Annotated in this window: 62 protein-coding genes and 1 pseudogene (1 of these 63 running past the window's edge); 32 read left to right on the top strand and 31 right to left on the bottom strand. The window is 68.5% G+C overall.

Annotated elements, in window-relative coordinates; translation table 11 throughout:
* The 9 genes from QCD70_RS10655 to QCD70_RS10615 form a co-directional block, all read left to right on the top strand.
* Positions 1–37, top strand: the final stretch of a protein-coding gene (locus QCD70_RS10655) for a low temperature requirement protein A (protein WP_301215980.1). Its footprint begins 1,289 nt before the window's first position; only the last 37 of its 1,326 coding nucleotides appear in the window; its start codon lies off the left edge, out of view; the stop codon is at positions 35–37.
* 95 nt (positions 38–132) lie between these two features.
* A complete protein-coding gene (locus QCD70_RS10650; RefSeq protein WP_301215979.1) occupies positions 133–420 on the top strand; it encodes a hypothetical protein in 288 nt (95 codons plus the stop codon).
* 66 nt (positions 421–486) lie between these two features.
* Positions 487–1,362: a class I SAM-dependent methyltransferase gene (locus tag QCD70_RS10645; protein ID WP_301215977.1), complete on the top strand. Its 876-nt coding sequence runs from the start codon at positions 487–489 to the stop codon at positions 1,360–1,362.
* Positions 1,359–2,315, top strand: a complete 957-nt coding sequence (locus QCD70_RS10640; protein ID WP_301215976.1) for an NAD(P)/FAD-dependent oxidoreductase — start codon at positions 1,359–1,361, stop codon at positions 2,313–2,315. Before QCD70_RS10645 ends, QCD70_RS10640 begins: the two co-directional genes overlap by 4 nt.
* 159 nt (positions 2,316–2,474) lie before the next feature.
* A complete protein-coding gene (locus QCD70_RS10635; protein WP_301215975.1) occupies positions 2,475–3,419 on the top strand; it encodes a WcbI family polysaccharide biosynthesis putative acetyltransferase in 945 nt (314 codons plus the stop codon).
* Positions 3,416–4,423, top strand: a complete 1,008-nt coding sequence (locus QCD70_RS10630) for a hypothetical protein (protein ID WP_301215973.1) — start codon at positions 3,416–3,418, stop codon at positions 4,421–4,423. The genes QCD70_RS10635 and QCD70_RS10630 overlap by 4 nt, the downstream gene beginning before the upstream one ends.
* Positions 4,417–5,799: a glycosyltransferase family 2 protein gene (locus QCD70_RS10625; RefSeq protein WP_301215971.1), complete on the top strand. Its 1,383-nt coding sequence runs from the start codon at positions 4,417–4,419 to the stop codon at positions 5,797–5,799. Before QCD70_RS10630 ends, QCD70_RS10625 begins: the two co-directional genes overlap by 7 nt.
* Before the next feature lie 102 nt (positions 5,800–5,901).
* Positions 5,902–6,249: a hypothetical protein gene (locus QCD70_RS10620; RefSeq protein ID WP_301215969.1), complete on the top strand. Its 348-nt coding sequence runs from the start codon at positions 5,902–5,904 to the stop codon at positions 6,247–6,249.
* Positions 6,250–6,307: 58 nt separating this feature from the next.
* On the top strand, positions 6,308–6,805 hold the full coding sequence (locus QCD70_RS10615) for a hypothetical protein (protein WP_301215967.1): 498 nt from the start codon (positions 6,308–6,310) through the stop codon (positions 6,803–6,805).
* 10 nt (positions 6,806–6,815) lie between these two features.
* Here QCD70_RS10615 and QCD70_RS10610 read toward each other — a convergent pair whose 3' ends face one another.
* A complete protein-coding gene (locus tag QCD70_RS10610; RefSeq protein WP_301215965.1) occupies positions 6,816–7,634 on the bottom strand; it encodes a helix-turn-helix transcriptional regulator in 819 nt (272 codons plus the stop codon).
* Positions 7,635–7,778: 144 nt separating this feature from the next.
* On the opposite strand from QCD70_RS10610, the gene QCD70_RS10605 reads away from it, so the two are divergent.
* Positions 7,779–8,519, top strand: a complete 741-nt coding sequence (locus tag QCD70_RS10605; protein WP_301215963.1) for an SDR family oxidoreductase — start codon at positions 7,779–7,781, stop codon at positions 8,517–8,519.
* A 79-nt stretch (positions 8,520–8,598) separates the two neighbouring features.
* Here QCD70_RS10605 and QCD70_RS10600 read toward each other — a convergent pair whose 3' ends face one another.
* Complete coding sequence (locus QCD70_RS10600; protein WP_301215961.1) at positions 8,599–9,492, bottom strand: ATP-grasp fold amidoligase family protein; 894 nt, start codon at positions 9,490–9,492, stop codon at positions 8,599–8,601.
* A gap of 1 nt (position 9,493) precedes the next feature.
* Entirely contained in the window at positions 9,494–9,940 is a 447-nt protein-coding gene (locus QCD70_RS10595; protein WP_301215959.1) for a MarR family winged helix-turn-helix transcriptional regulator, read from the bottom strand.
* 171 nt (positions 9,941–10,111) lie between these two features.
* Between QCD70_RS10595 and QCD70_RS10590 the strand changes: the two genes are divergently transcribed.
* Entirely contained in the window at positions 10,112–11,347 is a 1,236-nt protein-coding gene (locus tag QCD70_RS10590; protein ID WP_301215957.1) for an MFS transporter, read from the top strand.
* A gap of 70 nt (positions 11,348–11,417) precedes the next feature.
* On the opposite strand, the gene QCD70_RS10585 is transcribed toward QCD70_RS10590, so the two are convergent.
* Positions 11,418–11,897 carry an Lrp/AsnC family transcriptional regulator gene (locus QCD70_RS10585; RefSeq protein WP_301215955.1) on the bottom strand — a complete coding sequence of 160 codons (480 nt, stop codon included), beginning with the start codon at positions 11,895–11,897 and terminating at the stop codon, positions 11,418–11,420.
* 112 nt (positions 11,898–12,009) lie between these two features.
* Here QCD70_RS10585 and QCD70_RS10580 point away from each other — a divergent pair, with 112 nt between their 5' ends.
* Complete coding sequence (locus QCD70_RS10580) at positions 12,010–12,489, top strand: DUF2000 domain-containing protein (RefSeq protein WP_301215953.1); 480 nt, start codon at positions 12,010–12,012, stop codon at positions 12,487–12,489.
* A gap of 51 nt (positions 12,490–12,540) precedes the next feature.
* Here the strand turns inward: QCD70_RS10580 and QCD70_RS10575 are convergent, their stop codons facing one another.
* Together QCD70_RS10575 and QCD70_RS10570 are read right to left on the bottom strand one after the other, a co-directional pair.
* Positions 12,541–13,977 carry an MFS transporter gene (locus tag QCD70_RS10575; protein ID WP_301215951.1) on the bottom strand — a complete coding sequence of 479 codons (1,437 nt, stop codon included), beginning with the start codon at positions 13,975–13,977 and terminating at the stop codon, positions 12,541–12,543.
* A 136-nt stretch (positions 13,978–14,113) separates the two neighbouring features.
* Complete coding sequence (locus tag QCD70_RS10570; protein WP_301215949.1) at positions 14,114–14,884, bottom strand: SDR family NAD(P)-dependent oxidoreductase; 771 nt, start codon at positions 14,882–14,884, stop codon at positions 14,114–14,116.
* Positions 14,885–14,964: 80 nt separating this feature from the next.
* Between QCD70_RS10570 and QCD70_RS10565 the strand changes: the two genes are divergently transcribed.
* The 3 genes from QCD70_RS10565 (at position 14,965) to QCD70_RS10555 (ending at position 16,598) form a co-directional block, all read left to right on the top strand.
* Positions 14,965–15,513 carry a TetR/AcrR family transcriptional regulator gene (locus tag QCD70_RS10565; protein WP_301215947.1) on the top strand — a complete coding sequence of 183 codons (549 nt, stop codon included), beginning with the start codon at positions 14,965–14,967 and terminating at the stop codon, positions 15,511–15,513.
* A gap of 99 nt (positions 15,514–15,612) precedes the next feature.
* Positions 15,613–16,089 carry a hypothetical protein gene (locus QCD70_RS10560; protein WP_301215945.1) on the top strand — a complete coding sequence of 159 codons (477 nt, stop codon included), beginning with the start codon at positions 15,613–15,615 and terminating at the stop codon, positions 16,087–16,089.
* On the top strand, positions 16,086–16,598 hold the full coding sequence (locus QCD70_RS10555; protein WP_301215943.1) for a hypothetical protein: 513 nt from the start codon (positions 16,086–16,088) through the stop codon (positions 16,596–16,598). Before QCD70_RS10560 ends, QCD70_RS10555 begins: the two co-directional genes overlap by 4 nt.
* 105 nt (positions 16,599–16,703) lie before the next feature.
* Here QCD70_RS10555 and QCD70_RS10550 read toward each other — a convergent pair whose 3' ends face one another.
* The 7 genes from QCD70_RS10550 to QCD70_RS10520 form a co-directional block, all read right to left on the bottom strand.
* Positions 16,704–17,744, bottom strand: a complete 1,041-nt coding sequence (locus QCD70_RS10550) for an Lrp/AsnC family transcriptional regulator (protein WP_301215941.1) — start codon at positions 17,742–17,744, stop codon at positions 16,704–16,706.
* Positions 17,741–18,655, bottom strand: coding sequence for an alpha/beta fold hydrolase (locus QCD70_RS10545; RefSeq protein WP_301215939.1), 915 nt, complete (start codon positions 18,653–18,655; stop codon positions 17,741–17,743). The genes QCD70_RS10550 and QCD70_RS10545 overlap by 4 nt, the downstream gene beginning before the upstream one ends.
* An 80-nt stretch (positions 18,656–18,735) precedes the next feature.
* Positions 18,736–19,935: a M24 family metallopeptidase gene (locus tag QCD70_RS10540; protein WP_301215937.1), complete on the bottom strand. Its 1,200-nt coding sequence runs from the start codon at positions 19,933–19,935 to the stop codon at positions 18,736–18,738.
* Between the two features lie 13 nt (positions 19,936–19,948).
* A complete protein-coding gene (locus QCD70_RS10535; protein WP_301215934.1) occupies positions 19,949–20,872 on the bottom strand; it encodes an ABC transporter permease in 924 nt (307 codons plus the stop codon).
* The gene (locus QCD70_RS10530; RefSeq protein WP_301215931.1) at positions 20,869–21,831 is read right to left on the bottom strand and encodes an ABC transporter permease; all 963 of its coding nucleotides are present in this window, start codon (positions 21,829–21,831) and stop codon (positions 20,869–20,871) included. The genes QCD70_RS10535 and QCD70_RS10530 overlap by 4 nt, the downstream gene beginning before the upstream one ends.
* Before the next feature lie 21 nt (positions 21,832–21,852).
* Complete coding sequence (locus tag QCD70_RS10525) at positions 21,853–23,487, bottom strand: ABC transporter substrate-binding protein (protein WP_301215929.1); 1,635 nt, start codon at positions 23,485–23,487, stop codon at positions 21,853–21,855.
* Positions 23,488–23,516: 29 nt separating this feature from the next.
* Positions 23,517–24,725 carry a dipeptidase gene (locus QCD70_RS10520; protein ID WP_301215926.1) on the bottom strand — a complete coding sequence of 403 codons (1,209 nt, stop codon included), beginning with the start codon at positions 24,723–24,725 and terminating at the stop codon, positions 23,517–23,519.
* Positions 24,726–24,924: 199 nt separating this feature from the next.
* Here QCD70_RS10520 and QCD70_RS10515 point away from each other — a divergent pair, with 199 nt between their 5' ends.
* Together QCD70_RS10515 and QCD70_RS10510 are read left to right on the top strand one after the other, a co-directional pair.
* On the top strand, positions 24,925–25,941 hold the full coding sequence (locus tag QCD70_RS10515; protein WP_301215923.1) for an ABC transporter ATP-binding protein: 1,017 nt from the start codon (positions 24,925–24,927) through the stop codon (positions 25,939–25,941).
* The gene (locus QCD70_RS10510) at positions 25,925–27,025 is read left to right on the top strand and encodes an ABC transporter ATP-binding protein (RefSeq protein WP_301215920.1); all 1,101 of its coding nucleotides are present in this window, start codon (positions 25,925–25,927) and stop codon (positions 27,023–27,025) included. The genes QCD70_RS10515 and QCD70_RS10510 overlap by 17 nt, the downstream gene beginning before the upstream one ends.
* 62 nt (positions 27,026–27,087) lie before the next feature.
* Here the strand turns inward: QCD70_RS10510 and QCD70_RS10505 are convergent, their stop codons facing one another.
* The gene (locus tag QCD70_RS10505) at positions 27,088–27,603 is read right to left on the bottom strand and encodes a GNAT family N-acetyltransferase (RefSeq protein WP_301215917.1); all 516 of its coding nucleotides are present in this window, start codon (positions 27,601–27,603) and stop codon (positions 27,088–27,090) included.
* 120 nt (positions 27,604–27,723) lie between these two features.
* Between QCD70_RS10505 and QCD70_RS10500 the strand changes: the two genes are divergently transcribed.
* Entirely contained in the window at positions 27,724–28,560 is an 837-nt protein-coding gene (locus tag QCD70_RS10500) for an alpha/beta fold hydrolase (protein ID WP_301215914.1), read from the top strand.
* An 81-nt stretch (positions 28,561–28,641) separates the two neighbouring features.
* On the opposite strand, the gene QCD70_RS10495 is transcribed toward QCD70_RS10500, so the two are convergent.
* Positions 28,642–28,911: a DUF3253 domain-containing protein gene (locus QCD70_RS10495; RefSeq protein ID WP_301215911.1), complete on the bottom strand. Its 270-nt coding sequence runs from the start codon at positions 28,909–28,911 to the stop codon at positions 28,642–28,644.
* A 44-nt stretch (positions 28,912–28,955) separates the two neighbouring features.
* Positions 28,956–29,555 carry a TetR/AcrR family transcriptional regulator gene (locus QCD70_RS10490; protein WP_301215908.1) on the bottom strand — a complete coding sequence of 200 codons (600 nt, stop codon included), beginning with the start codon at positions 29,553–29,555 and terminating at the stop codon, positions 28,956–28,958.
* Between the two features lie 148 nt (positions 29,556–29,703).
* Here QCD70_RS10490 and QCD70_RS10485 point away from each other — a divergent pair, with 148 nt between their 5' ends.
* The 9 genes from QCD70_RS10485 (at position 29,704) to QCD70_RS10445 (ending at position 35,250) form a co-directional block, all read left to right on the top strand.
* Positions 29,704–30,633, top strand: coding sequence for a metal ABC transporter solute-binding protein, Zn/Mn family (locus QCD70_RS10485; protein WP_301215905.1), 930 nt, complete (start codon positions 29,704–29,706; stop codon positions 30,631–30,633).
* Between the two features lie 91 nt (positions 30,634–30,724).
* Positions 30,725–31,561, top strand: a complete 837-nt coding sequence (locus tag QCD70_RS10480; RefSeq protein ID WP_441004938.1) for a metal ABC transporter ATP-binding protein — start codon at positions 30,725–30,727, stop codon at positions 31,559–31,561.
* Positions 31,558–32,448, top strand: coding sequence for a metal ABC transporter permease (locus tag QCD70_RS10475; protein WP_301215902.1), 891 nt, complete (start codon positions 31,558–31,560; stop codon positions 32,446–32,448). The genes QCD70_RS10480 and QCD70_RS10475 overlap by 4 nt, the downstream gene beginning before the upstream one ends.
* A 66-nt stretch (positions 32,449–32,514) precedes the next feature.
* Entirely contained in the window at positions 32,515–32,913 is a 399-nt protein-coding gene (locus QCD70_RS10470) for a Fur family transcriptional regulator (protein ID WP_055948578.1), read from the top strand.
* 119 nt (positions 32,914–33,032) lie between these two features.
* Positions 33,033–33,839 (top strand): hypothetical protein, encoded by an 807-nt coding sequence (locus tag QCD70_RS10465; protein WP_301215898.1) that lies wholly within the window; start codon positions 33,033–33,035, stop codon positions 33,837–33,839.
* 178 nt (positions 33,840–34,017) lie between these two features.
* Complete coding sequence (rpmB, locus tag QCD70_RS10460) at positions 34,018–34,254, top strand: 50S ribosomal protein L28 (protein ID WP_055782318.1); 237 nt, start codon at positions 34,018–34,020, stop codon at positions 34,252–34,254.
* On the top strand, positions 34,254–34,421 hold the full coding sequence (gene rpmG, locus QCD70_RS10455) for a 50S ribosomal protein L33 (protein ID WP_055782315.1): 168 nt from the start codon (positions 34,254–34,256) through the stop codon (positions 34,419–34,421). The genes rpmB and rpmG overlap by 1 nt, the downstream gene beginning before the upstream one ends.
* A gap of 3 nt (positions 34,422–34,424) precedes the next feature.
* A complete protein-coding gene (rpsN, locus tag QCD70_RS10450) occupies positions 34,425–34,730 on the top strand; it encodes a 30S ribosomal protein S14 (RefSeq protein ID WP_044443722.1) in 306 nt (101 codons plus the stop codon).
* Positions 34,731–34,962: 232 nt separating this feature from the next.
* On the top strand, positions 34,963–35,250 hold the full coding sequence (locus QCD70_RS10445; RefSeq protein WP_044443721.1) for an HU family DNA-binding protein: 288 nt from the start codon (positions 34,963–34,965) through the stop codon (positions 35,248–35,250).
* Positions 35,251–35,645: 395 nt separating this feature from the next.
* Here QCD70_RS10445 and QCD70_RS10440 read toward each other — a convergent pair whose 3' ends face one another.
* Positions 35,646–36,395, bottom strand: a complete 750-nt coding sequence (locus QCD70_RS10440; RefSeq protein WP_301215887.1) for a TetR/AcrR family transcriptional regulator — start codon at positions 36,393–36,395, stop codon at positions 35,646–35,648.
* A 168-nt stretch (positions 36,396–36,563) separates the two neighbouring features.
* Between QCD70_RS10440 and QCD70_RS10435 the strand changes: the two genes are divergently transcribed.
* Complete coding sequence (locus tag QCD70_RS10435) at positions 36,564–38,465, top strand: cytochrome c oxidase assembly protein (RefSeq protein WP_301216276.1); 1,902 nt, start codon at positions 36,564–36,566, stop codon at positions 38,463–38,465.
* A 42-nt stretch (positions 38,466–38,507) separates the two neighbouring features.
* Here QCD70_RS10435 and QCD70_RS10430 read toward each other — a convergent pair whose 3' ends face one another.
* On the bottom strand, positions 38,508–39,551 hold the full coding sequence (locus tag QCD70_RS10430; RefSeq protein ID WP_301215884.1) for a hypothetical protein: 1,044 nt from the start codon (positions 39,549–39,551) through the stop codon (positions 38,508–38,510).
* An 80-nt stretch (positions 39,552–39,631) separates the two neighbouring features.
* On the opposite strand from QCD70_RS10430, the gene QCD70_RS10425 reads away from it, so the two are divergent.
* Positions 39,632–40,924: an ATP-dependent DNA helicase gene (locus QCD70_RS10425; RefSeq protein WP_441004937.1), complete on the top strand. Its 1,293-nt coding sequence runs from the start codon at positions 39,632–39,634 to the stop codon at positions 40,922–40,924.
* Positions 40,925–41,061: 137 nt separating this feature from the next.
* Positions 41,062–42,108: a hypothetical protein gene (locus QCD70_RS10420; RefSeq protein ID WP_301215881.1), complete on the top strand. Its 1,047-nt coding sequence runs from the start codon at positions 41,062–41,064 to the stop codon at positions 42,106–42,108.
* A gap of 95 nt (positions 42,109–42,203) precedes the next feature.
* Here the strand turns inward: QCD70_RS10420 and QCD70_RS10415 are convergent, their stop codons facing one another.
* The 10 genes from QCD70_RS10415 to QCD70_RS10370 form a co-directional block, all read right to left on the bottom strand.
* Complete coding sequence (locus QCD70_RS10415; RefSeq protein WP_301215878.1) at positions 42,204–42,899, bottom strand: alpha/beta fold hydrolase; 696 nt, start codon at positions 42,897–42,899, stop codon at positions 42,204–42,206.
* Between the two features lie 104 nt (positions 42,900–43,003).
* The gene (locus QCD70_RS10410; protein WP_301216272.1) at positions 43,004–44,143 is read right to left on the bottom strand and encodes a cysteine desulfurase family protein; all 1,140 of its coding nucleotides are present in this window, start codon (positions 44,141–44,143) and stop codon (positions 43,004–43,006) included.
* Between the two features lie 91 nt (positions 44,144–44,234).
* On the bottom strand, positions 44,235–45,092 hold the full coding sequence (gene nadC / locus QCD70_RS10405; protein ID WP_301215875.1) for a carboxylating nicotinate-nucleotide diphosphorylase: 858 nt from the start codon (positions 45,090–45,092) through the stop codon (positions 44,235–44,237).
* Positions 45,093–45,094: 2 nt separating this feature from the next.
* Entirely contained in the window at positions 45,095–46,813 is a 1,719-nt protein-coding gene (nadB, locus tag QCD70_RS10400; RefSeq protein ID WP_301215872.1) for an L-aspartate oxidase, read from the bottom strand.
* A gap of 1 nt (position 46,814) precedes the next feature.
* Positions 46,815–48,131 (bottom strand): quinolinate synthase NadA, encoded by a 1,317-nt coding sequence (gene nadA, locus QCD70_RS10395; protein ID WP_301215869.1) that lies wholly within the window; start codon positions 48,129–48,131, stop codon positions 46,815–46,817.
* Positions 48,132–48,210: 79 nt separating this feature from the next.
* On the bottom strand, positions 48,211–48,888 hold the full coding sequence (locus tag QCD70_RS10390) for an NUDIX hydrolase (RefSeq protein ID WP_301215866.1): 678 nt from the start codon (positions 48,886–48,888) through the stop codon (positions 48,211–48,213).
* 176 nt (positions 48,889–49,064) lie between these two features.
* A complete protein-coding gene (locus QCD70_RS10385) occupies positions 49,065–49,391 on the bottom strand; it encodes a PRC-barrel domain-containing protein (protein ID WP_301215864.1) in 327 nt (108 codons plus the stop codon).
* 51 nt (positions 49,392–49,442) lie between these two features.
* A complete protein-coding gene (locus QCD70_RS10380) occupies positions 49,443–50,243 on the bottom strand; it encodes a hypothetical protein (protein WP_301215862.1) in 801 nt (266 codons plus the stop codon).
* A gap of 158 nt (positions 50,244–50,401) precedes the next feature.
* Positions 50,402–51,055 (bottom strand): heme oxygenase (biliverdin-producing), encoded by a 654-nt coding sequence (locus QCD70_RS10375; protein ID WP_301215859.1) that lies wholly within the window; start codon positions 51,053–51,055, stop codon positions 50,402–50,404.
* 79 nt (positions 51,056–51,134) lie between these two features.
* Positions 51,135–51,434, bottom strand: coding sequence for a DUF2470 domain-containing protein (locus tag QCD70_RS10370; RefSeq protein WP_301215858.1), 300 nt, complete (start codon positions 51,432–51,434; stop codon positions 51,135–51,137).
* A 99-nt stretch (positions 51,435–51,533) separates the two neighbouring features.
* Between QCD70_RS10370 and QCD70_RS10365 the strand changes: the two genes are divergently transcribed.
* Positions 51,534–52,055: a DinB family protein gene (locus tag QCD70_RS10365; protein ID WP_301215856.1), complete on the top strand. Its 522-nt coding sequence runs from the start codon at positions 51,534–51,536 to the stop codon at positions 52,053–52,055.
* Between the two features lie 8 nt (positions 52,056–52,063).
* On the opposite strand, the gene QCD70_RS10360 is transcribed toward QCD70_RS10365, so the two are convergent.
* Positions 52,064–52,711, bottom strand: a complete 648-nt coding sequence (locus QCD70_RS10360) for a dienelactone hydrolase family protein (protein WP_301215854.1) — start codon at positions 52,709–52,711, stop codon at positions 52,064–52,066.
* Positions 52,712–52,756: 45 nt separating this feature from the next.
* Complete coding sequence (locus tag QCD70_RS10355) at positions 52,757–53,110, bottom strand: DUF1622 domain-containing protein (RefSeq protein ID WP_301215851.1); 354 nt, start codon at positions 53,108–53,110, stop codon at positions 52,757–52,759.
* Positions 53,111–53,169: 59 nt separating this feature from the next.
* Here QCD70_RS10355 and QCD70_RS10350 point away from each other — a divergent pair, with 59 nt between their 5' ends.
* Positions 53,170–53,658: an SRPBCC family protein gene (locus QCD70_RS10350; RefSeq protein WP_301215849.1), complete on the top strand. Its 489-nt coding sequence runs from the start codon at positions 53,170–53,172 to the stop codon at positions 53,656–53,658.
* A gap of 98 nt (positions 53,659–53,756) precedes the next feature.
* On the opposite strand, the pseudogene QCD70_RS10345 reads toward QCD70_RS10350, so the two are convergent.
* A pseudogene (locus QCD70_RS10345) lies at positions 53,757–54,470 on the bottom strand (chaplin family protein); the annotation flags it as partial.

Raw genomic sequence — 54,470 nt, 5'->3', positions numbered from 1 at the left:
GCGTCGCCTACCCGCCGCAACAGAGCACACGGGCTGACGCGCGCCGTCGAGCGCTGTCGCTGTGACGTGCAGACGGCAAGGGGTTTCGCGAGCTCCTCGGGTCGTGCTTGTGTATTCGACGGAGGCACAGGGATGAAACGCATCACCATCACGGTCAGTGACACGCAGTACCCGCTCGCCCAAGGTCAGGATGTCGGGGCGATCGAAGCGGCCGCGCTCGTCGCGGTACGAGCAGGCGGCGATATTGTGAAAGTCACCCTCTACGGCAATCGCGAACTCGCGATCCTTGTGTCGCCCGGTGTACCCGTCACCTTCGAGATCGCGGATGTGCCCGACGAGCCGCGCGACAATGGTGACCTGAGCAGCCCCTTCGAGCCGTTCTCGTCTGTCGACGAGCTGTCGGTGTTCGACGACCTCTGATCGGCCGTCTTGCGTATCTCGCAAGAACTCATGTCGCACGGCCAAGAAGGCTCTAGCGTGGTCCCCATGACGCAGCCGCACACGCACGCACATCACTCGCACCACGACCGGCCCGGCCACGGCCCCGCGCCCGAGCACGACACCGGCCTCGCGGAGATCCTCGACCTCGATGCCGTTCTCGGCGCGCCCGTTCTCGACGCCGCCCTCGACGCCGCATCCGGGGCCCTGGATGCCGTGCCGGCCACCATCGTCGACCTCGGCTCGGGCACGGGAACGGGCACCCTCGCCCTCGCACGTCGCTTCGACCGGGCTCGCGTGCACAGCCTCGACGCCTCGCCCGCCATGGTCGACCGACTGCGCGCCGCTGCCGCCGAGGCGGGTCTCGGCGATCGGGTGCAGCCGCAGCTCGTCGACCTCGACGGAGACTGGCCGAGCGCCGTGCCCGCCCCGATCGACCTCGCTTGGGCGGCGCTCTCGCTGCACCACGTGACCGACCCGGCGGTGGTTCTGAGCCAGGCCTTCGACGCACTGCGCCCGGGCGGAGTGATCGTGGTCATCGAGATGACCGCCGCGACGAACTATCGGCCTGCCGACCTCGGCACCGGTCTCGACGGACTCGGCGATCGTGTCGTCTCGGCACTCGCCGAACGGGGCTACCCCGTCTCGGCGGAGTGGACCCACGAGTTGCAGCAGGCCGGATTCGTCGACGTCGAACGGCGAGAGGCTGCCTTCACAGCGTCGACCGACACGTCGGAGGGCACCCGTTACCTCGCCCTGCACCTGACCAGGAACCGCGACGTCGTCGGTGCCGATCTCTCGGCCGACGAGCTCGCCGGCCTGGACTCCGCGATCGCCGAGCTCGAGCGCGGCACGGCAGAGCTGGCGTTCGAATCGACCCGCTTCATCTGGACCGCCACCCGACCGGCGGAGGCGCAGCGATGAACGCCAGCGCAGCGATGACCGCCGGACTGCAGGCCGATGTCGTGGTCGTCGGGGGCGGGGCCGCCGGGCTCGCCGCCGCCGTCGCCCTGGGCAGATCTCGCCGCAGCGTGATCGTCGTCGACGCGGGGCAGCCCCGCAACGCTCCGGCCCACGGCGCCCACAACATGCTCGGGCAGGAAGGCATCTCGCCACTCGAACTGCTCGCCCGGGGCCGAGCCGAGGCGGAGGCCTACGGCGTGCGCATTCTCAACGGCGTCGTGACCGGCGCATCCGGTGTCGCCGATGCCTTCACGATCGAGGTCGACGGCGGCGCATCCGTCGTCACCGCCCGCCGCGTGGTGCTCGCCACGGGCCTCGTCGACGAGCTGCCCGACGTTCCCGGAGTGCGCGAGGCGTGGGGTCGCACCGTGCTGCACTGCCCCTACTGCCATGGATGGGAGGTGCGCGACCAGCGCATCGCCGTGCTCGGCCGCACGGAGGGCGCGATGCACCAGGTGATGCTGTTCAGGCAGCTCAGCTCCGACGTGACCCTCTTTCTGCACGACGCCCCGGAGCCGAGCGACGAGCAGTGGGAGCAGCTCGCCGCGCTCGGGGTGAGCGTCGTGACTCCGCGAGTGCAGCGCATCGTCGTCGACGGCGATCAGGTGCGTGCCGTCGAGATCGAGGGCGGCCGGTCGTTCGAGGTGGATGCCGTCGTGGTCGCGCCTCGCTTCATCGCCCGCACCGAGCTCTACGAGGCGCTCGGCGGCGAGCGCACCCTCACGCCGTTCGGCGAGCAGGTCGTGGCGGATGCGCGCGGCATGACCGCGGTGCCCGGCGTCTTCGTGGCCGGCAACACGGCGGAGCCCATGGCGATGGTGTCGGTCGCCGCCGGATCGGGTGTGATGGCGGGCGCCGCTGTGAATGGCGACCTCGCTGCCGCCGACCTCGCGAGGGCGGTCGCGGCCGCCTAGACAGGTCGAAGGTGCATCGATCCGTCACAGAATGCCCACTCCCGGGCTCGCGATGAACGTTTTCTGACGGATCGATGCGCCATATCCGCGTTCACTCTTCTCCGCAAGCGCCTCCCTTCGCGTTTCGTCTCCGGGCCCGCTGCTGAGAGCATGGAGGACGTGGACGACGCTGGGGAAGACAAGGGGCAGGGGCCCGACGGTCGCACCCTCCACTACGGCGAGTTCTACGAGCAGGGTGGGTCGGGCGTCGAGCCGGATGCCTCCGCGGGCGTCGCCGTCGTCATGGGCAACTGCCAGGCCGAGTCGCTGCGCGTCATGCTGCACGGAGCCGGGCTCCACACCGTGCGGGTTCCGCCCGTGCACGAGCTCGCCGCGGCGGACATCCCTTACCTTCATCGACTGCTCGAGCGCACCTCGCTGCTGGTCTCGCAGCCCGTGCGCGACGACTACCACGAGCTGCCGCTCGGCGTGCGACAGCTGGCCGCGCGCATTCCGGATGCCGGGCGCACGGTTCTCGTGCCGGTCATCCGTTTCGCGGGCCTCTATCCGACCCACGCGATCATCCGGCCGCCGAGCGACCTGTCGCTCACGCCGCCGATCGCGGCCTATCACGACCTGCGCACGCTGGTGGAGGCATCCGGTGGCGAGCCCATCGCCACCTCGGTGACGCCCGCGATGGTGCGTGCGCTCGCGGCCGACTCGATCGGCGAGCTCACCCGGCGCGAGGAGGCCTTCGACACGGTGCGCATCTCCGACCTCTTCGCGACGCCCGACTTCTCTGTGATGCGCACGCTCAATCACCCCGGCAACGCGGTCTTCGAAGCTCTCGCCGAACGAGTCCGCGCCCGCGCCGGCCTCGCCGAGCACGCCGTGGAGTTCGACCGCCCGCTGCTCGACTCGGTGCACGCGCCGCGGTCGGCCGCGGTCATCGAGACGTACGGGCTCGACGAGGAACCGCGAACCGACTGGATCATCGGCGGGGTCGCCGTCTCCGACGACACCGTGAAGCGGGCGCACCTCGAGTGGTACGCCGAGCATCCGGATGCCGTCGAGGCCGGCCTCGTGCGGCACCGCCGCGCCCTCGAGATTCTGGCCGCCGCGTGATCGTCGCGCGGGTGCCGGCCCTCATCGTGACCCCGGATGCCCAGCACGGCGTCACGCAGTACTCCTCGGTCGTCGCGTCGGCCGTCGAGCGGCTGACAGGTGCGAGCCTGCGGTTGTCGAGCAGCGCACTGCTCGGAGCGAGTGTTCCGGCGCGAAGCCATCTGCATTTCACCGACCGCCTCTGGGGCACCTCGCCCGAAGACGCGGCCGACCGCATCGAGGCCATCGCGGCCCGGAGCTCGATCACGGTGACCTTTCACGACGTGCCGCAGGCATCCGATGGATCGGTGAACTTCGCACGCCGCAGCGACTGCTATCGCCGTGTGCTGGCGGCCTCGCACGGCGTGGTCTTCAACAGCGTGCACGAGGTCGATGTGCTGCGCGACTTCACCGATCCCACCGGCCGTGCCCACGTGATTCCGCTGCCCATCGACACCGAGGTTCCCCCGGCCGAGCGGCCCGAGTCCGACGGAAACGTGGCCGTCCTCGGCTTCTACTATCCGGGCAAGGGGCACCTCGAGGTGCTGCGCGCGGTCGCCCGCATCGCCGACACGACCGAGTTGCGGCCGGGCCTGACCTTTCTCGGGCGGCCGTCGGCCGGCCACGAACGCGACCTCGAGCAGCTCGCGGGGCTCGCCCACGACCTCGGCGTGACGCTGGATGTGACGGGGTACCTCGAAGACGCCGAGCTCACGTCGCGCGCACGGCGGGCCTCTGTCGGTGTCGCAGCGCACCAGCACTTCTCGGCATCGGGCAGCATCAACAGCTGGATCGCGGCCGGGCGGCGCCCCCTCGTCGTCGACGGCCGGTACGTTCGCGAGATCGCCGAGCGGCGCCCCGGCACGGTGAGCGTGGTCGATGGCACCCGGGACCTCGCGGCCGGCATCGCCGACGCGCTGCGGAATCCGGGGTCGACCTGGCTGCACGACGACGCCGTGATCGGTCCCAACGTGTCCGACGTCGCATCCGCGTATCTGGCCTGGTGGGACGCCGTCGAATGGTGACGGACGGGTCGGGCCCGGCCGGGTCGGGCCCGCCGTACGGCGTGGGCCTGCGCGGCAATTCCTGGGATGTGCTCGACGGTCGGGTTGCGGCCGAGCTGCCGACCGTGTCGGTGATCGTGGTGCACTACGAGCAGCAGGCCGAGCTCGATCGCACGCTCGCCGGTCTGGCACGTCAGACGTACCCCTCCGAGCTGCTCGAGGTGATCGTCGTCGACGACGGATCGGCGGCGGCCCCGCGCATGTCGCACGGCGCGCGGCTGGTGCGGCAGGAGGACCGTGGCTTTCGGCTCAGCGCCGCCCGCAACCTCGGGGCGGCCTCGTCGACGGGGCGCATCCTGTGCTTTCTCGACGCCGACACCGCGCCCGAACCGGGGTACGTGCATGCGCTCACGCGCCTGCCGGCCCTCGCGCCCGAGGCGGTCACAGTGGGTCGGCGGCGGCACGCGCTCTTCGAGCGCTTCTCCGACGACGACCCCATCGAGGTCGCGGCTCCCCTCGCCGCCCTCGACGAACCGCAGTGGCTCGCCGACGCCTACGCCGCCTCGCGCGACCTGCTCGACAGCGACGACCGCTCGTACCGCTTCGTGATCGGCGCCGTCATCGCGTGCTCGCGCTGGTTCTTCGACTCAGTCGGCGGTTTCGACGAGTCGTTCACGCAGTACGGCGGCGAGGACTGGGAGTGGGCGCACCGCGCCTGGCTCGGCGGCGCGGTGTTCGCTCATGTTCCCTCGGCGGTGGCCTGGCACAACGGGCCCGACTGGGGTGGGCGCAGCGAGGGGGACGCGTCGGATGGCAACGCACGTCAGCGTCGCAAGAACGCGGAGACCCTGCAGCTGGCGCAGTCGATCCCGGCGGCCGGATCAGCGCCGCGAGCCGTGCTGGGCGCACAGGCCGATGTGCTGATTCGTGTTGTGTCCGCCATCTCGGATGCTGCGGCTTTCGTCTGCGTGGACTCGCTTCTCACCGTTGTTCCGCGGGCCCGAGTGGAGGTGGTGGGTCCGCTGCCCGAGGTGCTTCGGGGTGATCCGCGAGTCGTTTCGGCGGGTTCCGGGGCCGGCCCCGTCGTCGCCGCGACCGGCGTCGAGCGCGTGCGCATCGACATCCCGAACGCCGTGGCCGTGCGACTGCCGGATGCGCCGCGCGACAACAGGCTCGCCTGGGCCGTCGAGGCGGTCGGCGTGGGCGAGCTGGGCGAGGTCCTGTTCACCGGCGAGAACGACGAGCCCCTCATGACGGTCACATCGCGCCGGGCCGCGCTGCGGCGTGCGCGCTGGCGCGACGACGCCCTCTTCGACACGCTCGTGGAGCGCGCGCCCTGGCTCGCGCCGATCACGACGGAGCCGAGCGTCGCTGCCTACCTGGGCGGCTGGGGCTAGCCCCGCCGCATCCGCGCCCTCGGGGAGCATCCGCCACCAGTCGGCCGGCGGCGGATGCGCCGAACCAGCGCGGATGAGGCCGGTGACTGCGAGACTGAGCACATGCGTCATATCGTCACAGCGTCCGAGGCCGTCGAGATCGTCAGGCCGGGGCTGCGCATCCATGCTTACTCGCCTGAGGATGCGTTCGCGAGCGCATCGACGATCGAGGTCGACGGAGAGCACCACCGCATTCACAGCACGCACTCCGACAGGATCTACCTGGTGCAGTCCGGATCAGGATGGTTCGAGATCGATGGGGTGACGAAGCGGGTCGGTGCTGACGACGTCGTCTTCCTTCCGCGCGAGACCGGATACTCGTACGGCGGAAAGATGAACCTCTTTCTCGTTCACGCGCCCGGATTCCTCGACGGAACCGACGTCGAGCTCCCCGCGATCGACGAGTCCTGAGTCGCCTGGCTGCTCGATCGCCATACCGCGGAGTCGGCGACTGGCCTAGGTTGGAGTCGTGCCAGACACCTTCGAACAGGCCCAGGCGCGCGTTCTCGCGCTCAACAGCGACGAGCTTCCGTTCGTCTACCAGGCTGCTCCCTACGGCATCCAGGCCGTGTGGAAGTACGCCGACGTGAAGTGGGCCGCGATCACCGCGGCCGGAACGATCGATGCGTCGTACGAGCTGCGGGTCACGCTCGACCCGGCCGAATCCCAGTGGGAGTTCGACGAGACCGACACGCAGAGCGAGTCGCGCATTCGCAGCACGGGCGGCGGCGGGTTCAGCATCGGCGGCTCGACCTCGACCTTCAAGGGCCGAGAGACCAGGAAGACCTTCTCGTTCGGAGTCGGGTCTGCAGCGAGCACGACCGACCGCCAGGGAACTCACGACGGCTTCACCTACGGCTACGCGTTCACCACGGACGAGATCAAGGAACCCCTGATCGCGGCGCTCGAACAGGGCGGCTGGGAGCCGAAGAAGAAGGGCTTCTTCGGAAAGCTGTTCGGCGGCTGATCGGGCCCGCTCAGCCCCGTGACGCGGCGAGACCCATGAGGCGGAGCTTGCCGGCTGCGTCGCTGTTCTCGTCGGGGTAGTAGAGCACGAGAATCAGGTCGCCGAGAGGCAGCTTCTCGCGATGCAGGCGCATCGTGCCGACCGCCGGATGGTTCACGGTCGTGCTGCCGCCCTCGAGCGGGCGCACGTCCTGCCGGGCCCAGAGGGTGCGGAACCGTTCACTGGCCAGGCTGAGCTCGCCGACGAGCTCGACCGCGCGTGGGTCGGTGACCTCGTCGCCGAGGGTCTGTCGCACGAGGGCCACGAACGACGCCACGGATGTCTCCCAATCGTCGTGGAACTCACGCTCCTCCGGATCGAGGAGCAGCGAGCGCAGCCGGTTATGGCCGGGAACGAGGCGCGGCGACAGGGCCGCTGCCAGTGCGTTCGATGCCAGCACGTCGAAGTATCGACCCTCGATGAACGCGGGAACATCAAGCGCCGCGAGAAGGTGATGCACGCGCTCGGGCACGTGCTCGACGCGACGCTGCCGACGGACCCGCGGGCTCTCCGCACCGAGCCCCACGAGATAGGCGGATTCGACCTCGTCGAGCTGAAGGACCCGTGCCAGTGACTCGAGTACCTGCAGCGACGGATGGCTGTCGCGCCCGCGTTCGAGGCGCAGGTAGTAGTCGGCGCTGATGCCCGCCAGCAGGGCCACCTCCTCTCGGCGGAGGCCCGGAACTCGCCGATGAGAGCCGGCAGGCAGGCCGAGTTGCTCGGGGGTGACCAGCCCGCGCCGGGCGCGCAGGTACTCGCCGAGCCGGTTCGAGCGGTCGTCACCATCCATGGGTGTCACGATACCGAGCGCCGAAGCGACGAGAGGGGGTCCTGCCACTCCCCGGATCAGCGGAGGACTGCCTCGCCGTGGCGATCGCGACGAGCATCGAGCTGTAGCCGGGCTCGCTGCGAGCTCGCCAGAAGGAGACATCTCATGGATATCAGCAATCGAACAGTCCTCATCGTGGGCGGCACCTCCGGCATCGGGCTCGGTCTCGCCCGACGGTTCGCCGCCGCGGGCAGCACGGTGATCGTGGGCGGACGCGACACGAGCAGGGTCGACGACCTCGAGTCGGTTCGCATCGACGTGACCGACGCCGCCTCTGTTCTCACGGCCCGCGACCACGTGCTCGCCGCGCACCCCGACCTCGACGTCGTGGTCACCATGTCGGGGGTGCTTCTGCAAGAGGATCTGCGCGACCCGGCCCACTTCGGCGCTGCCGAGACCACGATCGCGGTCAATCTGCTCGGAACGATCCGGGTGATAGACGCGTTCACCCCGCACCTCGTGACCCGCGGCGCAGGCGACATCATCACGGTGACCTCCGGAATCGGATTCCTCCCGTTCCCGCTGATGCCCTCCTACGGGGCGTCCAAAGCCGGCGTGCACGCCTACACGGAGGCGCTTCGTGCGCAGCTGTCGGGCGCCGGTGTCACGGTGACCGAGCTCATCCCGCCGGCCGTCGCCACCGCCGGCCAGGAGAAGGTCAACCCGGCCGCGCTACCGCTCGATGGCTTCCTCGACGAGGTCGTCGGCCTGCTGACCCAGACGCCGACGCCGAACGAGATCGTGGTGCAGGCGGCGCAGCGTCTGCGATGGGCCGAACGCGACGGCACCTATGCCGGTCTCCTGGCGGCCCGCTCCCAGTCGCTGGCCGCGCTGCCCGGCCGGTGATCCGCGCCCGTCCGGCGCATCCGCTGCCAGCCGACCGGAGGCGGATGCACCCACGGGGCGCGGATGCCGTATGCCGCGGTCAGCGGTAGCGGCGCGGCACCGTCCAGTGGCTGCCGAACTCGGCGTCGAAGGACTGCGGCTCGAAGGGGCTGTCGCCTCCGGCCGGATAGCTCGTGAGCTCTCCGAACACGATGCGGTCGGGCAGGGCATACAGGTCGACGCGCACGAAGTCGGTCTCGGCGCCGAGTCTCTCGGCGATCGAGATCATCTCGTCGAGGCGCTCGGGGCGCTCGCGCTCCGGCGAGATCCAGGCCGGGCCGCCGCTCATCGGCAGGTGCTTCCAGTCGGCGTCGTAGAAGTCCTGGGTGCGGCCGCCGAAGCGACCGGCATCCACCTGGATGTACCGGCACCGCCCGTGGAACACGAAGAACTTGTAGTCGTCGGGGATGCCTCCCGGCGCCACGAGCATCTCCTCCACGATCACCGCGGGCTCGACCTCGCCGTACGCCCACTCGCGGTTCGGCCCCTGCCCGTAGAGCTTGGTCATCCAGACCTGCGCGATGTCGACGAGCGCGTCGAGCGACACGGCGGATGGCCGCACGTGCCGGTACACCCAGCCCCACGCGGCTGGCGGCAGGGTCTGGTCCTCGGATGCCTGTGGCGACACCACGATCGCCGCACCGCTGCCGTGGGTCGGCTTCACGACGTAGGACTCGGGCAGTTCGAGCTCGCGCAGGCCTTCGGGATCGCGGAGGATGCCGTATGCCTCGGGCAGGTACTCGGCGCCGACGCGCGACGCCACGTACTCGCGAACCGCGGCCTTGTCGGCGAAGGTGACCAGCAGCATCCGGTGATCGCGCAGCATCTTGTAGCGCACCTTCTCGGTTAAGGTCTGCGGCCTGCGGGTGCGCAGCAGCCGCACGGCGCGGACGAGTCGACTGCGCTGGCGCCAGCGCACGTGGGTCGTGGCCACGCTAGGCGCGGGCGAGCGTCGGCAGTGCGTCGACCAGAGGAGCGAGCTCGGGCATCGCGCGGGCGGCTGCCAGGGCGCGCTCGAGAGTCTCGTCGTGCACGGGGCGTGCCTCGGTGAGCAGCTTCTGCCCCGACGCGGTGAGCTCGGTGTAGATGCCGCGCCGGTCGTCGGCGCACAGCACACGCGTGAGCAGTCCGCGCTCCTCGAGCCGGTTCACGAGGCGCGTCGTGGCGCTGGCGCTGAGGGCCGTGGCGCGGCCGAGCTGCTGCATGCGCATGTGCCAGCCGTGCTGGCGGCTGAGTGCATCCAGAACCGTGTACTCGACGACCGACAGGGCGACGCTCGAGGTGAGGGCGCGCTCGAGCTCGGTCTCGATGAGTCCGTGCAGCGCGGCCAGCGTGCGCCAGCCCTGCGAGCGGATCTCGACTGCGTCGTCTGCGATGCCCATGGTTCCTCCGGTGTTTCGAGCGTGCGGGGCGTCGCGAACGGCCAACACGCAAAGTAGTTGCTTGCGCGGGATAAAAGCGTGTGCAATGATTTATCCCGCGCCTGCAACTACTAGCGTACGCGCTCTACCCGAGCACGCCAAGCATCCATCGCATCCCACACGGAGACTCGCATGCCCCTCGGACTACTCGCCCTCGCCATCGGGGGCTTCGGAATCGGACTCACGGAGTTCGTCATCATGGGTCTCCTGCCCGAGGTGGCCGCCGACTTCGGCGTCACCGAGGCCGCGGCCGGCTGGCTCATCACCGGCTACGCGCTCAGCGTGGTCGTCGGGGCTCTCACTGTTCCCGCGCTCGTCACCCGGTTGCCGCGCAAGAACGTGCTCATGGGCCTGCTCGTTCTCTTCATCGGGGGCAACCTCATCTCGGCCCTCGCGCCCAGCTACGAGCTCATGCTCGCGGGCCGCGTCGTGGCCGCCCTCTGTCACGGAGCCTTCTTCGGCATCGGCTCGGTCGTCGCCGCCGGCCTCGTCGCGGCGAACAAGAAGGCCAGCGCGATCGCCATCATGTTCACCGGCCTCACCGCGGCGAATGTGCTCGGCGTTCCGTTCGGCACGTTCCTGGGCCAGGCATTCGGATGGCGCTCCACGTTCTGGGCCATCACCATCATCGGCGTCATCGCCTTCGCCGGAATCCTCACCCTCGTGCCCCGCTCCGCCGGCGCCGCAGAGGGAACTCCGAGCCTGCGGGCGGAGCTCAGCGCCTTCCGCGCACCGCAGGTGTGGCTGTCGATCGCGGTCACCGTGCTCGGCTACGGCGGAATGTTCGGCGCGTTCACCTACATCGCCTACGTGTTCACCGAGGTCTCGGGCTTCGCATCGAGCGCCGTTCCGTGGCTGCTCATGCTGTTCGGCGTGGGCCTGTTCCTCGGCAACGTCGTGGGCGGCAAGGCCGCAGACAAGGCCCTGGATGCGACGCTCATCGTCGCGCTCGCGGCCCTCGCGATCGTGCTGGTCGCCTTCGCCCTGACGGCTCGGAGCCAGCCGGCCACGATCATCGTCCTCTTCTTCATGGGCGGCTTCGGATTCGCCACCGTTCCCGGGCTGCAGATGCGCGTCATGCGCTCGGCCGGCTCCGGCGCCGCGACCCTCGTCTCGGGGGCGAACATCGGCGCCTTCAACCTGGGCAATGCGCTCGGCGCCTGGCTCGGCGGAGTCACGATCGCCGCGGGCCTCGGCTACACCTCGCCCATCTGGGCCGGAGCAGGGCTCACGGTGCTGGCGATCGCGGTCATCATCCCGGCGGCCGCCGCGGCGAAGCGCGGGGCGGCGCGCGCCGCGGCCGCGCCTGCGCCCGTGCCTGCGCAGGAACCCGCACGCGACGCACCCGCCCAGCCCGTCGCATCCTGAGCCTGCAGTAGTCACCGCTGCGGACAAGAGTGGCCGGTGCGCCGGTCACTCCTGTCCGCAGCGGGCGCAGCTAGCGGCGGCGCTTCGGGGCCGGCGGCGCAGTGGGGACCACGTTCTGGGTGCGGATGTGCTCGTAGACGACGGATGTGCGCACGTCGGCGACCTCGCGGCGTTGCGTGAGCCGGTCGATCACGAAGGCGTAGAGGTCGTCGTTGTGGCGAACGCCGACGTGGATGATGAAGTCCTCGTTGCCCGTCGTGACGAACACGCCGAGGGTCTCGGGCAGCGCGCTCACCCAGTCGCGGAACGCCTCGATGACCTCGCGCGAGGGCGGCCGGATGCGCACGGCCACGAGGGCCTGCACGCCGCGGCCGATCGAGGCGAGATCGATGTCGAGACTGGCGCCCGTGATGACTCCTCGGGCGCGAAGACTGCGCGTGCGTTCGAGCGCCGTCGTCGCGGACACGCCGACGGCCGCGGCGAGGTCGCGATTCGTCATCCGTGCATCTGCCTGCAACTGCCGCAGAATCGCCGTGTCTATCTCGTCCATGATGCCCATTCTGGCCTCCGAACCGTATTAAGTACGGTCTTCGGACGGACAGGCCGCCGAAAAACATAGCCTGTCTCCGTATCGCTGATCATCCGACGAACGGAACCGCTCGATGAACGCCACCACCCCGCCCGTGATCGGCTTCCACGCCGATGAGATCGACCTCTCGACCCCTACCCGGGCGGCGCGCCTGAAGTGGGTCATCGTGGTGAACGAGTCGATCCCCGCGGGCAGGGCTGTGAACGCGGCCGTCTGCGTCGCGAGCGCCACGACCCAGGCGGTCTCGGGCATCCTCGGACCGGAGGTGATCGATGCGTCCGGTGAGACGCACGCCGGTCTGCCATGGGCGGGATGCACGATCCTCTCCGCATCCGCCGACGCGCTGAAGGCCATCAGGGCGAAGGGCGTCGCGCACGAGGCCACGTTCGTGGCCGACATGCCGGCGGTCGCCCAGGCCATTCGGGTCTACGACGAGTACATCGAGACCATGGGAGCGACGGATACGGAGGAGATCGAGTATCTCGCCGTGAGCCTGGTCGGCCCGAAGAACCGCATCGACAAGGTTGTGGGTGGGCTGTCACTGATGCCGTAAGTGAGCTAGCAGTGCCCGCGGCGGACAGTATGCCCCGGTGTGCCGGTACCTCTAGTCCGCAGCGGTCCCTGCTGTCGACGCCCACCTCAGTCCGACCGCCACGAGAGCACCGGCGAACGCGGTCAGCGTGAGCCCCGCGATCGTGACCGCGGCTTCGAACTGCCCTGCCTGAGCGGCGCTCCATTCGGTCGACGCGATGCTTCCGGTGAACAGTGCCGAGAGGATCGTGCCCGTGGCCGCGATGCCGATCGCGGTGGCGAGCTCGCTCGAGGTGTCGACCAGGGCGGCGCCCATCGAGGTGCGCGACTCGGGCAGCCCCTTGAGCACGTTCGTTCCCGCGACCACGCCGACCACGCGCATCCCGGCTGCGACGAGTACGAGCGCGACGAGGATCCACCCGTAGCCGAAGCGGCCGAACAGGCCGAACACCGCGAGCCCCGCGACGACGGCCGCCGAGCTGACGAACGCTGCGCGATCGAGCCCGACCTTCTGCACGAACGGTCCGACGAGCCTGCCGCTGGCGAGCAGCACCACGACCTGCGGCAGCATCGCGACGGCGGCCGCGGCGGGAGGCCAGCCCCACGCGAACTGCAGCTGCAGCGTCACCAGGTAGCTCAGCCCGGCGACGGCGAGCCCGGCCGCAGCCTTGTAGGCGAGTCCGCTCGACACCAGGGGCAGGGCGAGCAGGCGCAGGTCGAGCAGGGGAGTCCGCGCCGTGCGCTCGCGCAGCACGAAGCCGACGCCCGCGGCGACCGTCGCCGCGATGCCGGCCCACGGCATCCACGACCCGGCGCCGAGGTCGACGAACAGAGTCGGGGTGACGAGCGCGAACACGATGGTGGATGTTCCGAGCACGGCCCCCGAGACATCGATCGGGTCGTGATGACGGTCGGCCGGATCGTCGGCCGCGATGCCCGCACGGATGCCGATGAACGCGAGGGCGGCGATGGGCACGTTGATCAGCAGCAGGACCTGCCAGGGGGCCACGGCGAGGGCGAGGCCTCCGGCGGTCGGGCCGATCGCGAGGCCGACGAGCCCGGCCGTGGAGATCACGGTGATGGCACGCACGCGCAGCTCGTCGGTGCCGAAGAGCCGGAATGCCAGCGCCATCGAGCCCGGGGTGGTCATGGCGGCGGCGATCCCCATGACGGCGCGCACGACGATGAGCTGCTCGGTCGTCGTGACGAAGGCCGTGCCCAGGCTTGCGATCCCCAGAATCACGAGGCCCACGAGCATCACGCGGCGGCGCCCGAAGCGGTCGGCTACCGCGCCGAACAGCAGCATCAGGCCGCCGAAGACGACCGAGTACGCGCCTGTGACCCATTGCAGTCCGGCAGTCGTCGCATCCAATTCGCGCCCGATCGTGGGCAGGGCGACGTTGAGGATCGAGTTGTCGAGCATCTCGAACAGGAACACGGCCGAGAGGCCGGCGAGGGCGATCCACGCCTCGCGCAGGGTGCGAGGCGATCGCGGGATGGTGGTGGTCAAGGGACACGCTCCTTCGTAACGAAGAAGTGGCGACTCGTTCGAGACCGCGTGTCTGCGCCGGCCGCACGAAGCGGGTGGGCGTTTTTACCTCAGATGCAAAGACCATACACCGCGCGATGCCCGAGGTGGTCGTCGCTCAGCTCATCCGGCGCATCATGCGTTCGGCTATGCCCAACTGGAGGCGCTTCGGGAGGAGCCGTGTCGAGACGACGGCGAGAGCGCTGTTCATGCGTCCGTCGACCACCGACGGCGCGCTGCCTGCCATCGCCCGCCACGCCGTGTCGACGACCTGCTCGGGCTTGCGCTTGTTCTTCGCGGTGCTCGAACCCATTCCCGTGTCGGTGTCGCCCGGCGAGACGGCGACGATGCGGAGTCCGTGGCGACGGTTCTCTTCGGAGACCGCCTCGGTGAGTTTGATGACGAAGGCCTTCGAGGCCGAGTATGTCGCAAAGTGCGGCATCGCCTGGTTGCCGGCGGCGCTCGCGATGTTGACGATGGTTCCCGTGCCGGCCCGGCGCATCCGGATGACGGCGGCGCGGGTGAGCAGGGTCAGGGCCGTGATGTTGAGATCGATGACCTGACGCAGGTCGTCCTCGTGCGAGTCGGCGAGGTCTCCCTCGGGAGCGACGCCTGCCGAGTTGACCAGGTGATCCAACCGGGGGAGTCCGTGCAGGAGCTTCTCGCCGAGAGCGGTGACATCGTCGGGCTTCGTCAGATCAGCTACGTGCGTGTCGGCCGAGACCTGGTGACGAGTCTTGAGCTCGTCGGCCAGAGCGCGCAATGCCTCGCCTGACCGGGCAACCAGAACGAGGTCGTAGCCCTCGCGAGCGTAGCGTCGAGCGAATTCCCTTCCGATGCCCGAGCTGGCGCCGGTGATCACAGCGAGGGGCGGGGATGTCGTGGTCATGAGTGCTCCGATCTGAAACGGATTATCTATCCGCTCGGATACCTTATCCGTATTCGGAGCTAACCGCATATGCTTGAGGCATGCAGGGGCCTCGTCGAGACGCCGATAGGAATCGGCAGCACATTCTCGAGACGGCGCGAACGCTGGTCGACAGCGGTGCCGGCATCGGGCTGAATGCCGTGGCCCGAGCCGCCGACGTGGGTGTGGCCACCGTGTATCGCCATTTCGCCGTCGTCGAAGAGCTGGAGGAGGCTCTAGTCTGGGGTCGGTTCGACGAGCTCAAGGCCGTGCTCGAGAACACCGGGCCGTCACAGCTCGAAGGAGCCCTCCGAGCGCACTTCGTGCTTCTCGTCGAGGACCCGCTCTTCGAGAAGGTCACTGCCCGGGCGGAGCCGGTTCTCGCCGAGACGCGCGAAAGACGCGAGGCGCTGATCACCGCGCTCGGGGCGCTGGTCGCGTCGGCGAAGAAGGGGTCCGCGATCAGAGAAGACGTCGACGCGCAGGCCGTTCTCCTGCTGCTCTGCGGCATCGCCCATTCCGTGCGCTCCTCGCGATTGCCTGCGAGCGATCCTCGAAGCGAGGCGCTGCTGCGGGTGGCCTTCGACGGTCTCCGGCTTCCCGCTGCCTGACCCTCTCCGCGTTTCGACATCGTCTCGATTCCGGGCGCAGCCGTAAGGATCTCGTGAGGACGCCACCGCCGCCCGATCACCCGGCGTAGACCTGCATCCGTGACCCTCACTTCTCTTCTCCCCTCGCTCCGTTCGAGCATCCCCGACCCGTTCGTCATCGACCGCTGGCCCGAGTGGACGCACCCCACCACCACCGACGTCGTCGTCTCGGGAGTCTCGCTGCTGCGCCTCGTCGAGCTCTGCGACACCCCGTGCGTGCACATCGCCGCGGCCGTCGTGCCGGGCACCCACGGCCGCCCCTCAGACATCGAGCAGTCCTCGGTGATCGTGGCGCGGGTCGTCGAGGCGCCCCGCGGGGGCGCTCTGGTTCTGGATGCCGACATCACGCGCATTCAGGCCCACACAGCGGAGGCGCGTCTTATAGGCCGCGCATCGACGCGGCACTCCGCGCCGTTCGCGCTCGGCGATGGAACGCCCCTGACCCTGCCCGCGGACGTCGCCGTGGGCGACCTCATCGCCATCCCGTGTCGAGGCGCGGTCTGCCGTCGCCAGTTGCGATCGGAGCGTGTGTCATGAGCCTGATGCACACGCTCACTCACTACGCCCGCGCCCGACGGCACCCCCTCGACCGGCGGTTCTGGCCATGGGCGGCCAGGGCGGTGGCCGACGACGTACTCGTGGTGGGGGAGTCGATGGTGGAGATGGCGCGCTCTGTCGGAACCCCCTGCACACGCGTCATCGAGACCTATGACCGAAGCGAGGTCGAACCTCGCCGGTTCTGCGCCGTGATCGTCGCAGCCGTCGAGCTGGTCGTGCCCGCCGCAGACGGCGTGGGTGCCGACATCTGGCTCGACGCCGAGCTCGACGGATGCGAGCCGGTCACCGGCTCGGTGCGGCTCCTCGGTCGGCATTCGTCGGATGCACCGCGCGACTTCGGCGTCAGACCCTCGCCGCGCGCGGGCGAGCTGCACGCGGTGCTGCCCATCGACATCCGGCCCGGCGACCTGCTCGCCTTCGTCGTCGAACGCCCTGTGGCTCTGCACGACATCCGCCGCCGCTCCCGCCACTGGGAGCGCCTGCTCTGAGGGATTGCCGGTCAGTAGTGCCCTCCGCGGACAGTAGTTACCGGCGCACCGGGCACTACTGTCCGCAGTGGGCACTACTGCGGCGGGGTGGCGGCAGGAGCGAGCTCAGCTCGCCGGGTAGTTCACCTGCGTGCGCCACCAGGGGGTCTCGATGAAGCCGCGCTTGAGGAACAGCAGCTCCATCGAGGCGGTCCAGCCCTCGACACCCTCGAGCCGCGAGAGGGTCTGGTTGATGAACTCGTAGAGTCGCTCTGCCGAGGGCATGATGACCTCGCAGAACAGCGAGTTCTCGTCGAGCGTGGCGGCCAGGTAGCGAACGGCCGGCTGCTGAGCGAGTTCGCGAGCCACGGCATCCATGCGCGACGGCGCGACCTTCACGGTGAGCAGCGTCTCCGCGCCCATTCCGAGCGCGGGGGCGGGCACGAGGGTGAGGATGTCGATGCACTTCGAGCTGCGCAGGCGTTCGAAGCGGCGCCGCACGCTCGACTCGTTCATGCCGAGCTTGTCGGCGATCGCCTGGAACGTCTCGCGGCCGTCGTCGCGCAGCGAGTCGAGGATCTTCCAGTCGGCGGCATCGAAGTGCGCGGGGCTGCACACCTCGGGCTCGGCGAACTCCCTGGGCGTGCGGCTCTCGTCGCTTCCGCGCGCCCCGTCGGGCAGGGCCAGGGTCTCGGCGAACAGCTGCCGACCCCAGTCGAACGACACCTTGTAGACGTGCATGATGAGGTCGCTGCGCCAGCGTTCCACGCCTTCGATCGACTGCAGTTCTTCGATCAGCTGGGGGTAGTGGATGGCTCCGCCCTTGACCACGAGCTCGGCGATGATGTCGTAGCCGCCCGTGACCACGGTCACGAAGCGCACGTCGGCATGCTCGACGAGCTCCGCTGCCACGACCAGGGAGGTCCCCGGCTGGCACGTGATGCGGATGAGGAAGGAATCCACCTCGCCCGTGGAGCCGAGGGCGGGCATCACGCCCACCTTGATGGTTCCCGACTGGATGAGGTTCTGACCCCGCCGCGCGACCGTCGCCGTCGACGAACCGACGGCATCCGCTATCGCCCGCCAGCTGGCCCGACCGTCGTTCTGCATGGCGACGACGATGCGACGATCGAGCTCGTCGAGGGTGTCGAGCACCGTGAGCGTCACCGCTCGACCGGACTCTCCTCGCGGGGAAGCCGTGTGCGGGTGAGAAACTCCCGAACGGTGCTCGTCCATAGTTCGACCTCTTCGATCTGGGGGGAATGCCCGGACTTCTCGAACACCACCAGCTCTGAGTTCGGGATCAGGTCGGCGATGGTCTGGCTACACGATACCGGCGTGATCCAGTCGTGTCGCCCCACTGTAATCAAAGTCGGAACGGTGACGCTGGGAAGCTGCGGTTTGAGGTCATACGCGGGCAGGTTCACGGAGAACGCGTAGTTGTGCGCCTCGTAGCGATAGGGGGTGGCCTGCACCTTGCGTTCGACGCTCGACGGGTCGTAGCTGAAGTCGTAGAGCGGCAGGATCTCGCGCCAGCAGTCGCGCAGGTCGTCGTCGTCTGCGACCTGGCCGGTGTCGATGCGGTCGAACTTCTTCATATCGACCTTCACGCGGTCGCTGGCGAGGGCGTTCTCGCGGGCCAGGTGCGCATTGCCGTTGTCGGGAGAGGTGTCGCGCAGCACCATCGCGGTGACGCGCTCGGGGTAGCGGATCGCGTACTCCATCGACATAAAACCGCCGTACGAGCCGCCCGCCATGATGATCGTCTCGACGCCCATCCACTCGCGCAGTCCGTCGATGTCGGCCGCCCACTGCTCGTGGCTGAAGGTACCCGAGCCCTCGCTCTCGCCCGAGCCGCGGGCGTCGAACACCACCACGCGGTACTCGTCGGCCAGGCGGCCGAAGCTCGCTCGCGGTTCGGCCCGCGAGCCCAGGCCGGGCGCCCCGTGGTGCGTGATGATCACGGGTGCGCCCTCGGGGCCGAGCACTTCGACGGCCAGCTCGTTGCCATTGATCACCACGCGCTGGGCGGTGGTCGTGGCGGCGGCGAATTCGGGGGAGACGGCGTTCTCTGTCATGGTGCTCCTTGCAGTGGTGCGGGTGGTCGGTGGTTCGTTCGTCTGGCTCGTGCGGGCCGGTTCGTGCGGGCCGGATGGGGTCAGAGGTCGATGGTGCAGTCGTCGAGGCCCCGCGGGTAGCGGGTCAACGGCTCGGATCCCGAGGCCGTGACGAGCATGCTGTCGCTGATGCGGTAGCCGGCGTGCCCCGGAATGTAGATGCCGGGCTCGTTCGAGACCACCATTCCGGCCTCGAGCAGGGTGTCGTCTCCGGATTCGAGCCAGGGCGGCTCGTGCATGCCCAGGCCGATGCCATGACCCTGCCGGTGGCGCAGGTACTGGCCGAGCCCGGCATCCTCGATCACGGCGAGGCACGTCTCGTTGGCCTGGCGGCACTCCGCGTCGGGCCGGATGGCCCGCCCGCCGATCTCCTGCGCCAGCCGCACGGCCTCGTGGTACCGCCTCTGCTCGTCGCTCGGTGTGCCGAGGACAAAGGTGCGCTCGCCCTCGACGAAGCGGCCGCCCACGGCGCATCCGAGCGACAGCATAAAAGTGTCGCCGGGCTGAAGGCGGTAGCCCGAGGGCAGGCCGTGGGGAAACGCAGAGTTCGCGCCGGCATAGATCAGCCCGCCGGCGAGCGGAGACACGACCACGACGTCGTCGTGCTCGGAGTACATCGTGCTCACGCCGGCGCCCGTGACGACCGAGGTGAGCTCGGCCTCGCTGGGCAGCTGCCCGCCGGATGCGATGGCCTCGCGGAGGTGCGCGACCCCGGCCTCGAGCATCAGGTCGGTCACCCGGGCCGCCTCGCGGTGCAACACGATCTCCTCGTCGAACTTGAGGTAGCGCGCGCGGGTGACGATCGTCGACGCGGTGAACGACGCCTCCGGCAGCTGCGCCGAGACGGCCGTGAGCCGCTCGTTCGTCATGTGGGTCGTGAACGCGATGCGCATCCGGCCAGAGCCCACCGCCGACGCGAGCGACGCGAACGGCGGCCGGATGCCCGGGAACTCGGCGTACGAGACGACCTCGGCGCGGGCGTGCTGGCGTTCGGCGTTCTCGCGCTCGAGTTCGGGGGTCATCAGCACGGCCCGCCCGTCGGCTCCGAGCCACACGGCGACGGGGCGCTCGCAGGGGTGGTGGAAGAAGCCGGTGAGGTAGGCCACGTCCTCCGGGTCGTCGGTGACGAGCGCATCGAATCCGTCGGCGACCAGGGCGTCGCGCACGCGCTCCTGCACGCGGTCGAAGAAGGCGGGCTCGAGGCGCTGCGAGAAGCGCGTGGCGGTGTCGGTCGATGTCATGGTCCGGATGCTCCTAGCGGGCTCGGTTGCGCGGGTTGCGCGCGTCGTTGTACGCGATCGACAGCAGCGTTGCCGAGAGCACGAGCAGCAGGATCGCGATCGAGGGGAACAGCGTCAGCCACCAGGCGCTCGACATGGCGCCCGACTGCTGCGCCTCGTAGAGGATGCGGCCCCACGACCACGTGGTCGGGTCGCCGAGGCCGAGGAACGCCAGGCCCGCCGCCGAGAGCACGGCGCGCGACGCGGTGACCACGACCGAGACGACGATCACCGGAGTGACCGCGGGAATGATGTGCCGGCCGATGATCCAGACGGGCGAGGTGGTCATGAGTCTGGCCGCGTCGACGTAGGGCAGATTCACCACGGTGAGCGCCTGCGAGCGCACGAGGCGGGTGACCTCGGGCCACGAGAACGCGGCGACGACGCCGATGATCGTGGCGGTGCTCGGGCCGATGAGGGCGGCGATGAGGATCATCAGGGGAAGCACGGGCAGCGACAACGTGAGGTCCACGATCACGCTGATGAAGACATCCAGCCGTTTGAAATAGGCGCCGATCACGGCGACCAGCGTGCCGATCGCGATGGCGATGATGGATGCGGCGACCGCCACGAGCAGGCTCTGCTGCGTTCCCCAGATCACCTCGCCCAGAACGTCGCGGCCGAGGGAGTCGGTGCCGAAGAGGTACTGCAGGCTCGGCGGTCTCAGCACGTCGGTGCCGTAGCTCGCCGGGTAGCTGGCGAGCAGGGGAGCGGCGAGGGCCACGACGACGAGCAGGAGCAGCAGGCCGAGCGAGATGATGCCGAGCGGATCGCGGCGGAACACCCGCCAGGTGGCGGCGCCGGCCCGACCGGACTCGGCAACGGGCTCGGCCGAGAGAGCCTCCGAGGAGACGGGCAGCCCGGTGGGAGTCGCGTTGACTGGATCGAGAGAGGTCATGATGTCTTCACCCGGGGGTCGAGGAATCCGTAGACGATGTCGGTGAGCATGTTGGCGACGACGACGGTGATGGCCAGGAGGAGGAAGGCGCCCTGCAGCACCGGGAAGTCGAGCTGGGTGACCGCCTCGTAGATGCCGCGGCCGATGCCGGGGTAGGCGAAGACGGTCTCGGTGAGCACCGCGCCTCCGACGAGGAAGCCGAGCTGCAGGCCGATGAGGGTGGTGGTGGGCAGCAGCGCGTTGCGCAGGGCGTGCTTCCACAGGATGCGCCGGTAGGGCAGGCCGTTGGCCTTGGCGAGCGTCACATAGTCCTCGCCGAGCGCCTCGATGAGCGTCGAGCGCATGGTGAGCACGTAGGAGCCGAGCTGGATGAGCATGAGCGACACGGCGGGCAGGATCAGGTGGCGGGCGACGCTGCCGTACCAGTCCATGCCGTAGGCATCGGTGTCGTAGGCGCCGCCGATCGGCAGCCATTTGAGCGAGAGGCCGAAGACGAAGAGCAGCAGCACGCCGATCGAGGGAACGAAGATCGACTGGCCGGTCACGCCGATCACCTGGATGATCTTGTCGAGCACCTTGCCGCGACGGGATGCCGCGAGCACGCCGAGCGGGATGCCCACGAGCACGGTGATCACCAGCGCGGTGAAGGTGAGCAGCAGGGTCCAGGGCAGGCGCTGCAGCAGCACGTCCATGACCGGCACCGACTGCGTGAACGAGACGCCGAAGTTGCCCTGCAGCATCTGCCACATGTAGAGGCCGTACTGCACGATGAGGGGCTGGTCGAGCCCGTACTGGGTGAGAAGGGCCGCCCGCGCCTCCTCTGTCATGTTCGGACTCGCCACCGCCAGGGCCGGGTCTCCGGGCAGGAGACGCAGCAGCAGGAAGGTCACGGTCACGGCGAACCAGATCGTGAACACCCCCCGGCCGAGACGGGGAAGAACGAAGAACAGACGAGACACGCGGACGGCCCTTTCGTGCGGCTACTGAGCCGCGGTCTTGTGAGCGCTGGCCACTGAGATCGGGTTGACGATCGACAGGAGCTCGCTGGGCTTCGTCACGAAGCCCTCCCACTTTGAACTGTGCGCGAAGTACAGGTTCTGCGTGTACATGATGTTGTCGTAGACCTCATCGTGCACGATCTTCGCGGCATCCCGCATGATCGAGATCTTCTCGTCGGAGTCGGCCGTGACGGCCGCCTTCGCGATGAGCGCGTTCAGCTCGGGATCGTCGACCAGCGTGTAGTTGATCGCCCCACCGGGGAGGTAGGAGAGCGTGAAGTTGGTGACCGGGTCATCCATGATCGCGAAGTTGCCCGCGTAGATGTCGTAGTCGCCGTCGTTCGTCTGGGCGAGGTAGGTGTTGCGCTCCGTGCCCTGAAGCTCGATCGTGATGCCGGCCTCGGCGGCAGAGTCCTTCACCAGCTGCGCCCACTGGCTCGTCACGCTGTCCTGCAGCGAGTAGATGAGCCGGAACGAGACGGGGAAGTTGCCCGAGGCGTCTGCCGTGTAGCCGGCCGACTCCATGAGCTCGCGCGACTTGTCGACGTCGAAGTCGTACTCCTTGATCGACTTGTCGTAGTAGTCGCTCAGAACCGGCATCAGCGGGCTGGAGCCCGTCGAGACGGCCTGTCCCTGCAGAACGACGGTGCGGATGGCGTCGTAGTCGACGGCGTGGGCGAGTGCCTGGCGCACCTCGGTCTTCGCGAGGTCGGGGTTCGTCATGTTGTAGGTCATGTGAGCGTATCCGAGCCCCACGACCTCCTCCACGGTGATCCCGTCGGTGGCCTTCAGCTGCTCGACCTGTGCCGGCGGCAGAGCGTTCGCGATCACGTCGACCTCACCCGACTGCAGGGCGAGGATCTCGGTGTTCACGTCGGGGAAGACGCGGTAGACGACCTTCGCCGCGACCGGTGTGCCGCCCTCGACGAGCGGGTACTCGTCGACGCGATCCATCGAGTAGCTCTGACCGACCTGAACGTCGGTCAGCAGGTACGGGCCTGCGGAGACCCAGCCTCCGTCGCTTCCGTTGTTGGCGAAGGTGGCGACCGACTCGGCCTTCTCGAACACGTGCTGCGGAACCACGTTGCCCCAGAATCCGATCTCCTCGACGATCGAGGTGTCGGGGCTGGCCAGCGTGATCTCGACACGGGTGTCCGAGACCGCCTCTGCCGAGACGAAGTTGGCCAGCTGGCCGTAGAAGGTGCCCGAGGGTGCGTCCTTCTTCACGGCGTTCATGGTCCACGCCACGTCTTCGGCGGTGACGGGCTCGCCGTCGCTCCACGTCATGTCGTCGCGGATCTCGTAGTAGCCGGTCAGCTCGTCGACGTAGCCCCACTCGGTGGCGAGCTGCGGCTCCTTCTTGCCGTCGTCGGCGATCGACAGCAGGTGCGGGTACATGAGGTTCGTGACCCAGTAGTCGCTGCGGCTGTTTCCGATGAGCGGGTTGTAGTTCACGACGTCGGTCGTCGTCGCGATGGTGAGCGTGTCGTTGCCGGCCTCGACCGGCCCCGACGACGCCTCGGGCGCCGATGGCGCGCAGGCGCTCAAGACGAACGTGATGGCCGCGGCGGCCGTCACGAGCGTGAGCGCCCTGCCCCTTCGGATCCCTGTGCGCATGGTGCCTCTGCGCGTGCTGTGATTGTGCATCAAACCCAAACCTCCTCTAGGACCCGCAGGGTGTTTCCTCCCACGACGGCGCGGATTTCGTCGTCGGAGTAGTTGTGCTTCACAAGCCAGCCGATGATGTTGTAGAACTCCTCGGCGGGGTTCTCGACGCCGTCCACATAGGGGACCTTGTCGAAGGTGACACCGCCGTGCGCCTGTCCGAGCGACAGGTTGCCGGCGAAGGCATCGTGCAGTCCGACGTGGTCGCCGAACAGCGTGTCGGGGCCGAAGCTCACGTGCTCGAGCCCGACCAGGTCGACGCAGTACTGGAAGTGGTCCATGACCGAGTCGAGCGAGTGCAGGGGGTGGTTCGGCGACAGCGTCGTGTGCGGTGCGGCCTCGATGCCGATCACGCCCCCGCGCTTGGCGCACTCGATGATGGTCTCGTCGGTCTTCATGCGGTTCGTCGGCCACAGGCCGCGCGCTCCGGCGTGCGTGATGAAGACGGGCTTGGTGGATGCCTTGATCGTGTCGACGCAGGTGCGGTCGCCCGAGTGGGAGATGTCGATCGCGATGCCGAGCTTGTTCATGCGGGCCACGGCGCGCTCGCCGAAGTAGGTGAGACCTCCGTCGCCGCGCTCCTTCAGGCCCGATCCGAGCATGTTGGCCTCGGAGTAGGCGATGCCCATCTGGCGCACGCCGAATCCGTAGAGAACGTCGAGGCGGTCGACCTCGTTCTCGATCATCGTCGACGCCTCGAGGGCGAACACGTGCGCGATCTTGCCGTTCTCCTTCGCGTACTGGATGTCTTTCAGCGTCTCGCCCTTGATGACGTAGTCCTGGTGGGCGAGGTCCGCCATGCGCACTCCGAGATCGAAGAGCACATCCTGGTATTTCCATCCGGCTTCGCTCGAGATGCAGCAGGTGCCGTCCATACCATTGTCGAACACGGCGGTGAGGCCCGAGCGCGCGAGGCCCGCGTAGCCCGTGGGTTCGCGGCCGTAACGGATGCTGTCCTTCACCTCGTCCATTTTCTTGGGGAAGACCTGCACGTGGTCGTGCAGCGAGATGACGGTCTCCTCGCGCAGCAGTGTGGTGGTGCGTTCCTTCTCTGCATCGCTCAGGTCGAGTCCGGCATAGGCCGGAACGCGGCCGATCTGCTCGGCATACTCGAAGGTGTGGTAATCCTTGCCGGCCTCCAGGTAGTCGTAGGCGGTGTAGCCGGTGTAGCCCTCTGCGGGATCAAGCACTCGCGATCTCCTTCACGTCGTGGTTCTGTTCGGGATCGCGCGCTTTTGTCATGATTTCTGGGTCATGGTGCGACAACAAGGCGTCCCGAATGCCAATATGGGCGATATCCGGCTTGGATGTCAATCCACGTGAGCGGATTCGGCATAGATTTATTACGCTTGAAACATTCCGGTAACGATGGCGGGTGAGGATGGGTTCGTGGACATACGAGAGACGACAGCAGTCGATGAGGTTGCGGCCCTGCGCGTGCGCGACCTGTCCGTCACCTTCACGGGCGGCGGCCGCGAGGTGCGGGCGGTGCGGGGCATCGACCTCGACGTAGCGAAGGGGGAGTTCGTCGCCCTGCTCGGAGAGTCGGGCTCCGGAAAGTCCGTGACCGCGCGGGCCATCATGGGGCTCACCGACGAATTCACCCGCGTCGACGCGGCCGAACTGCGGGTGTCGGGCGTCGACATCCAGGCCCTGGGCGAGAACGAGCGGCGCATGATGCGCGGCGAGCGTATGAGCCTTGTGCTGCAGGACGCCCTCTCGGCGCTGAATCCCGTGATGACGATCGGCAACCAGATCGGCGAGCTGTTCCGTGTGCACCGCGGCTCGACCCGCAAGCAGGCCAGGGCGAGCGCGGTCGAGCTGCTCGGCCTCGTCGGTATCCCGGCCCCAGCGAAGAGGGTCGACGACTACCCGCACCAGTTCTCGGGGGGAATGCGCCAGCGCATCCTGATCGCCATGGCGATCGCCCTCGAACCCGAGATGCTGATCGCCGACGAGCCGACCACCGCGCTCGACGTGACCGTGCAGGCCCAGATCCTCGACCTGCTCGGTTCGCTGCGAGACCAGCTCGGCATGGGCATCCTGCTCATCACCCACGACCTCGGCGTCGTGATGGAGGTGGCCGACAGGCTCGCCGTGATGTACGCCGGGCGCATCGTCGAGCGGGGCGACGCCGACACGGTGCTCGACCACCCCGCGCATCCCTACACCGAGGCGCTGCTGCGGTCGGTGCCCGAGGCGGGCATCCGGGGTCGCGACCTCATGACCATTCCCGGCTCGCCGCCGTCGCCCGCGCAGACGCCGCCGGGCTGCTCGTTCAACCCCCGCTGCCATATGGCGATCGACATCTGCCGCACCGTGCGCCCGCCGCTCGTCGACGTCGCCGACGGCCGCGCATCCGCCTGCCACCGATCAGAGGAACTGCTTCATGCCCTCGTCAGTTGAGCCCGTTCTCGATCCGCTCTTCTCCACGCCCATCACCGAGCGCAAGCTCGTGCTCGAGGCGCGTGACCTGCGCCGTACGTTCACGAGCGGCTCGCGGCTGAACCCCACGCGCGTCTCTGCCGTCGACGGGGTGAGCCTGCAGCTGCACGCCGGCGAGACCCTCGGCATCGTGGGCGAATCGGGGTGCGGAAAGTCGACGCTCGCCCGCATGCTCGTGGGTCTCGAGCGCCCCGACGGGGGATCGCTGACCTACCACGGCACCGACGTGACCCGCGCCCGGCGCAGCGATCGCCGGTTGCTGCGCACCGGCGTGCAGATGATCTTCCAAGACCCCTACACATCGCTCGACCCCCGGATGTCGGTGGGCGACATCATCGCGGAGCCCATGGCCGCGACACGGTCGGCTTCACCCGCCGCGCGCCGGGAGCGGGTCGCCGAACTGCTCGGCCTGGTAGGCCTCGCGCCCGACATGATGTCGCGCTATCCCCACCAGTTCTCGGGAGGGCAACGCCAGCGCATCGGCATCGCCCGGGCGCTCGCGCTCGACCCCGACGTGCTCGTCTGCGATGAGGCGGTCTCGGCGCTCGACGTCTCGGTGCAGGCCCAGGTCATCAACCTGCTGGGCGAGCTGCAGCGCCGGCTCGGCGTGGCCATCATGTTCATCGCGCACGACCTCTCGGTGGTGCGGCACATCGCCGACAACGTCGCCGTGATGTACCTCGGCCGCATCGCGGAGCAGGGAGGCACGGAGACGGTCTACGGCTCGCCCGCGCACCCGTACACCCAGGCGCTGCTCTCGGCCACGCCTTCGCACAGCCGTGCCGATCGAGGCAAGCTCGCGCGCCGTCGCATCCTGTCGGGCGAGCCGCCGTCGCCGGTGAACCCGCCTACGGGCTGCCGTTTCAACCCGCGCTGCTGGTTGGCCACCGATGAGTGCCGCACTACGCAGCCCCCGCTGCGCGAGATCGCGGTGGCCTCCCCGACCGTGGCGGCCGACCTGGGCCTGCGCCCCGTCGGCGAGTCCCGAGTGGTGGCCTGCCACCACGCCGAGAAGGCGCTGCAGGAAGCCGCGCTCGTCGGCTAGGAGTGCCCGCTGCGGACAGGATGCCCCGGTGCGCCGGTAACTCTTGTCCGCAGCGGGTCCGACTAGCCGAGCGGGAGCGCCATCTCCAGCTCGTTCTGCGTGCGGTCGAGGGGATAGGGGATGGTCCTGCCCGTGGCCACGTATCCGCGTCGCACGTAGAAGGCCTGTGCGCGCGGGTTGTCCTCGTGCACGTGCAGCAGCAGCCTGCCCTCGGGAATCGCGGCGCGCACCCATGCCTCGACGCCGTCGAGCAGCGCATCCGTCAAGCCGTTCGCCGTGCCGCGCCACGCGGGAGTCACGTAGACGCTGACCAGCATCGCGTCGCCCTTGTCATCGAGGTAGGCGCCCATGGTTCCGAGCCAGGCCCCCGTCGACGTATCGACGGCGGCGAGGCCGAGGCTGCCCTCCCGCGCGGTGCGGGCGGCCCGGAAGCGCCACTCGGACTCGGGCTCGCGACGTGCGTTCTCGAGTGTCTCGAGAAAGGCCAGAGGGGTGTCGGCGAGCATCTCGAGCCGGAGTTCGCGCATGCGCGGCCAGTCGTTTTCGGCGATGCGCACGATATCGAAGCCTGATTCCACCGGGCGAGAGTAGCGGGCCGGCACTCGGTGCGCAACCGGGTCGCAGGCTCCCATCCGAAGAAAGAGGGTGTCCGAATCACCCTCCGAGACGCTCGAAGACGGGCGCGGAAAGGCACCACCATGACAGAGATCACTGCTCACCACGGACTCCTGAACGACACGAAGCTGCACGTCGACGACACCGGCGGATCGGGCCGCCCTGTCGTGCTCATCCACGGCTGGCCGCTCAGCGGAGAATCCTGGAAGTACCAGGTCGGCGCACTCGAGGCCGCGGGCTACCGCGTCGTCACCTACGACCGACGAGGCTTCGGCCGCAGCGACAAGCCGCTCACCGGCTACGACTACAACACGCTCACCGACGACCTGCAGGCGGTGCTCGAAGCGCTCGACCTGCGCGACGTCACGCTCGTGGGCTTCTCCATGGGCGGCGGAGAGGCGGCGCGCTACTTCACGAAGTTCGGGGCGGAGCGCATCCACAGCGTCGTCTTCGCCTCGGCCGTGCCGCCGTACCTGCTTCAGACGCCCGGCAACCCGGATGGACCTCTCACCGCCGCGCTCGCCGCGAAGATGACGGCAGGCCTCACCGCAAACCAGGAGTCGTTCTACGAGGACTTCACCACGCAGTTCTTCTCGGTCGACGAGAAGCTCGTCGTGACCGAGGAGCAGCGCCAGGAGGCGCTGGCCCTCGCGCTGCAGTCGTCGAAGGTCGCCGCGCTCGAGGCCATGGCATCGTTCGCGAGCACGGACTTCCGCGACGACCTGCCGAACGTCACCGTGCCCGCGCTCGTCATACACGGCGACGGCGACGCGACCGTTCCGTTCGAGGGTTCAGGCGAGCGCACGCACGCCGCGCTCGTGAACTCCGAGCTGCACGTGGTCGCGGGCGGCCCCCACGGAGTGAACGTCAGTCACGCCGACGAGTGGAACCGGGTCGTCATCGACTTCCTCGCGAAGTAGCTGCGCTCGCTCGAACGCGGGTGTTCTCGCCTCGCGCGGTGGCTCTGCCGCCGCGCATCGCGGGAGCACCCGCATTCGGCGTCACGGGCGCAGGCGCCGGATGCGGATGGGTCCGCGCGCGGTAGCCAGGTCGACCGGCTCGCCGCCCTGGGTGATCTCGACCTCGCCGCGGGCGACCAGTCTTCCCGCCGCGCTGCGCGACGCATCCATCAGCCCACGCCAGTCGTCGTCGCCGACGGCCCGCGCGGCATCCGAGGGGCAGATCGTCGACGTGGGCGCTCGCTTGTCGAGCAGCTCGAGGATGGTCTGCTCGAGGCGCGCGTCCATGTCGGGGGTCTGATCTGCGGGCATGCATCCAGTCTGCGCGTTCCACTGTCGCCGCAGAGGGGGGTTGCTCACGCGGGCAGCGGCCACCACGACGGCAGGAACACGCGGTAGGCCGACATGAACGCGGCGGTGCTGCGCGGCGTCGGGGTCGACAGCCACACGTCGAGCGCGCCCACCGTGCCGTCGGCGATGAAGCGGGCCGCGGCATCCGCCACGAAGCCCGCGGGCAGGATGCTCGACGCCTGAGGCACGGTGAGTGCGTGCCGTTCGAGGAGCAGCTCGATCGATCCGGCGAAGTGCTGGCTCAGCAGCGGCTGCAGACTCGCCGACCCGCTGCCCTCGCCCAGTCCACGGGTGTAGATCGCGTCGTGCGAGTCGACGTGCTCGAGAACAGCGACGGTCACCCGTTCGATGGCCTCGGATGCCTGTGGCCCGGTCTCGAGGTTCGCCTCGCCCAGATAGTGATCGCGGATCTCGTCGAGTTCGTCGCGAAGCACCCCCTCGAGCAGGGCGACGGGCGACGTGGCGTGCTGGTAGAAGGTGGACCGGTTGATCCCCGCGGCGATGGCGATCTCCGATGCCGTGATCTCGCTCGCCGGCCGTTCGGACGCGAGCGACAGCACGACGGAGGCGAGCTTGGCGCGGGTCTTGATCTGGCGGGAGTCCATGCAGTGATCATAGGAGCGGATGCGCGCTGCCGACCGGTCGGCGACGAGACCGGATGTCTCATGACTATCTGTTTTGACAATCATTATCAATAAGACTACTTTCGAGAAGACCCGAAACGCATCCGACTTAGAACGGCTCACCCCTCCCGTGAAGAAACTCCTCACCCTCACCGCGCTCGCCGCGGCCACCGCACTGGCCCTCTCGGGGTGCGCATCCGCATCCTCAGACGGCGCAGCGACCGACGACCCGGCGAACGAGTCGGGCGTGCGCATCGTCGCCTCGACCAACGTCTACGGCGACATCGCAGAGCAGATCGGCGGAGACCGGGTCAGCGTCACGTCGATCATCGACAGTCCGGACAAGGACCCGCACGAGTACGAGGCCGATGCCCGCACCCAGCTCGCCCTCTCGAAGGCGCAGCTGGTGATCGAGAACGGCGGCGGCTACGACGACTTCGTCGACACCATGCTCTCCGCCTCCGACAACAAGATCGCCCCGGTGCTGAACGCGGCCGACATCTCGGGCTACGAGCAGGAGCCCGCCGAGGGCGAGTTCAACGAGCACATGTGGTACGACTTCCCCACGGTGCAGAAGCTCTCCGACGAGCTCGTGAACCAGCTCAGCGCGATCGACCCCGAGGGCGCCGAGACCTACGAGAAGAACGCCGAGGCCTTCGACGGCCAGCTCGCCGCGCTCGAGCAGCAGGAGAAGGACATCAAGGCCTCGTTCGACCAGGCCGGCGTCGCGATCACCGAGCCCGTGCCGCTCTACATGCTCGAGGCCGCGGGCCTCGTGAACAAGACGCCGGATGCCTTCAGCGAGGCGATCGAGGAGGGCACAGATGTTCCCGCCGACGTTCTCAAGCAGACCCAGGAGCTGTTCTCCTCGGGCGACGTGAAGGCACTCGTCTACAACGAGCAGACCGCGGGGGCCCAGACCGAGCTCGTGCTGACGGCCGCGAAGGACGCCGGTGTGCCGGTCGTTCCCGTCACCGAGACCCTTCCCGACGGCACCGACTACATCAGCTGGATGACGACGAACCTCAACGCGCTGCAGGGCGCGCTCAGCGGCAAGTAGTCTTCACCGAGTGAAGATCTTCGGGGCCAAGACGGCGCGAGCCGGCAGAGACAAGGCCCCCTCGCCCCGCAACGCGCCACGCCACGTCGTGCTGCGCGTTCGCGGCGGTGCGCTTCAATTCGGCGAGCGGCGCCTGTGGCACGACCTCGACTTCGACGTGCGGGCGGGCGAGTTCATCGCCGTGCTCGGGGCCAACGGATCGGGCAAGTCGAGCCTGCTGAAGGTCATCCTGGGTCAGCAGCAGCTCAGCGCCGGAACCATGGCCTTCGAGGGTTCCCCCGTCACCCGGGGCAACCGCCGCATCGGGTACATCCCGCAGCAGAAGCTCGCCGACGAGGGGGCGCCGCTCCGCGGACGCGACCTGGTCGCCCTCGGCGTCGACGGACACCGCTTCGGGCTGCCGCTGCCCCGGGCCGCGCGCCGCCGCGAGGTCGACGCCCTGCTCGACTCCGTCGGCGCATCCGAGTACGCGAACGTGGCCGTCTCGACCCTGTCGGGCGGAGAACAACAGCGTCTGCGCGTGGGGCAGGCGCTCGCGGGCGACCCCCGGCTGCTGCTCTGCGACGAGCCCCTGCTCTCGCTCGACCTCGCCCACCAGCGCGCCGTCTCCGAGCTCATCGACACGCATCGCCGGCAGCGAGACCTCGGCGTGCTGTTCGTGACCCACGACATCAACCCGGTCCTCGACATGGTCGACCGCGTGCTCTACCTGGCGGGCGGCTCCTTCCGCATCGGCACTCCCGACGAGGTGCTGCGCAGCGAGGTGCTCTCCGAGCTCTACGGCTCGCCCGTCGACGTCATCCGCACCCGCGGCCGCGTGATCGTGGTCGGGGTCCCGGATGCGCATCACGGCCACGACGGGCACGTGCACCACGACGGCGAGCACGTGCCGGATGCGCCCGGCGCGGGCGACGGGGTGCGGCGATGAGCGACATCGACTGGGCCGACCTCTGGTCGCAGGTCTTCAACTTCACCGACTACGGCGAACTGGTCGTTCTGCTGCAGAACTCGATCATCGCCGGTGCCGTCCTCGGCATCGTCGGGGGGCTCATCGGCGTCTTCGTGATGTCGAGGGACATGGCCTTCGCCGTGCACGGCATCAGCGAGCTGTCGTTCGCGGGCGCCTCCGCCGGGTTGCTCTTCGGAGTCGGCGTCGTCGAGGGCTCGCTCGTGGGCTCGATCGTGGCCGCCCTGATCATCGGCTTCCTCGGCGCGAAGTCGCGCGATCGCAACTCGATCATCGCCGTGCTGATGCCCTTCGGACTCGGGCTCGGCATCCTCTGCCTCGCCCTCTACCCGGGTCGCAGCGCCAACAAGTTCGGGCTGCTCACCGGCCAGATCGTGGCCGTCGACGACCCCCGGCTGAACTCGCTCATCGCCATCTCGATCGTCGTCGTGATCGGCCTGCTCGTCGTCTGGCGTCCGCTCACCTTCGCCAGCGTCGACGCCGATGTGGCTTCGGCGCGCGGCGTGCCGGTGCGCACGCTCTCGATCGTCTTCATGCTGTTGCTCGGCCTTGCGGTCGCCGTGTCGGTTCAGGTCGTGGGCTCGCTGCTGGTGCTGTCGATCCTGGTCACGCCCGCCGCGGCCGCCCTGCGGGTGTCGTCGTCGCCGATCGTCGTTCCCCTCCTGAGCATGCTGTTCGCCGTGCTGTCGCTCGTGGGCGGAATCATGCTCGCGCTCGGCGGGTCCGTGCCGATCAGTCCCTATGTCACGACCATCTCGTTCGCCATCTACGTGGTCTGCCGCATCATCGCGGCGTCGCGTGCGCGCCGGGGTGTCTCGGGTCGACGGCTGGTGGCTCTGGATGCCTAGGCGAAGCACAGCGACACCGGTTACGGTTGAGGGGATTTCGGCCGCATGCGGCCTCGGAGGTGGATCATGGTCGTGAAGCGCAACACCTGGCAGCGCGAGGCGGTACGCGCTGCCCTCGGAACCCAGATCGGTTTCGTCAGCGCGCAGGGGCTTCACTCCAACCTTCATTCCAGCGGATCGCACATCGGACTGGCCACGGTCTACCGTGCGCTCGCCGACCTGGCCAACGAGGGCGAGGCCGACTCGCTGCAGTCGCCCGAGGGCGAGAGCCTCTACCGGGCGTGCAGCACAGGTCACCACCACCACCTGATCTGTCGGAGCTGCGGCCTCACCGTCGAGATCGAGGCCGACGAGGTCGAGTCGTGGGCGCGCAAGACCGCCGCGCTGCACGGCTTCTCGCGCCCCGAGCACGTGGTCGACATCTTCGGCTTCTGCAACTCGTGCGTGCCCACGCCCGCGGGCTGATCGGCCCAACATGGCGGTAGTGGCCTGATCTCACGGCGTCCTCTATGCTGAGAGCGTTCTGGCGCGGCCCGTTACCCGATGGTGGCCGTCGGCCGGTTCATCGATCCGGGGGATCTCCCATGCAGAAGAAGTCGTTGATCGTCGCAGGCAGCGCGCTCGTCGCCCTGAGCCTGGTCGCTGCTGCGCCCGCGCAGGCCGCCGACACGGTGACGACCTCGGACGTGGCTCCCGCGGCGTGGACGCAGGTTCTGAACCCGTACACGACAGACGCCCCGGCCGATTTCAACTTCTTCGCCGACTACGAACTCACGACGGAGCCTCTGACGTTCCCGTTCGTCACGCCGAACGTCGTTGTACCCGCAGGGCAGTACGGCATCGGCTTCGACCTGGCCTGGATCGCGCCGGCTCCAGCCGAATCGTGCACCCGCGTGGTCAATGGGTTCACCGTCTCCATCACCAATCCCACGTCCGAGAACGCGGTGGTGGGTGTGGGATTGGCCTCGAGCAGCGACGGTGTCGCCTCAGTCGATCCCGGAACGGTCGTCGATCCGAGCGGTCCGCTCGCCGGGCTCCCCGGAGTCACCTCGGGCATTGTCGCGCCCGGTACGACGCAGGACTTCGTCGCGACTCTCGAGTCGCCCACGGCGTACTCGAGCGACATCTCCGCGATCGTCGCACTTCAGGGACAGTTCGAGGTCGCCCACTCCTGGACGGTGAACAGCGTCACCTTCAATGTCACCGACACATGTGCTGAGGCCGTCATCATGCCGACCGAGGTCGTCACGCCCGTCGTGCAGCCCGCGCTCGCCGACACCGGTGCCGACTTCACGCCGATGGGCCTCACGGCCGGCGCCCTGCTGCTCGGCGGAATCGTCGCGGTCGGCGCTGTCAGCGCGACCCGTCGCATCCGCAATACCCGCCCGTAACGAAAGACTTGCACGGGGCCGCCGGGTCGCCTAGACTCGGTAGCTGGTCGAGTGGCATCTCCACTCGCATGTACACCACCCCCCACCGGATTCATTCGGGGCAGACGTGTGCCGACAAGCAATCTTGGGTAGAACGCGCGTTGACTCGCGTATTTCTACGGTAACTATGGAGGAAATCATGGCAGCAACCTGCCAGGTGACCGGCGCCATTCCCGGCTTCGGACACAACATCTCGCACTCGCACCGTCGCACCAAGCGCCGGTTCGACCCGAACATCCAGAAGAAGACGTACTACGTTCCGTCGCTTCGTCGCAACGTGACCCTGCAGCTCAGCACCAAGGGCATCAAGGTCATCGACGCACGCGGCATCGAGAGCGTCGTCAAGGATCTTCTCGCCCGTGGGGAGAAAATCTAATGGCCAAGTCACAAGACGTACGTCCGATCATCAAGCTGCGTTCGACGGCCGGCACGGGTTACACCTATGTCACCAAGAAGAACCGCCGCAACAACCCCGACCGCCTCGTGCTGAAGAAGTACGACCCGGTCATCCGCCAGCACGTCGATTTCCGGGAGGAGAGGTAACACATGGCCAAGAAGAGCATGATTGCAAAGAACGAACAGCGCAAAGTCATCGTCGCTCGTTACAACACGAAGCGCCTTGAGCTGAAGAAGGCCCTCGTCAGCCCGACGTCGACCGACGCCGAGCGCGAGGCCGCCCGCCTCGGCCTGCAGAAGCTGCCCAAGAACGCCTCACCGGTGCGCGTACGCAGCCGTGACGCGGTCGACGGCCGCCCCCGTGGTGTGCTCACGAAGTTCGGCATCAGCCGTGTTCGCTTCCGTGACATGGCTCACCGCGGCGAGCTGCCCGGCATCACGAAGAGCTCCTGGTAGTCCAGCAGTTCTGATCTGAGCATCTGAAAAAGGATGCCGACCTCCGGGTCGGCATCCTTTTTTGCGTCTCAGGGGTGTCGGATGCCCCGCGAGGCGCGTAAATCCGCGAAATCCCGGCGATCTCTGATACATTCGTCACGGTCGAACAGACCAGACGTGTGGCCTACTCAAGGTTTCCACCGTTTCGTTTCTAGAGCTGCTTCGCGCAGCACAAGGTCCGAGGAGGACACCCATGGCTGATAAGTCACTCAACAAGACCGAGCTCGTCGCCCAGGTCGCCGCTGCATCCGGCCAGACGCAGTCCGCTGTCAACGAGGTTCTCGACGCTCTCTTCGCGACGCTCGCGGAGTCGGTCGGCAACGACGTCAAGGTCACGATCCCGGGATGGCTCGCTGTCGAGCGCACCTCGCGTGCAGCCCGCGCCGGCCGCAACCCGCAGACGGGCGAGGCCATCCAGATCGCCGCCGGTCACTCGGTCAAGATCTCCGCTGGCTCGAAGCTCAAGGCTGCCGCCAAGTAGTCTTTTCGAATCTTCATCCTCAGGGGTGTCCGCGCGATGCGGACGCCCCTGAGGCGTTTAACGGCGTCCCCCGTTCCCTGAGCGTGTCGAAGGGCCTCCGTCTCGACGGGCTCGACGAGCGGAGCCACCCTTTCCCTGAGCCTGTCGAAGGGGCAAACCGCGACTCGGCGGAGAAGAACCTTTAATCATTCGGGAGGATGCATCTGCGCCGACTCGATAGGGCGTGAGGAATCCACTCGACGCGAAGGCGTCCATACTCTGTCAGATGGGTGCTTTCGCGCCGACTGGATCGGGCACGCGACAGGCTCGACGAGCGGAGCCACCCTTTCCCTGAGCTCGTCGAAGGGGCCGCGTCTCGACAGGCTCGACGAACGGGACGGGCTCGACGAGCGGAGTCAGCGGGCGAGCGGGCGGCGGGGGCGCAGCGGCGTGCGGGGCGCCGACATGGCACCGGATGCCCGTGCCGGCGACGCGGGCGTGCGCCTGATCGCGGGTGCGGCCGAGGCCGCGACCGAGGGCTCCTGCGGAGCGAAGCTCGCGACGCGCGCGATGGCCGCATCGAGGGCGGCCTCGAGAGGAGCCGTCTCCTCTTGGACCCGGGAGACGAGCAGTCCTCCCTGGAGCGCGGCGAGCAGGCCGATCGCGAGGGAGTCGGGATCTGCGTCCGACCGCAGTGCACCGGATGCGCGCATCGCCACGAGGCCCGACCGGACAGGGGCGAGCCAGAGCCCGAATCCGTCGACGAGCCCGGCACGGGCATCCGGATCGGTGTCGACGAGTTCGCTGGCGAGCGACCCGAGCGGCGACCAGCCGCGGAACTGCCGCTCGCCCGCGCGGTCGACGACCGCATCGCGCCAGGCGCGCAACGACTCGATGCTGTCGAGTGCGGCGAGCTGCGGCTGCTGTTCGACCGCGACGACCGCCTCGTGCGCCACGACGGCGCGCATCAGCTCGTTCTTGTCAGAGAAGTAGTGGTACAGCTGCGATGCGCTGACCTGTGCATCGGCCCTCACCTCGTCGATGCTCGTGCGCGCGGCACCGCGCTGTCGAACGAGGGCGGCGGCGGCCTCCACGATGCGGGCGCGGGTCGCTGCCCCCTTAGCGGTGAGGGCGGGACGTGAAGCGGGCATCGTCGCAGTGCTCATGGGCGTTGAGTCTAGGTCGAGTGGAATGGGGCATCCAGTTCCCACGCCGAGGTGCGCCCGGCCGAGCGCAGACCGGGCCGCGCGCTCAGGAATGCCGCGTAAAGTTGACGGGTGCCGAGAGTCGTTCGAACCGTAGGTCCCGCCGTTCTCCTGGCGGTCGCTTTCGTGATGCTGCTCGTCGGTCTGCGCATCGCCGGCGGGGCAGATGCGCAACTCCTGCAGGATCCCGGCCCCGTGGTGCGCTACGGCATCCCGGTCACCAAGATGATCGTGAACCTCGGAGCCGCCGGCGTTCTCGGCGCCCTCGTTCTGGCGGTCTTCGCCCTGCGCTCGGACAAGCCCGAATTCACCCGCGCGCTCGACGTCGCGGCAGGCTCGGCCGCCGTGCTCACCGTGGCGTCCGCGGCCACGGGCTTCCTCACCTTTCTGCAGCTCACCGTCAAGTCGGTGCGGTTCGACAACTCCTACGGCGAGCTGCTCGGGCAGTTCCTGACCCAGGTAGAGATCGGGCAGGCCTGGCTGATCACGACCCTCATCGCGGCCGCCGTCACCGTGCTCTGCTTCGCGGTGCGCAACGTCACCGCCCTCGTCTTCGTCGGCGTGCTCGCCGTGGTGATGCTCGTTCCAATGGCGCAGCAGGGCCATGCCGCGGGAACGACCGGCCACGACGCCGCGATCACCGCGCTCGGACTGCACCTCGTCTTCGCAGCGGTCTGGCTCGGCGGGCTGCTGGTGCTCGTGATCATCGCCCCGCAGCTCGACAACGACCGCATGCTCTCGGTCATCTCGCGGTATTCGACCGTCGCGCTCGTCTGCTTCATCGTGGTCGCGGCATCCGGCTACGTCAGCGCCGAGCTGCGCATCGGAAGCCTCGACAGGCTGCTCACGCCCTACGGTCTGCTCGTGCTGGTCAAGGTCGGTGCCCTGATCGCGCTGGGTATCTTCGGAGCGGCCTACCGGCGGTCGCTCATCCGTCGTCTTGCCGAGACGAGCCGCCGCTACTTCTTCTGGAAGATCGCGGTCGTCGAGCTCGCCTTCATGGGAATCGCCTCGGGTGCCGCCGCCGCACTCGGTCGCTCGGCCCCGCCGGTCGACGACGCCATCCCGGCCGTGCAGACGCCCGCGCAGATCCTCACCGGCGAGCAGCTTCCGCCCGAACTCGAGCTCTCGCGCTACTTCACCGAGTGGAACTTCGACCTGCTCTGGATTCTGCTGTGCGGGTTCGGCATCGTCTTCTACCTCGCCGGCGTGCGCCGCCTGCGCAAGCGCGGCGACAAGTGGCCCGTCCACCGCAGCGTGCTCTGGGTGGCGGGCATGCTGCTGCTCTTCTATGTGACCAACGGCGGCATCAACGTCTACGAGAAGTACCTCTTCAGCATGCACATGCTCGGGCACATGACCCTGAGCATGATGGTGCCGCTGCTGCTCGTGCCCGCCGCTCCGATCACGCTCATCATGCGTGCGGTCGCCAAGCGCCAGGACGGCACGCGGGGCGGTCGCGAGTGGGTGCTGCTCGCGGTGCACTCGAAGATCGGATCGTTCCTCGCGAACCCCATCGTCGCCGCGCTGCTGTTCGCCGGCAGCCTCTGGGCCTTCTACTACTCGCCGCTGTTCCGCTGGGCGACCGTCGACCACATCGGCCACGAGTGGATGATCGCGCACTTCCTCATCACCGGCTACCTGCTCGTGCAGGCGCTCATCGGCGTCGATCCGGTTCCTTACCGCTTCCCCTATCCGTTCCGGCTGCTACTGCTGCTCGCGGTCATGGCGTTCCACGCCTTCTTCGGTCTCGCGATGATGACCGGCAACGGTCTGCTGCTCGCGGACTGGTACGGCGCGATGGGCCGCCCGTGGGGTGTGAGCGCCATCGAGGACCAGCAGGCCGGAGGCGGAATCGCCTGGAGCGTCGGAGAGATCCCCACCGTGATCCTCGCGATCGCCGTCGCCATTCAGTGGAGCAAGCAGGACAAGAAGGAGACCACGCGGCGCGACCGCACGGCCGACCGCACGAACGAGGCGGAGCTGGGCGAGTACAACGCGATGCTCGAGCGCCTCAACGCCCGCCGCTGACGCGGCGGCCGTTCCCCGAGCCTGTCGAAGGGCCGGGCGACGTTACGTGCGCGACGCGAAGGCGATCGCGCCCGCGTCGTCGAGAGTGATCGCGTAGTCGAGAAAGAACGGAATGTCCTCGCTCAGGGCCGACACCGATCCGTCGAAGAGCGACTTCACCTGAACGTCGATGTGCGCGACACCGGCATTGTCGGCCAGCAGCCACGACGACGGGCCCGCCACGACCTTCACCTGCGGATACTCCACGATCGACCAGCTCGGATCTCCCTCGATGCGGTCGGTGATGCCTTTCGAGAACGGGCAGCCCACGGGATACAGCACCTTCTGCGTGGCGCACTCGTCGAGAAACGAGGTGAGGCGGTCTGCGACGACCTGGGAGAAGAGCTCATTGGGAACGGCCTTGACGATGCCGCTCTCCGTTTCGCCGGGTGAGGGGAGGGCCACCGCGACGGTGTCGCTCGTGAGGTAGTGCGAATCGTGCGAGAGAACCACGAGCGACGGCACCAGTACGGTGTATCGAGCCCCGGCGCCGAAGGCCCCCTTCCCGGCCCCGAGATCGGATGCGTCGAGCTCGCCGGTTCCGACCGTCACGCTGGTCGTGTTGGTCACCGCGAGCGACAGGGTGGCGACGGGCGATTCCTTGAAGCGCCACTGGCTGAAGACGCCGTAGCTCGATCCGCCGCGCTCGACCACGAACTCGCTCTGGGTGCGTGCCGACTGGCGGTCCGCGCCCTGGAGCGTGTAGCTCACGGTGACCCGGTGAACGCCGGAACCCAGGTCGCTGTCGTCGGTGACGCGGATGTCACTGATGGTCGAGAGTGTGTTGCGCTTCAGCAGCGCCGCACTCGCCGAGTCGGGCGTGAGGTCGTCGGGCAGCTCGACACCCGGCATGCCGAGGGCGCCGTCGACGTCGCGGGCGCCGAGAGTCTGCAGATAGGTGATGACGAATCCGCTCGAGCCGAACACCGTGAGATTGAGCGCCAGCACGCCGCCTGCGAACACTCCGACGAGCAGCAGCACCGCGCCGCACCAGGCCAAGGCGACCTGCGCCGGAGACGTGCGCCTCTTCTGCACACGCACATCCATGGGGTCAGTCTAGGCAATGCCGCCGAGCGCCGGCCGTGCCGGCCGACACGCCCGGTAGATTGGATGCGCCCCTCGTCGTCATGCACAGAAAGTCCTCCCGCGTGTCCCTTCCCGAACTCTCCGCCGAGCAGAGGCGCGTCTTCGACCTCATCGAGTCGACGAAGAAGCACGTGTTCGTCACGGGCCGGGCGGGAACAGGCAAGTCGACGCTGCTCAACCACCTGAGCTGGAACACCGAGAAGCAGCTTGTGATCTCGGCGCCCACGGGAGTCGCGGCGCTGAACGTCGGCGGGCAGACCATCCATTCGTTGTTCCGGTTGCCGATCGGGGTCATCGCCGACTCCGACATCGAGCAGAACGGCGACGTGCGCAAGATGCTCAACACCATCGACACCCTGGTGATCGACGAGGTCTCGATGGTCAACGCCGATCTCATGGATGCGATCGACCGCTCCCTGCGCAAGGCTCGGCACAAGCCGACGGTTCCGTTCGGCGGGGTTCAGGTCGTTCTGTTCGGAGACCCGTACCAGCTCGCCCCTGTTCCGGGCGACTCCGACGAGCGGGCCTACTTCACCGACCACTACCGGTCGATGTGGTTCTTCGACGCGAAGGTATGGAGCGAGGTGTCGCTCACCGTGGTCGAGCTCACCGAGATCCACCGGCAGCACGATGACGACTTCAAGTTCATGCTGAACGCGGTGAGGCACGGTCAGGTCACGAAAGAGATAGCGGATGCGCTCAACGGCGCCGGCGCTCGAACTCCTCCCAGCGACGGAACGATCACGCTCGCCACGCGCAACGACGCGGTCAACCGCATCAACGCCGAGGCGCTCAAGCGGCTTCCGGGCACGGTGCGCACGGCGACGGCCGAGGTGTCGGGCGACTTCGGAGGCCGCAACTTTCCCGCTGAAGAGGCGCTCGAACTCAAGGTCGGAGCCCAGGTCATGTTCCTGCGCAACGACTCGGAGCAGCGGTGGGTGAACGGCTCGGTCGGGGTGGTCTCGAAGATCAGCAAGGCGGGCTCGATCTGGGTCGAGATCGACGGCGAGGTGCACGAGGTCGACCCCGTGAGCTGGGAGAAGCACCGCTACTCGTACTCGGCCGACGACAAGAAGCTCACCAAGAACGTGATCGGCGAGTTCACCCAGTTCCCCCTACGGCTCGCGTGGGCCGTCACCATTCACAAGAGCCAGGGCAAGACCTACGACCAGGCGATCGTCGATCTCGGCCAGCGCGTGTTCAGCGCGGGGCAGACCTACGTGGCCCTGTCGAGGCTCACCTCGCTCGGTGGGCTCTACCTCACCAGGCCGTTGCGGCCGGCTGATATCTCCGTCGACCCCGCGGTACGACGGTTCATGTCGCGAGGGCAGTAGTCCGCCTTCGAAAGATGAAGAAAATTTAGTACGAACTGTTGCGTTCTGCTACTGTCTGAGAATCTGCCCACAAGGGCGGCTCAGTCTGTTCGATCCTCCCTGTGCGGGTCGTCACCTTCACTCAGGGGGATTCATCAGTGCATAACTCGCGCCTTCGGGCCACGCTCGCCACGGGCATCGCCACACTGGTCATCGGATTCGTGGGAATCGGCGTCGTGGCTGCTCCCGCTTCTGCTGCGTCCGGCCGTTCGCTGCCCGAGGGATCGTCGCTGTACGCGATCTCGTGCGATAACGACCTCACGAACCTCTCGGTCTTCTCGATCGACGCCGCGACCGCGGCGGCCACGCCCGTCGGCGAGGGGACACCCGATTCGGCGGACTGCGCCGGCCAGGCCGCGTACAACCCCGCCACCTCGGTGTCGTACTTCGTTGCATGGCAGTTCGACCAGGAGACCGAGCAGAGCTTCGCCATCCTCGCCACCGTCGATCCCGAGACAGGAGTGAGCCTGCCGGTCTCCTTCTTCAGCATCGATGGTGCGCCGACGAACGTCGACTCCATCGCGATCGGCAACGATGGCGCGGCGTATGCGATCTACGATGACACGCTCTACTCTCTCGATCTCGCCACAGGCGCGCTGACCGAACTCGGCGATCTCGGAGACGACAGCTTCTACGGTTTCTCGGTCGACCCGACGACGGGTGCCTTCTACGCAGTTCAGTGGAACGGTGACGTCTTCACGATCGACATCGCCACCCACACGGCGACACTCGCGGCCGACACCGGCCTGGGCGGCGACACCAACTACCCGTATTCGCTGCAGATCGACTCCAATGGCAACTTCTGGCTCGAGGCGGACGCGTATGTCGAAGACCTCGACGGCTGGTACTCGCACCTGTGGAGCATCAGTGGCTCCGACCTCGTCGGAAGCGCGCTCCTCTCGGGCGTCATCACCGCTCCCGAGGGTGCCTTCTACACCGAGTCCCTGCTGCTCGTGCCGGGCCCCGTCGTACCCGTGATCCCTGCTGAGCCCGTCGTCGAGCCCGCCGCGGTCGTCGCACCGGTCGCGCCGCAGCTCGCGAACACCGGCGTCGACGCGGCGCCGATCGCCGCAGGCGGAGCGCTCGTGGCCCTGCTCGGCCTGGCCCTGCTCGTGCCCGCCATCCGCCGCCGCGCCACGGCGTAGCCGCTCGCACAAACAAAATCCGCGCCCGCTCGGCGCATCCGCCTCTGCTCGACGGGGCGCGGATGCATCGGGCGGGCGCGTTCGTGTCGCTCGGACTAGCGGATGGCGGCGACGATCACGCTGGCGAGGTCGCGAGGGCGCGAGAACTGGGGCCAGTGGCCGGTGGGCAGCTCCACGATTCCCACCTCGTGGATGCGCGGCAGCTCAGCGAAGTAGGGCACTCCCGCGCCCATGCCTCGGCGCATCTCCTCGGCACTGTACGTGCACGTGATCACGGTCACGGGAACCTCGTAGCGGGCCTCGTTCGTCAGCACCTGCGGGTCGCGGGCCACCCGGGTCGGCGTGGGAACGGCGCGGGCGCGGAAGTTCTCGAGGTCGGCCTCGTCGAGTCCGGTGAGCTCGAGGTCGTCGAAGAAGTCCCAGGCGGGCAGGGGGAGTTCGCCGTCGACCTCGGGGATGTTGGCGTTGATCTCCATGCCGTCGGGCGTCGGTCCGCTGTCGACGTAGACGGCGTGCCGGATGCGGTCGGGGTGTCGATCGACCACGGCGTGGATCACCGAGCCGCCTCCGCTGTGACCCACCAGAACGATGTCGCCGTCGAGGTCGGCGATGTACTCCTCGACGAAGCGGATGTGGTCGTCGAGGGTGATGCCCCTCCGGTCAGCTTCGAGCGATTCCACGCCGGGGAGGCTGAGCGGGTGCGGCGTGTGATCGGCCGCTTCGACGGCTGCGGTCACGGGTGCCCACGACCACGCGCCGAGCCAGAATCCGGGAACGAGAACAATGTGCATGCGGGCCACGATACGCCGGAAGGGTCGTTCCCTGAGCTCGTCGAAGGGGTTCGCTTCGGCGGCTTCCCTTCGACAGGCTCAGGGAACGGGGTCAGGGAACGGCGTCAGCGCAGCTGCGTCAGCGCGCGCACGGCCTCCGCGGCAGCGATCGCGGCGGCCTCCACGTCGGCGGCGGTCGTCGCCGTCGAGAGGCTGAAGCGAACGGCGGTCTGCGCATCCACCGGGTCGATGCCCACCGCGAGCAGAACCGGGGACGGCTCGTCGCTGCCGGCGGCGCACGCCGAGCCGCTCGACGACACGACACCGCGCTCCTCGAGTCCGAGCAGCACGCCCTCGCCGCTTGTTCCGGGGAACAGGAACGACGCGATCGACGGCAGCCGGTGCTCGCGCGACCCCGTGAGCCGTGCGAACGGCACGGCCTCCTCGATTCGTGCGATCAGGTCGTCGCGCAATGCGGCGACCCGACCGGATGCCTCGGCGCGGCCCGCCGACGACAGTCGCGCCGCGACGGCGAGACCCACGGCCGCGGCGACGTTCTCGGTGCCCGAGCGCCGCCCGCGTTCCTGGCCGCCGCCGTGGAGCAGGGGCTCGATCACGAGGCGAGAGTGGGCGGCCAGCGCTCCGACGCCTTTCGGCGCGCCCAGCTTGTGACCCGAGATCGACACGGCGTCGGCACCGAGCGCATCCAGGCTCGTGTCGAGCCAGCCGGCGGCCTGCACGGCGTCGACGTGCAGCACCGATCCGGCGGAGTGCACGAGGGCGCCGATCGCCGCCGTGTCCTGAACGGTGCCGATCTCGTTGTTGGCCGCCATCACGCTGACCAGCGTCGTGTCGCTGCGCACCAGCCCGGCGAGGGCGTCGAGATCGACCCGGCCCACGGCATCCACCGGCACTGTCGACACGTCGAAGCCGTGCACCCGGCGCAGGAAGTCGATCGACTCGAGCGTGGCCTCGTGCTCGATGGGGGTCGTCACGATGTGCCGGCCTCGAGGCTGGCCGAGCGCGATGCCCTTGATGGCGAGGTTGATGGCCTCGGTGCCGCCCGACGTGAACGTGACCTCGGCGGGCCGGGTGCCGAACCACTCGGCGAGCTGCGCGCGCGCCGAGGCCAGGGAGCGGGCCGCCGCGTCGCCCAGGGCATGGTGGCTCGAGGGATTGCCGAAGTCGCCGGTGAGGAACGGCCATATCGCCTCGAGAACCTCGCGGCGCACGGGCGTGGTGGCCGCGTTGTCGAGGTAGATCACGGGCGAGACCTGACGAGTGTTGCCCGGGGCGACGGATGTTGCCGGGCGACCGGGCGCATCCGTCGCGCCGGGCAACAGGCGCGGGGGAGGCTCATGCCTCGACCTGAAGATCGAGGCCCAGGTCGAGGGCTCGGGCGCTGTGGGTGAGGGCGCCGACCGAGATGATGTCGACTCCGGTCTCGGCGATGGCGCGTACGGTGTCGAGGTTCACCCCGCCACTGGCCTCGATCAGCGCGCGACCCGCTACGATCGCGACACCCCGACGCAGCTCGTCGAGCGAGAAGTTGTCGAGCATGATCGTGTCGACGCCGCCCGCGAGCACGGGTTCGATCTGGTCGAGCCGGTCGACCTCGACCTCGAGGTGGGTGGTGTGCGAGATGCGCGCCCGGGCGCGCATGATCGCGTCGGTCAGCGAGATTCCGGATGCGGTGAGCACCGCGAGGTGATTGTCCTTTGCGAGCACGGCGTCGCTCAGCGAGAAGCGGTGGTTGCCGCCCCCGCCGCTGCGCACGGCGTGCCGTTCGAGGGCGCGGAGGCCCGGGGTCGTCTTGCGGGTGTCGACGATCCGCGCCCGGGTTCCCTCGACCGCGGCCACGTAGCTCGCGGTGGCGGTGGCGATGCCGCTCATGCGCTGCACGAGGTTGAGTGCGACCCGCTCGCCGAGCAGCACCCCGGCAGCGGGACCCGTGACCGTGGCGAGCACTTCTCCCGGAACGAAGAGGTCTCCGTCGTTCAACTCGAGCGTCGTCACGGTGGCGGGGTGCGCAGCCGACATGGCGCGCGCGAAGACCTCGCCGCCCGAGAGGATGCCGGGCTCCCTGGCCACCAGCCGGGCCGTGGCGGTCGCTCCCTCGGGCAGGAACGCGTCGGAGGTCGCGTCGCCCCAGGGGGCGTCTTCGGCGAGGGCGGCGGTGACGACCCGGTCGATCGCCTGCGGAGTGAGAAGCATGGTCAGAGTCCCTGTGTCTGGAGCGTGCGGGCCGCCTCGCGCGTGGCGAGGGGGTCGGTCTGCGGATGGTCGGTTCGAGAGTGCGCGCCCCGCGATTCGCGCCGGGCCTGGGCTGCGGCGACGAGGGCGCGGGCCACGGTGAGCAGGTTGTCGGTCTCGATGCGCTCGCGGTCGGCCGGTCGGCTGTCGTCACGGGCGCCGGATGCCTCGGCCCAGACCCGCAGGCGGGCTGCGGCCGTGGCGAGGCCGACACCCGAGCGCGTCAGCCCGGCGTAGTGCCACATAAGCGCTTGCAATTCGGAACGGTCGAGACCCGTTCCCTGAGCCTGTCGAAGGGGGTCGTCCAGCCCTTCGACAAGCTCAGGGGACGGAGTTCTGGAGTCCTCGTCCATCCCTTCGACAGGCTCAGGGAACGGAGTTCTGGAGTCCTCGTCCATCCCTTCGACAGGCTCAGGGAACGGGTCGGCCGACAGCGCCGCCGCCACGCGCCGGCCGAAGACGGCGCCCTCGAGCAGGCTGTTCGAGGCGAGGCGGTTGGCCCCGTGAACTCCTGTGCAGGCGGCCTCTCCCACAGCGAAGAGCCCCGCGTGCGAGGTCCGCCCGTCGAGATCGGTCGCGATGCCGCCCATGTAGTAGTGCGCTGCCGGCACCACGGGAACAAGACCGTCGGCCAGGTCGAACCCCGCCGCCGCACACGCCGCCATGATCGTGGGGAAGCGGGTCGCGACGGTCTCGCGGTCGATACCCCGGGCATCCAGATTCACGGGCACGCCGTTCTGCTTCGCCATCTCGGCGGCGATCGCCCGCGCGACGACATCGCGCGGCGCAAGTTCGGCGTCGGAGCGCACTCCGACCATGAAACGTTCGCCGCGCTCGTTGCGCAGCACGGCGCCCTCGCCCCTCACGGCCTCGGAGACGAGGAAGTTTCCGGGTGCCGCGAGCGTCGTGGGGTGGAACTGGTAGAACTCCAGGTCTGCGGTGGCGACTCCCGCCCTCAGCGCTGCGGCAAGGCCGTCACCCGTCGCGATCGCAGGATTCGTGGTGTGCGAGTAGAGCTGCCCGGCCCCGCCCGTGGCGAGCACGACCGCGTCGGCGAGCAGCACTTCGCGCCCTCCGTCGGCTCGCAGCACCTCGATGCCGACGACGCGGCTCGACCCGTCGGCATCCGCACCCCCTGGGTGCATCGGCGTCTGGCCGGCCGGCAGCGGATGCGCCGAACGGGCGCGGATGCCGGACGCGTCGGCCAGTACGAGGTCGGTCAGCGTCGTGTGCTCACGGACGGTCACGCCGCTGGCGCGCACGGCCGCGACCAGTGCGGACTCGATCGCCGCGCCCGTGGCGTCGCCGCCCGCGTGCAGCACTCTAGGCCGCGAGTGCGCGGCCTCGAGTGCGCGCTCGGGCTCGGAGCTGCCCGGTCGGTGATCGAACAGCACGCCCCAGGCGATCAGGCTCCGGATGGCCGCCGCCCCCTCGTCGGCCAACACGCGCGCGGCTGTTTCGTCGGTCAGTCCCGCGCCCGCCCGGATGGTGTCGTCTGCGTGCAGGATGGCGCTGTCGTCGAGCGCGGTCGCCGCTGCGATGCCGCCCTGCGCGTAGCGGGTGTTGCTCTCGGCGAGCGCGCCCTTGGTCACCACGGTGACGTCATGCGCGTGCAGCTGCGAGGCATGCAGCGCGGTGGTCAGTCCGGCGATGCCGCTGCCCACGATCAGGATGCGGGCCATGTCAGTTCGCGGCCTGCGGGGCGGGGGCCGACACGGGGGGCCGGGCCGCGAGCATCCGCTCGAGGGCGACCGTCGAGTCGGCGATCACGTCGTCAGCCACCTGGATGCGGTTGAGCACCACCCCGTCGACGAGGCCCTCGAGCACCCAGGCCAGGTAGCCGGGGTGGATGCGGTACATCGTGGAGCAGGGGCAGATCACGTCGTCGAGGCAGAAGATGGTGTGCTGCGGGTACTCGGCGGCGAGGCGGTTCACGAGGTTGATCTCGGTGCCGATGGCGAAGGTCGAGCCGGCGGGCGCGGCCTGGATCGCCTTGACGATGAAGTCGGTCGACCCCGCCGAGTCGGCCGCGTCGACGACCGCCATCGGGCACTCGGGGTGCACGATCACCTGAACGCCCGGGTGCTCGGAGCGGGCCTTGGCGATCTGCGCCGGGGTGAAGCGCTTGTGCACCGAGCAGAACCCGTGCCAGAGCACGACCTTCGCGTCGACGAGCTCGTCGGCCGAGTTGCCGCCGAGCGGCTTGCGCGGGTTCCACATGGGCATGAGCTCCACCGGGATTCCCATCGCCTTCGCCGTGTTGCGGCCGAGGTGCTGGTCGGGAAAGAAGAGCACCCGCTGTCCGCGCTCGAAGGCCCACTCCAACACCGTGGCCGCGTTCGACGAGGTGCAGACGATGCCGCCGTTGCGGCCGCAGAATGCCTTGAGCGCGGCCGAGCTGTTCATGTACGTGACCGGAATCACGGGAACCCGGCCATCGGCATCCGGCGCCGTGCCGTAGATCTCGGTGAGCTGCGCCCATGCGTCCTCGACCGAATCGATGTCGGCCATGTCGGCCATCGAGCACCCGGCGGCGAGGTTCGGCAGGATGACCGCCTGCGACGGCTGCGACAGGATGTCGGCCGTCTCGGCCATGAAGTGCACGCCGCAGAACACGATGGCCTCGGCGTCGGGTCTGGCCTTGGCCGCGTTCGCGAGCTGGAACGAGTCGCCCACGAAGTCCGCGTACTGCACGACCTCGTCGCGCTGGTAGAAGTGGCCCAGCACGACGACCCGCTCGCCGAGCGTCGCCTTCGCGGCCCGGATGCGCGCATCCAGTTCGTCGGCGCTCGCGGTGGTGTACTCGGCGGGCAGGCGCCCCTGCACCGGCGATCCGGTGGGGATGATGTCGGTCATGGATGCGCCGGGGCCGTAGTTCGGCAGGCCCGCGTCGAAGGTCCACGGCTCCAAGGCGAGGTCGGGCGTGCAGGTGCTGCCGGACGCCGCGCCTTCTGCCTGTTCGCGAGTGAGCAGCTGGATGGTGGTGTCGACGGATGTCATGGTGGTCTTCTTTGTTCGCTGAGCCTGTCGAAGCGGGTGGACCGTTCCCTTCGACAGGCTCAGGGAACGGGCGGTTTCTCTATCGGAGGGGGCCGCGGTCGGCGAGGTCGATCGACCCGTCGTAGCGGTAGAGGCGCGCGGGGCGATGCCGGGCGCCGGTGACGAAATCGCCCGTGGGGACGACGGTCTTGCTCGACTCGATCATGCGCCGGAAGTTCGCGGGGTCGAGGGGTTTCTGCCTGACGGCCTCGTGCACCTCGCGCAACTGGGCGAGGGTGAACGTGTCGCCGAGAAAGGCGTGCGCGATGCGGGAGTACTCCATCTTGGTGCGCAGCCGCCAGAGGGCGTAGTCGACGATCAGGTTGTGATCGAAGGCGAGCTCGGGCAGTTCGTCGGTCGAGAGCCAGGTCACGTTCTCGCCCACGGTGGCGCGGGCCGCCTCGTCGCTCTCGACCAGGGCCCAGTACACGATCGAGACGACTCGCTGACCGGGGGAGCGGCCGACATCGCCGAAGGCGTAGAGCTGTTCGAGGTACTTCGGCGTGAGGGCCGTGGTCTCGACCAGATGGTTTCGGGCCGCAGCCTCGAGGTCGTCGTCGATGCGAAGCGGGCCTCCGGGGAGTGCCCATCTGCCCTCGTGGGGCTCGCGGATGCGACGGACGACAGGGATCCACACCGTGCTGACGCCGGTGGTCGGATCGCTGCGCAGGGCGAAGATGACGGTGGATACCGCGATGCTCGCCTGCTGCTGGCTCATGGCCGTGCCGATCGTGTCTGGACTTAAGGTATCGATGACTCTAAGTGCTGGAATCAGCTTAGTGTCACGATGACCCGAACGCAAACACGCAAAAAAGTCCGTTCCCTGAGCTTGTCGAAGGGGATGCCCTTCGACGGGCTCAGGGAACGGACTCGGGGTCCGGCCTCAGCGAGATGTCAGGAGGTCGGACCCGCGTCGGGGTCGTAATGCCGGCGCAGCAGCTCCTGTTCGGCCGGGGTCAACGCTTCTCCGATCGAGAACCGTGGCGAGTCCTTGAGCTGGTCCTTGGAGTACGGCAGGCGCAGGTGCTCCCTGTCCCACTCCGCTCGATCCAGCGGAACGAACGCGTCGGAGCCGGAGAAGAGGCCCGGATTCACGGTCGCCCACCGGGGCCGCCCGGTCTCGGCGTCGACCAGCACCTGCGTGACGGTTCCGACTTTCTGCCCGTCGGGACCGGTGGCCGGCGCGCCGACGATCCCTCCGATATCGCGTGACTCGATCATGGGTGACTCCTCGGCTCGTTCAATGCGTGTTCGGGTGTTCCTCGGGGAGGGTTAGCGGCCGAGACCGGCGCGGTCGACCTTGCGGTGGAAACGCATTCCGCCGAGGCCGCCGAGAATGGCGCCGAGCAGGCTGATGACGGCCACGGCGATGGCGGTGATCACGCTGGCCGTGGTGAGGTCGCCCTCGTCGATCGGGATCCGTGGAAAGCTGTTGAGGTTGCCGAGCACGTTGTACTGGCTGCCGGCGATCGCGGTGATGATGGCGACGACGATGGCGATGACGACCGCCCACAGCCAGACGAAGACGCCCTGCTTCATGCCGTTGAAGCGGGCCATGCGGCCGGCCACGTATCCGCCGCAGTAATAGGCGACGAAGATCACGACGAGCAGCGCGATGGCTCCTGCGATCCCCACGGTGTCGGCGTTGGCGACACCCTCGTTCGCGGCCTCGTCGGCGTCGCCGGTGATTCCCAGTCCGATGGCGGCTCCGGTCGCGGCGACCAGGGCGGTGAGGATCACGGCGGTGCCTGTCGCGGTCAGCCATCCGAAGAATGCCGAGCCGATCTTGACGCCTCCGAACTCCTCCTTCTCGCGTTCGAGGACCTCCTGGCGCAGGGATGCCTGAGGTGCGGCGGGCACGGCGGCGCCCGGTTCGAGACCGCCCGTGGTCGTCGTGCCCGTGGTCGTCGTTCCCTCGGGCGTCGAGCCGGTGGTCGCGGATACGCGCGGTTCTGCAGAAGGCGGCGTTGCCGACGCGGGTGCCGGGGTGGAACGGACCTCGGGATCGTTGGTCGCGTCGTAACCGCCCTGGGGCGGGACGCTGGAGTTCTGGGGGTGCTCGCGGTCGCTCATGATGTGCCTTCGCCTCGTTCGCGACGCCTCCGTGCTCTACGTTGGCGCGGTCACTCATGGACGCCGCTTACACGGACAGTACGCGTTCCCCGCCCGTGCGATGATGGGCTTGACACCGTCCCTGACGTGCAGGGACCGACCGGATGTGCCGGTCGCCGCTACGCGACGGCAGCCGCTTTCGCGTTCGCCAGGTCGACGAACAGCTCGGTGTTGAAGCGGTAGGCCACGAGAACCTCGTCGATCACGCGATCGCGCTCGGCGTCGTCCCAGCCGGTGGCGTCGAGCTGCGCGCGGTAGGTCTCCTTGAATTCCTTCGGCTTCGCGATGTCGCCGAACAGGTAGAAGCCCACGCCGTTGGTCTCGAATCCGAACTGGCGCTGCATGAGGGTGCGGATGATCTGGCCGCCCGACAGGTCGCCGAGGTACCGCGTGTAGTGGTGGGCGATGAAGCCGCCGTTCCAGGTGGCGGCGACCTCGTTGATGCGTGCGACGTAGCGCGCCGTCGTGGGCAGGGGCACGATCTGCTCGCGCCAGTCATCGCCGATGAGGAAGCGGAGGTCTTCTTCGATGGCTGGAAGGCGGGTGAGCTTCGAGGTGATGAACGGCGCCGCGACCGGGTCGTTCTTCATGCGGTCGGCGGCGGCCTCGATGGCCTCGTAGATGAAGAAGTGCTGGGCGACGAGCGCGATGTAATCGTCGCGAGTGCCCTTGCCGCTCATGAGGTCGCCCATGAAGCTCGCGCCTTCGCTCTCGCTGTGGCTGGTCCAGGTGCGCTCGCGCAGGGCCTGCGAGAAGGGGATGACGTTGGTCACGATGACGACTCCAAAAATGAGGGGTTCTCTAACCGTGAGGTTAGCCTGCCCTTACTTTATAGGAGGAGCCGTGCCACGGCTAGTGCGGGCGCGGCTCGATGCCCAGCTTGGCGCAGGCGGCGTCGTAGAGCGCGACGACCTCGCGGCGAACCTCGGCGCGCTCGGTGATCGGCCCGGCCGGCCAGGCGATGCGCACCTCGCTCGTGGTTCCATCGACGGTCGCATCCCAGGTCGCGACCGATCCGTCGAAGCCCGTCATCACCGCGGAGGCTGCCGAAGGGTTCGCAAACGCGCGCACGATGAGGAGGTTGTCATCGGTGTGGTCGCCGTTCATGTGGTTCAGGATGGCGGACACGACGTCGGGGCTGAAGGTGCTCATCCATCGAGCGTATACGTCGAACGCAGGTCGGCACGAAGTCGTCGACGAGTGGCGCAAATGACTGGGTGCGGCTGCTCGGCCGCTCCGTAAAATCGGGCCATGCCTATCGTTCCCGAGACCAAGAGCTGGACCTGGGTGCTCGAGAAGCCGTGCCCCGAGTGCGGTTTCGACGCATCCACCACCGACGCCCGGGAGGTCGCCGACCTCACCCGCCTGAACGCGGCCGCCTGGCCCGCCGTGCTGCAGCGAGCCGATGTGAGAGAGCGACCGGATGACGACACCTGGTCGCCGCTCGAGTACGCGGCGCACGTGCGCGACGTGTTCACGACCATGCGCGGTCGCCTCGAACTGATGCTGGCCGAGAGCGATCCGCTGTTCGCCAACTGGGATCAGGATGCGACCGCCGTCGAGGAGCGCTACAACGAACAGGACCCCGCGGCGGTGTCAGGGCAGCTGGTCGAGGCCGGTCACGCGATCGCCGACGCCTTCGATGCAGTGCCCCCGGATGCCTGGGGTCGGACGGGTAGGCGCGGCGACGGCGCGGGTTTCTCGGTCGAGACGCTGGCGCAGTACTTCATCCACGATCCCGTGCACCACCTGCACGACGTGTCGAAGGGGTAGCGCAGCCGTCAGTCGAGCAGCTGGCCCTGCATGAAATAGGTGGATCGGGCGAAGGCCAGCGCGGCCGCGTTCTTGTCGAGTCCGGCCGAGATGGTCGCATTCGCGAAGTAGGTCGACGTGCCGATGTAGTTGTGCCGGGTCACGGGGGTGCCGACCTCCTTGAGTCGGCTGACGAACAGGTCGGCGGCGAGCCCCGAGCCCCAGTCGTCGTATTCGGAGAAGTGCAGGGCGACGGGGCAGGGAACGATGCCGCCCTCGCTCTCGGCCAGTCCGGCGTAATACGCCACGACCGCGTCTACGGCGCCCTCCTGGGCGCTGCGCAAGGCGAGCCAACCGCCCACGCCCATGCCGATGATCCCCACGCGCGCCGCACCCGAACTGCGACCCAGCGCGATCGCATCCGCGAGGGTCGCGATGGCGAAGCCCTCGTCGAGTCGCGAGCGAAGAAGGGCGACGCCGTCGGGGTCTACGGCAGCCACGCCATTGAACAGGTCGGGAACCACGACGAAGAATCCCTGTTTCGACAGGGCGGTGGCGTAGGCCTCGAGGTAGGGGAGGCGACCGTAGTCGTCGTGCACGAGCACGACTGCCGGCTGGCCCTCGGTGCCGAACATCAGCGGCCATCCCGGCGAGGGGATATCGACGAGCTCTGTCACGGGGAGTCCTCCTTCGGCCGCTGTCGAAGTCTAGCGAGCGCCGGCTCAGTCTCCTGCGGTGTCGGGCTTCTTCTGCCAGGGCCAGCGCCCGGAGATCTCGAGTTCCAGGGAGAAGCTGAGGAAGGTGCGGATGAGCACGATCCCGGCCAGAACGGCGACGCTGTCGAGCGTGGGGGTGATGGCGACGGTGCGAATGATGTCGGCGGCGACCAGAAGCTCGAGGCCGAGGAGGATGCTGCGCCCGAGGGCTCGGCGGTACGGCACGTAGACCGACGCCTCCCTGCGCACGAGCTTCGCGACCGCGGCGAACGATGCCACCAGGGCCCCGATGACGATCGCCGCGACACCTGCCCCGTCGATGACTTTTCCGACGATCTCGATGACATCGGTGAACTCCATGCCTGAACTATGCCGCATCGCAGGAGGGCGGCGACAGCCCCGCATGACAGGATGAAGCCATGCCCGTCGTCGAGTCCCGTTGCGTCGTTCCGGTCGATGTCGAGACGGCATTCGCGATCTCCCAGACGACCGGGGAGATTCGAAAGCGGTGGGATCCCTTCATCAGAAGGCAGTACTTCATGCACGGCGCGACGTCGCCGGCCAAGGGCGTGCACACCTATACGGTGCAGCGCTTCGGCTTCCGGATGGAGAGCGAGTACGTGTCGTACAAGCCGCCCTCGAATGTGGGCATGAAGATGACCAAGGGCTCGTGGTTCTTCGAGCGATTGGGCGGCGGCTGGCGATTCAACGCCGTCGATGACCGACCCGGTCACACGCTCGCGGTCTGGCGCTACAACTTCTCCTGCCAGCCGAAGTGGCTCGCGCCGCTTGCGGAACGCATCGGCGCGGTGGTTCTGCAGCACGATATCGACCGACGCATCCGCGGTTTTGCGCGGGGATGCGAAGACCCGATCGTGCTGGCCGCCGTGGCCGAGTCACGGCCCTGACCTGAAGGATCACGGACTCGTCCCGGGCGCGGACACGCCCGTACCGGGCACCACGCAGGGGGTGGCGGTGCCCGGCACGGGTCTTGTCGGACTGGTCGTCAGATACGAGCGCCCTTCTTGCGCGAGGTGATCATCAGAGCAAGTCCGGCCAGCAGCAGGAGCGCGATGGCTCCCGCGATCGGTGCCGCCGAGATGCCGGTGAGGGCGAGGCCCGAGGCATCTGTTCCGGCGGTGTAGCCCGAGGCCGAGGTACCGGCCGCAGTGACGCTACCGGTTGTCACCACGGAGGTGGTGGTGGTGGTGGTCGGCGTTCCAGGCGTGACCGGGTCCGTGGGGTCCGTCGGGTCCGTGGGATCGGTCGGGTCCGTCGGGTCCGTGGGGTCCGTGGGATCGGTCGGGTCCGTGGGGTCGGTCGGGTCGGTCGGGTCCGTCGGGTCGGTCGGGTTGACCGTCGGGTCGCCGATCACGGTGATGGCGTTGCCGCCCAGGTCGATCGGAAGGTTGATCACCGGAATGATCTGGGTTCCTCCTCCGATGCTGCCCTCACCGTCGGTCGTGTTCTCCGTCGATCCTCCGGTGGTGCCGCCGGTGACGGTCGATCCCGATGTCGTCGGGTCGCCGATCACGGTGATGGCGTTGCCGCCGACGGTGATGGGTGCTCCGATGACGGGCACGATCTGGGTTCCGCCGAGGATTCCGTCTTCGCCCGAGGTGGTCGCGCCGGTGCCGGTCGTCCCGGTTCCGCCGGTGGTTCCGCCGGTGGTGCTGGAGTCGGTGGACTCGGCGTCGCCGATCACGGTGATGGCGTTGCC

The organism is Agreia sp. PsM10 (genome assembly GCF_030433855.1).
In the GTDB taxonomy this organism is placed as follows: Bacteria; Actinomycetota; Actinomycetes; order Actinomycetales; family Microbacteriaceae; genus Agreia.
The sequence above is the reverse complement of the archived record's forward strand: the minus strand, read 5'-3'. Positions and strand labels throughout refer to the sequence as shown.

What these genes read in the sequence shown, in the direction of transcription:
- QCD70_RS10435 (WP_301216276.1), top strand. Translation starts at nt 36,564, where the DNA reads ATGCTGCTCGTCGGTCTGCGCATCGCCGGCGGGGCAGATGCGCAACTC.
- QCD70_RS10610 (WP_301215965.1), bottom strand. Translation starts at nt 7,634, where the DNA reads ATGGATGGTGACGACCGCTCGAACCGGCTCGGCGAGTACCTGCGCGCC.
- QCD70_RS10565 (WP_301215947.1), top strand. Translation starts at nt 14,965, where the DNA reads ATGCAGGGGCCTCGTCGAGACGCCGATAGGAATCGGCAGCACATTCTC.
- QCD70_RS10495 (WP_301215911.1), bottom strand. Translation starts at nt 28,911, where the DNA reads ATGCCCGCAGATCAGACCCCCGACATGGACGCGCGCCTCGAGCAGACC.
- QCD70_RS10470 (WP_055948578.1), top strand. Translation starts at nt 32,515, where the DNA reads ATGGTCGTGAAGCGCAACACCTGGCAGCGCGAGGCGGTACGCGCTGCC.
- QCD70_RS10445 (WP_044443721.1), top strand. Translation starts at nt 34,963, where the DNA reads ATGGCTGATAAGTCACTCAACAAGACCGAGCTCGTCGCCCAGGTCGCC.
- QCD70_RS10535 (WP_301215934.1), bottom strand. Translation starts at nt 20,872, where the DNA reads ATGACCTCTCTCGATCCAGTCAACGCGACTCCCACCGGGCTGCCCGTC.
- QCD70_RS10380 (WP_301215862.1), bottom strand. Translation starts at nt 50,243, where the DNA reads ATGAGCGACCGCGAGCACCCCCAGAACTCCAGCGTCCCGCCCCAGGGC.
- QCD70_RS10540 (WP_301215937.1), bottom strand. Translation starts at nt 19,935, where the DNA reads ATGACATCGACCGACACCGCCACGCGCTTCTCGCAGCGCCTCGAGCCC.
- QCD70_RS10645 (WP_301215977.1), top strand. Translation starts at nt 487, where the DNA reads ATGACGCAGCCGCACACGCACGCACATCACTCGCACCACGACCGGCCC.
- QCD70_RS10500 (WP_301215914.1), top strand. Translation starts at nt 27,724, where the DNA reads ATGACAGAGATCACTGCTCACCACGGACTCCTGAACGACACGAAGCTG.
- QCD70_RS10590 (WP_301215957.1), top strand. Translation starts at nt 10,112, where the DNA reads ATGCCCCTCGGACTACTCGCCCTCGCCATCGGGGGCTTCGGAATCGGA.
- QCD70_RS10475 (WP_301215902.1), top strand. Translation starts at nt 31,558, where the DNA reads ATGAGCGACATCGACTGGGCCGACCTCTGGTCGCAGGTCTTCAACTTC.
- QCD70_RS10555 (WP_301215943.1), top strand. Translation starts at nt 16,086, where the DNA reads ATGAGCCTGATGCACACGCTCACTCACTACGCCCGCGCCCGACGGCAC.
- QCD70_RS10430 (WP_301215884.1), bottom strand. Translation starts at nt 39,551, where the DNA reads ATGGATGTGCGTGTGCAGAAGAGGCGCACGTCTCCGGCGCAGGTCGCC.
- QCD70_RS10385 (WP_301215864.1), bottom strand. Translation starts at nt 49,391, where the DNA reads ATGATCGAGTCACGCGATATCGGAGGGATCGTCGGCGCGCCGGCCACC.
- QCD70_RS10415 (WP_301215878.1), bottom strand. Translation starts at nt 42,899, where the DNA reads ATGCACATTGTTCTCGTTCCCGGATTCTGGCTCGGCGCGTGGTCGTGG.
- QCD70_RS10490 (WP_301215908.1), bottom strand. Translation starts at nt 29,555, where the DNA reads ATGGACTCCCGCCAGATCAAGACCCGCGCCAAGCTCGCCTCCGTCGTG.
- QCD70_RS10620 (WP_301215969.1), top strand. Translation starts at nt 5,902, where the DNA reads ATGCGTCATATCGTCACAGCGTCCGAGGCCGTCGAGATCGTCAGGCCG.
- QCD70_RS10525 (WP_301215929.1), bottom strand. Translation starts at nt 23,487, where the DNA reads ATGCGCACAGGGATCCGAAGGGGCAGGGCGCTCACGCTCGTGACGGCC.
- QCD70_RS10650 (WP_301215979.1), top strand. Translation starts at nt 133, where the DNA reads ATGAAACGCATCACCATCACGGTCAGTGACACGCAGTACCCGCTCGCC.
- nadB (WP_301215872.1), bottom strand. Translation starts at nt 46,813, where the DNA reads ATGGCCCGCATCCTGATCGTGGGCAGCGGCATCGCCGGACTGACCACC.
- QCD70_RS10390 (WP_301215866.1), bottom strand. Translation starts at nt 48,888, where the DNA reads ATGAGCCAGCAGCAGGCGAGCATCGCGGTATCCACCGTCATCTTCGCC.
- QCD70_RS10585 (WP_301215955.1), bottom strand. Translation starts at nt 11,897, where the DNA reads ATGGACGAGATAGACACGGCGATTCTGCGGCAGTTGCAGGCAGATGCA.
- QCD70_RS10640 (WP_301215976.1), top strand. Translation starts at nt 1,359, where the DNA reads ATGAACGCCAGCGCAGCGATGACCGCCGGACTGCAGGCCGATGTCGTG.
- QCD70_RS10510 (WP_301215920.1), top strand. Translation starts at nt 25,925, where the DNA reads ATGCCCTCGTCAGTTGAGCCCGTTCTCGATCCGCTCTTCTCCACGCCC.
- rpmB (WP_055782318.1), top strand. Translation starts at nt 34,018, where the DNA reads ATGGCAGCAACCTGCCAGGTGACCGGCGCCATTCCCGGCTTCGGACAC.
- nadC (WP_301215875.1), bottom strand. Translation starts at nt 45,092, where the DNA reads ATGCTTCTCACTCCGCAGGCGATCGACCGGGTCGTCACCGCCGCCCTC.
- QCD70_RS10580 (WP_301215953.1), top strand. Translation starts at nt 12,010, where the DNA reads ATGAACGCCACCACCCCGCCCGTGATCGGCTTCCACGCCGATGAGATC.
- QCD70_RS10570 (WP_301215949.1), bottom strand. Translation starts at nt 14,884, where the DNA reads ATGACCACGACATCCCCGCCCCTCGCTGTGATCACCGGCGCCAGCTCG.
- QCD70_RS10440 (WP_301215887.1), bottom strand. Translation starts at nt 36,395, where the DNA reads ATGAGCACTGCGACGATGCCCGCTTCACGTCCCGCCCTCACCGCTAAG.
- QCD70_RS10465 (WP_301215898.1), top strand. Translation starts at nt 33,033, where the DNA reads ATGCAGAAGAAGTCGTTGATCGTCGCAGGCAGCGCGCTCGTCGCCCTG.
- QCD70_RS10355 (WP_301215851.1), bottom strand. Translation starts at nt 53,110, where the DNA reads ATGGAGTTCACCGATGTCATCGAGATCGTCGGAAAAGTCATCGACGGG.
- nadA (WP_301215869.1), bottom strand. Translation starts at nt 48,131, where the DNA reads ATGACATCCGTCGACACCACCATCCAGCTGCTCACTCGCGAACAGGCA.
- QCD70_RS10595 (WP_301215959.1), bottom strand. Translation starts at nt 9,940, where the DNA reads ATGGGCATCGCAGACGACGCAGTCGAGATCCGCTCGCAGGGCTGGCGC.
- rpsN (WP_044443722.1), top strand. Translation starts at nt 34,425, where the DNA reads ATGGCCAAGAAGAGCATGATTGCAAAGAACGAACAGCGCAAAGTCATC.
- rpmG (WP_055782315.1), top strand. Translation starts at nt 34,254, where the DNA reads ATGGCCAAGTCACAAGACGTACGTCCGATCATCAAGCTGCGTTCGACG.
- QCD70_RS10350 (WP_301215849.1), top strand. Translation starts at nt 53,170, where the DNA reads ATGCCCGTCGTCGAGTCCCGTTGCGTCGTTCCGGTCGATGTCGAGACG.
- QCD70_RS10370 (WP_301215858.1), bottom strand. Translation starts at nt 51,434, where the DNA reads ATGAGCACCTTCAGCCCCGACGTCGTGTCCGCCATCCTGAACCACATG.
- QCD70_RS10545 (WP_301215939.1), bottom strand. Translation starts at nt 18,655, where the DNA reads ATGACAGAGAACGCCGTCTCCCCCGAATTCGCCGCCGCCACGACCACC.
- QCD70_RS10365 (WP_301215856.1), top strand. Translation starts at nt 51,534, where the DNA reads ATGCCTATCGTTCCCGAGACCAAGAGCTGGACCTGGGTGCTCGAGAAG.
- QCD70_RS10625 (WP_301215971.1), top strand. Translation starts at nt 4,417, where the DNA reads ATGGTGACGGACGGGTCGGGCCCGGCCGGGTCGGGCCCGCCGTACGGC.
- QCD70_RS10605 (WP_301215963.1), top strand. Translation starts at nt 7,779, where the DNA reads ATGGATATCAGCAATCGAACAGTCCTCATCGTGGGCGGCACCTCCGGC.
- QCD70_RS10425 (WP_441004937.1), top strand. Translation starts at nt 39,632, where the DNA reads ATGCACAGAAAGTCCTCCCGCGTGTCCCTTCCCGAACTCTCCGCCGAG.